The organism is Methanothermobacter tenebrarum (genome assembly GCF_023167465.1).
GTDB lineage: Archaea > Methanobacteriota > Methanobacteria > Methanobacteriales > DSM-23052 > Methanothermobacter_A > Methanothermobacter_A tenebrarum.
The window spans coordinates 1-57,671 of record NZ_AP025698.1; the positions used below are offsets into that span (position 1 = coordinate 1).

Here is a 57,671-nt window from a genome sequence, read left to right on the forward strand (position 1 = left end):
GGAATTTTTCATATTCTCCTGTTGTGAACTATCCCCTTGTTGGGGTTTTTCTGTTTAAATGATGGAACTTGCGGGAACGTGGATTAGTTCCCGTAGAGCCTTCATCTCCATGAGCTCAAAGGACTGTCCCCAGCCCCGTGTTGAGTACTCGATTATCAAAGGATTATCCTTTGGCTTCTACCTCTTGAGTTTACTATCTTACCAGCTCCTTTCAGCTTTTGTAGGATAGTATGTGAAAGAACCGGACCCGGGAGGTGTTATAGATTCTGGTGAGATGATGATCTCCGACCATGTAGGTCTTCAACGCAGATAATATCATTTCACGTAATGTCTTTGTGGAGGAAGTCGTCTCTTTTGGGTTTTTTATGGACTTTGATAGTTTTATTCTTGTTTTTTCTTGGTTCTTTGAATCTTTCCTTTTTTTTTTTGAGACTTTTATGCAGTTATTTCTTGAGTGTGTTCTCATATCTCGGGTTTTCTATTTGTCTTCCTTCGCTATCAGTCAAGAAGTGTTTTATTCCAATACTATGGCTTTTCCAGTTATTTTTTTGGCGGAGGCTCGGGCTCGTCTTCAACTTGAAAGATTGCGAACCCATTTCCTTGAACTTTCACGTTTTATTATCACGCCTTTCATTTTTTTCCTTGTATTGGTCTGTGTAGCCTGGTTTATTATTCCAATCTTTGATAGGATCAGTTCCTCCGAATTTTGAAACCTGACCACTTGTAGTTCATGGTCTTAAAGGTTTATCCTTTGAAGTTTAACTTGCTCGCTCTTTTGCCGTTCCTTTTTAGCTTTCTCAGGTCATGTTGTTCTGAGGTGGTAGTTTACCATCTGCAGAACCTTTTGAGTGGACTTTTTTGAGCTCAGGGCTCTTTTCATTCTTTAGTTTGACTATTAGGGCTTGTGTGTCATTAGGGGTAGTTTCCGGCTTTCTGTTTTTGTCTTGTTCTTGGGGTGGGCGGTTGAGCCACGTGCAAAGGTCAAGATATTATAACTATTTTCAGTAGTGTTGGACGGATAAATGCGGAACTTATCGGTGAACATTTCCCTTGCTTCTCTTTACATATTCCCTCAGTATATTGCCTTACTAAATATTGTCTTCGTATAGGGGCTTTTCCGCTGATAAAGTTAATGAAATATTAGTCCATTCATTTTTTTCAATGCCTTCCTTTAGCGTTCCTCTACTTACGTAATTTCTTTGTTGATTTTCAATGCGTATCTGCACTCATGAATAATTTAGATTTCTAGGAGGGGGTTAGTCTGCTGGAACATTACAACATTTTTTATTTTGGGATTGTTGGGGGACTTTCAATTTTTTAGGTGTGTAGGATCTTTCTTTTCTGTGATTTTTCTGGTGGTGTTACACTTGAAATTGATCTCTCTGTCTTCTGGGAGGGTGGTCTGGTGGTGTTACACTTGAAATGCACCCCCCTCTCTTTCGTAATATTCTCATGGTATATTTTTAATAAAAAGTTTTATGTAATATGGTTGATGAAAAGTTACACTTGCAACATAACTATATCATGTGTTCTAGATTCGGGTGGGGGTGCGGTACTACATCATTTGATTTTTATAAGTAGAACCTAAGAGGCTCTAAAATCCAATTAGAAGTGGTATCATGAATGTATTTGATGAATTAGAAGGTAGGAAGTCAGTTTTTAAGGATCGGAGGTTTTTGGATCATAGGTTTTTACCGGACAGGTTACCTCACCGTGAAGAACAGATAAAGGCCATAGCTAAGTATTGGGTGGAGGCGCTTAAGGGTGTTACACCACCAGATATTACAATCTATGGGAAGACAGGAACTGGTAAAACTGCTGTGGCTAAATTTGCCATGAAACAGCTTAATGAAGCCTCTAGGAATTCTAATGTTAATGTGAGAACCGAATATATACGTTGTACAGACTACACTACAGAGTATCAAGTCCTGGCAAGATTGTGTCAACAGTTTGGAAAGGACGTTCCCTATCGTGGATGGACAAAGGCAGAAGTTATAAACACATTTAGGAGCCTCTTTAAAAAAAATGTTTTTGGACAGGATCTCATACTCATTGTAGTGCTCGATGAAATAGATATTCTACTTAAAAATGATGGAGATGGCCTATTATATACTCTGACACGCACCGATAATGTTTCGATACTTTCAATTAGCAATTATGTAGATTTTAAGAAATTCATAAAACCCAGGGTAAGGAGCAGTTTAAGGGATCGTGAGATTGTTTTCCCACCATATGCCGCGCCACAGTTAGTTGACATACTCAAGGAACGTTCAAAGTTATCATTCAATGATGGGGCGCTCGAAGACGATGTTATACCCTTATGCGCTGCTTTAGCCGCTAAAGAAGAGGGTGATGCTCGCTATGCCCTGGATCTTTTAAGAACCGCGGGGGAAATAGCAGATGAACAAGGTTCTGATGTTGTTAAGGGAGAGTTTGTAAGGGAAGCAAAGGATTATATCGAACATAACAAGGTCACTGATATTATCATGACACTTCCAAGTCAACAACAAAGGGTATTAGAAGCCATACTTTATCTCACTAAACGGGATGAAGAGATAACATCAGGCAGGCTTTATGAGGTTTACAAGAAAATATCACAGGGGGATTCTGTCTCCTATAGGCGAATATTTGATTTCGTTAACGAATTAGAATTGTTAGGACTCATATCTACTAATACTGTTTCAAGGGGTAGGGGAAAGGGCAGAACCAATATTATAAGATTGCAATGTGACACGTCAGTCCTTGAGAACGCCCTTTGGATGTAATCTATTTTATAAGCGCTTTTAGGAGGGCCATTCTCACTGGCACGCCATAGAATGCTTGTTGGAAATACTTACACTGTGGCAGGGCATCCACATCCACTGATATTTCATCTACCCGGGGGAGTGGATGCATTACTATAACATCCTTACCATTTAACATTTTAGCATCTATTCGATATGCACCTTTAATCTTGGAATATTCCTCTGGATCTGGGAATCTTTCCTTTTGTATCCTTGTCACATAAAGTACATCAACATCATCTATAACTTCCGTAATCCTAGTGGTTTCATGGACAGATATCCTTTGTTCTTTGAGATCATGGATGATGTCACGTGGCATTTTAAGTTCTTTTGGGGATACAAATATCATGTCCACGTTGAACATGGCAAGTGCATATGCGAGGGAGTGGACCGTCCTACCATATTTAAGGTCGCCGATTAGGGCTACCTTTAGACCCTCTATATTATCGAATATCCTTTTCATGGTGTAAAGGTCGAGGAGTGTCTGTGTGGGGTGCTGGCCTGCACCATCACCAGCATTTATGACCGGTATATCTATGATGTCTGAAATGTAACGGGCTGCTCCTTCTGCATTATGTCTTATTACGATTGCATCGGCGTAACATGCTACAACTCTCGCAGCGTCTGCTAGTGTTTCTCCTTTAGTGGCTGCACTTTCAGCGGCTTCTGAGAATCCTATTACGCTTCCTCCCAGTCTTTTCATGGATGCTTCGAATGACAGTCTTGTCCTGGTTGAAGGCTCATAGAACATCATGCCCAATATTTTACCTGAGAGTATCTTTGAGGTTTTTTGGGAGCGGGCAATGGGCTCCATTTTTTCCGCTTCTTTTAATATGAATTCGATGTCCTTTTTTGTGAAATCTTTTATTGATATGACATTTTCTAACTGGAAGCCCAATCTGATCACCTATATTTTTCGGGTGAATGTAAGATAACCTGTGTGTCCGATCATCCGTGTGCGGGGCCGTGTACCCTTCTTTTTTATTTCAATTTCTCTTGTAATAACTTCAACAGTTTTTACCTCTTTAAATCCGCACTTTTTAGCCTTTTCATGGATGATTTTAACAGGTTCTATGTATGGATTGTAGAATACAAGCCATCCTCCATCCTTTAGGGCGTTCTTGGCGTCTTCTATGATCTCCCAGGATCTGGGGAGGTCCAGGAATATGAGATCTAAGTTTTTCTCTTCTATACCCTCTTTTATATCTTTATTTTTAAGGATTATATTTTTCATCCCAGAATTTTTGATATTCTTTCTGGCTAATGTTGCGAAGTCTTCTCTTATCTCATAAGTATAGACTTTGCCTGTACCCCCTACTATATTTGCGAGGGTTAGTGCAACACTCCCTGAACCTGTACCTGCATCTAATACTCTTTGACCGCTCCCAAGGCCTGTGTATGAGATGACTGTTCCGATGTCCTTGGGGAGGATAATTGATGATTTTCTTTCCATTAATTCTATGAAATCGTTGATATTGGCTTCTATTACCTTGAATTTTCTCCCAAGGTGCGTTTTCAGTTCATCCCCTGGGCTGCTTTCCTCTATCTTTTCTCTTTTTATTATCCCCAGGTCTGTTTGGAAGTCTTCATCTTTTGGGGGCATGTATTTTTTGCCCCTTTCATCTATTAGAATTTTCAACTCATCACCCTTCGAATTCGGAGTCTAGGACTTTGCGAATTTCCCGTGCTATTTTTTCACCTATACCCTCTACCTTTTTCAATTCTTTTTCAGAAGCGTTTACCAGGTCTTTTATTGTTTTGAAGTGTTTGAGGAGTTTTCTCGCGTTCACAGAACCTATATGTGGTAGTGATTCTACAACGAATAGTTGCCTTTCTTTTAAGGTTAATGGCTTTTTCTCGGTTCTTATTTGTATCTCCACCTTTTCTTCTGATTGTTCACGGACTGCTATCCTTTTTATCATGGCAGCGGTATCCTCTGGCGATCTTGTTGGGATTATTGGTATCCCGAAGTCTACTGCGATGGATGCTATGGCCCCTCTTATGGCATTTGGGTTGATGAATGCTGAGTAGAGATCCTCCCCCTCCAGTATCATGATTGGTTTTTTAAATTCTTTTACAAGTTCTCTTGCTTGTTTGTAGAGTCTTTTGTCGATGAGTGAATTTATGAAATCCTGTGTTGTTTTTCTTTCTATGGCAACTTCGTCGCTGACCTGGTAGTCTGCAACCGCCATCGGTTTTATGATTACTTTAACGTCCATTCTAGTTAATTCCCTTAAAACTCGTGAATTAACCTCTCTCGAATCGGCATAGACAACATATTCGCCCTGCATGGTCTTTTGGTGTTCTGCGGCTCCTGATTTTATCTCTATTTTCATGTTTTTAGCCTTTTGGAGGTGTTTTTTCATTTTATTTTCTTTGTGTATGCTCGACCAGTAGTATGCTTCGTCTCGGGTTTTTTCGGTTATCATCACCATCATGCGGCCCATTTTTTTCCTCCCGGTACGGCCGCGTCTTTGTATCATTCTTATCTCTGATGGTACTGGTTCGTATAGGATTACAAGGTCGACGGCTGGTATGTCCATCCCTTCTTCCGCGACGCTAGTTGAGATGAGGATGTCATATTTTCCTATGCGGAATGCTTTTATGATCTCTTTTTGTTCTTTTTGTGTTAGGCCTTTGGTCCCTGTTCTGGTGCCCTGGCCGTAGAATTTAGCTGCTTTTATGTTTTCTTCTTTGCATTTTTTGTATATTTGTTCTACTGTGTCCCTGAATTGTGTGAATACGATGATCCTTTTTATGTCTTCTTTTTTAAGTTCCTTTTTAAGTATTTTCATTAGCTTGTCAAGTTTTGGGTGTTCTATTCCCCTCTTGTATGCTCTTCTTGTCTCTATCATTGCACGTGAAAAATTTGAATCTGCTATGAGGCTTTTAGCTGCTCTTGTACTCTTCTTTTGTAATCTTAGGAAGTATTGGTGTAGTGTGCTTATGCCCTGTGTTTCTAGGAGTTCGATGGCGTGTTCTATGTTGATGGCCGCGGCTAGTAGTGATATTCCCATGTAGTATTTTTTGGGCGGGTTTGTTGTCCTCGCGATGATGTTTTGGACTTTTCCCCTGGCCTTGAGGAGGTCTTTCTTGGTTACTGTTACTGTGGGTATGATGTGGAGGTGTTTTAGCATTTTTAGTCGGTGTTTGCGGGCTTTTTCCAGGTGCTTTTTTATATTTTTTAGGGTGCTTCCCATTTTGACTTTTATCCATTCTATTTCTATGGGGTTGAAATATGGTGATACGTCTGGGTCGTCTTCTGTTTTTATGATTATTTCTTTTATGAATAGGTTTTCGCATACTTTTTCTATTTTTTCTTTTTCAAAGCCGGGGGATGCTGTCAGTCCTAGGATGAGAGGGTTTTGGGCTTCTTTTTGGTAGCGTGATGCCAGGTAGACGTATGAGTATGAGCCTATTGCATGGTGGCATTCGTCAAAGACTATGAGTGAAACGTCCTTGAGGTCGTATCTTCCATTTATTATGTCGGATTCGACTGTTTGGGGTGTTGCACATATTATCTGGGATTCTTTCCAGCGTTTAACGCGTTCTGTGGGGTTGACGGCGCCTGTGATGGATGTGCATGGTACTGTTAGGAATTCTCGGAAGCTGTCTTCGTGTTGTATTGTGAGTGGTTTGCTTGGTGCGAGAATTAGGATTTTTGATTTTTTATATTCTTGCAGTCTTTCAGCGGCTATTAGTACGGCGATAACGGTTTTGCCCAGGGCTGTTGGGGCTACTATCATGGAATTGCCTTTTTTGAGGACGTTTGCTGCGATTTTTTGTTGGTATAGTCTGGCTTCGATTTTCTCTGGTTTTATGAGGGGATGTTTGATATATTTTACCATGGATTTTTCTATGACGTATCCGTTTATATAATAGTTTCAAAACACACCTATAACTTATAAATTATAAGTTATAAGCTTATAAGTTATAATCTGACTAGATTTTTCCAATCATCAAAAACAACATCCAATCCACACATACTAGGAATATAATTAGCCGCCTTAGCAGAATCAACACCAACCACATCAAAACCAAGATCCTCTATAGGAGACACAACCATACAAGTATCAGAAACCATAACCCCACCAGACCCCACTATAAGATCACTATACCCCATCCGATCCGCAGCAACCTTAAGAGCATGAGAGGTACAAACCCAAAAATCACATGAGAGCCTCCGATGACGCAAATAACGAGCCAACAGCCTAATTTCCCCCAACGAACAATGCGGGCAACCAACACATATTAGATCAGGTTTATCATTAGTGGTGGAAAGCTCATCCATAGAATCCTCAAGGGACGCGCTATCAACAGATATTCTATCCTCAAATTCACACTCAACCGCCGGGTTCAAACCCTCCACATAATATAATGCAACAGCACCCGAAGATGCGAGCGCAGCACCCAATGATTTAAATTCATCACCTGAAGGCTGACCACGAAACCGAAAACTAGGGACACCATCCCCTACAATCTTCCCAACATAATATCCAAGAACACCATACTCATAACCCTCTAGAGAGTCCTCCACCTTCACAAGGATATTAGCAATCCTATTTTCATCCAAGTGATAACCATAAGCAGGAGTCCTTCCACAAATAGCAGCTGCAAGGGCGCTAGGACCACCCTCCCTATTAGTCCTCGCCCCTAGAATAGAATTCGCATATATAACAGCTGAAGATTCTGACCAGGCAACATGGGACCCCCTCGTCGGAATATTCCCAATAAGGTATGGAGTGCAAGTGCAAGTGTTCATCACATCCATCCTCATATAAGCATCTATAATCCTGGATTGCCTATCTGCAAATTCCCTTGAAAATCCTAACTCACGCCAATTATCCAAGTCCATACCCGCAGGGTTCAAACTACTTTGAACCTTCACCCTAGCAGAAGGATCCTTTGAAAGCTCTTCCAAATATTCTAACCCAGCATCCCCAATAGTCTTATAAGAGACACCCGATATCTGGGCTGAGGATATCTCCACCATCCTCTCAGCCCCGTAAATGTCACCAAGTGCTACTAAAATTTTCATACTCTTTTCAACAGCCTCACCATATTCTCCATCATACATCTCCTCTTCATAGGCTGTGAGATACATCTTAACTCTCCCCTATCTGGCTTCCAATTATGTTATCTACAAGGCGCAGGAAATTTTCAAGTTCCTTATAGGGGATCATAGCCCCCGCCGCTATGTCATGACCCCCACCAGCACCCCCAAAGTTTGAAGAAGCATCCCTGAGGGCCCTTCCAAGGTCGACGCCCATTTTAATGATCTTGGGAGTGGCCCGCGCAGAGACTTTTACCTGGTTGTCCATCCTTGAAAGGGCGAGTATGGGCAAGTTAGGATCTGATAGTCCTAATGAGAATGATATGCTGGCTATGGTCCCCATCACGCCTTTAAGGGTCTTTTCCTTCGTGTAAATGTATTGTATGTGTTCCATTTTCTTTGGCCTTTCCCTTTTGATCCATTCAAGACCTTTCATGATATCTTCACGATACCTTCTTTGAAGGTTTAAAGCCTTTTCTAGGGATTTTTCTTCTTCACCGAGGCATATTCCTATAGCCAGACCATATTCTTTATTTTTGCCACAAGCATCTAGGATTTTCGCGAAATCTGAAAGATATCTTATAGTTGGTGGGAGTCTTTTGTCTGTGAAGACTTCTCCAAATATTTCCGGGTTTATTTTAATTAATTCACTTTTTAGGATGTCTTTTTCTTCGGCTGCGAGGTCCTGGAATTTTATGGCATATGATACTCCTATTCTTTCGAGAAATTCCCTAGAACCTTCTATGTTGGCGGTTATCCCTGGGAGTGTGGGATTGAATGTATATGCGAGGGCTTTATATAGTGGTTCGTCGTATCTTGATGCTATCCTAAGATCTTCATGCGCTTGTACCGAACCATTTTTAATCCCTTCTTCCACTATGAAACGGTTCATGCCTCTAAACCCATTATAATATTGCATGTCGCCGAAGGCGCCTACAAGGGCGAATGATGCGAGTGACTCCTCTAATCCTCTAATTATTAGATAGGCGGCCCCTGAGGCGCTGAGTTCTTGACTTCCATCAAATCCGAATAGGTGGGGGTTGACATGGATTATATTAGAGTTTGTCTCAGAATCTATGGGTTGGTGGTGGTCTGCTATTATAACATTTCCATGGAGGTGTGAGAGGTCAGGTAGGTTGGCGCTGCCCATGTCACAAAAAAAGAAAACCTGATATTTTTCATTTGCTAGTTTTTTTATGAAATTATCAGTTAGTCTGGAAATTATGGAAATATGGAATTGGCCATTTCTGGTAGAAATGGCCTTGGCTATCATGCCAGCTGCTGAGAGGCCATCCGCATCATTATGTGATATGATGCGTATGACATCCCCTTCATCTATGTGTTCTTTAAGTATTTTGCAAGCTTCATCGCCTCTATTTAACAATGAGCGCTGCTTTTTCTGGGTCATATTTCCATCCTTCTGGTAGTACACCCGTTCTCACGTAATATTTTACTAGCCGCCTGATTTTGGATTCGACAAGTTGCAGTCCTCTTCGGGTGTGAAGATCCTTTGGGTGTTCTTTTAAGTGTTCTCTGATGTTAACGGCTTTTTTCATGAGGTTTATTAGATCCTCAGGGTACTCTAATTTTATATCATGCTTTTCTAGGATCTCTGTTATCTTCATTCCTGTTATTGATTTGACGCTTGGGATCCCGTATTGATCCCTTAGGATTATACCTATCTTACTAGGGGGGTTTCCTTCCTTGTACAATTTTATTATCAGTTCTTCTATCTCCTCATTAGAATATTCAACCCAGTCTGGTTTTATCTTCATAGGATCACCTCTCTTTTGTACCATTTTGCGAATTTTCTGAAGGATTTGCTTCTGTGGGATATTCTATTCTTCTCTTCTCTGGTTAATTCCCCGAAGGTTTTATTTTCACCCTCTGGGTAGAATATGGGGTCAAATGCGAAGCCTTTATCTCCCTTTTCTTTAAATCCTATTTTACCTTTCACCACGCCTAGAAAAGTCTCGGGTTCGGTGTCGGGTGCGCAGTACCCTACAACCGACCTGAACTCGGCGTAGCGATCATCTATGTTCTCCATTAATTTGAGGATGCCCTTGTTGCCTATGGTCTCCTGTACATATGCTGAGTATGGTCCTGGGAACCATTTTAGACTCCTTATGAATAATCCTGCATCCTCTACGATAACGGGTTCTTTGAGGAGTTTCGCAGCATACTTCGCACCATATTCTGCCACTTCTTCGAGCGTGCCTTGGAGTTCGGGGTATCTGATGTCTGCTTGTTCCACTTGTATGCTAAACTCCTTGAATATCCCCTTTGCTTCCAATACCTTATGTTTGTTACCTGTTATAAATGTTATCTTCATCTACACCATACCCTCTAACCAGTTAAGTGTAGCGTCCCCTATCTTCTATCTCCTTAATCTTTGATCCTATTTCAATGGATGATTTCCTTTCATAGCCCTTGAGAACCTCTTTGAAGCATTCCCTCCATATATTATAATGGGTGCTCTGGAGGGCCTTTTTTAAGACTAGAAGGTCAACTCCCCTATCTTCTGTTTCTTGTGAAAATCTTCCAAGGCCGAAGTCGATGAAAACTAGACTTTTATCTTTCATGATAATATTAGAGGTTGTAAGATCCCCATGGATGATACCATGCTCATGGAGTTTAGCAATATCCTCCCCAATAATCTTACAGACTTTCCTCCTCTCGTCCGGGTCTAAATCTTCTATGATATCATTTAATGGCTTCCCTATGATATTCTCCATTTTAATGGAAGCCTTCTTAAGGTTTATATCAAATAAAAGGGGTGTTAGGACGCCACACTTTTTCGCTTCATTAAATAATTTAGCCTCATTTCTTGTACGGGATCTTCTAAGGTCCTCATCAATTTCTTTTATCCGATAATCCTTTTTTATTCTCTCCTTTACTATTACATCGTAGTGGAGCCAATTTCCATTGTAAATGTTTGCCTCAGCACCCTTTGCCCTAAGGTGACTGGGCAATTCCAATTTTTCCTTTGACTCTTCCATCCAAGGTATGTCAACCTGGTCTGTCCTATAACGTTGAATGATAGTCGTATCCTCTATACGATCCGCCCCTTTATACTTGTATGTGAGCTGGCCCAGCCATGCTATCATAGCACCATTGTCTCCACAATATTCTGCTGGTGGCATGAAAAACCTGGCATAATGTCCTTTGCACATCTTTTCTAACATCATCCTTAATCTCCTGTTCACAGCCACCCCACCACAAAGTAGAACTTCTCTTTTCCTTGTATGTGCAAGGGCCCTTTCTGTAACCTCTACGAGCATTGAAAATGCCGTCTCTTGGAGACTGTAACAAAGATCTTCAAGTTCTGCGCCGGCATCGTATTTTCTAAGGGCTGCTGTGAGCAAACCTGAAAATGCCAAGTCCATACCCTTAACAGTATATGGTAATCTGATATAATTCGAAGACTTTCCAGCCAATTCTTCTATCTTGGGACCGCCGGGATGCCCCATTCCCACTTCACGACTGAACTGGTCTAACATGTTCCCAACAGCTATATCAAGGGTTTCGCCGAAAACCCGGTAACGGTTTTCTTCGAATGCTATAACCTGGGTGTTCCCACCACTTACATAAAGCGAAACCGGGTCTTCGGCGCCGGTTGTAAGCCTTCCAATTTCTATGTGTCCAATACAATGATTAACCCCTACTATAGGTATATCCAATGTTAATGCTATGGTCCTTGCCGCTGTTGCAACGGTTCGAAGGGCCGGTCCAAGTCCAGGACCCCGTGAAAAAGCCACCAAGTCAATGTCTCTGGCTTCGACTCCGGCCTCTTCAAGGGCTTCTGTGAAAAGTTCTGGTAAATATTTGGAATGGTGTTCAGCCGCTTCCCTTGGATGTATTCCACCCGTGTCAGGAATTAATGATTTTACAACTGATGATAAAATATTGCCTTCATCATCCACTATGCCGACACCTGTTTTTTCTGCTGTTCCTTCTATGCCTAGACATAACATTTTTGACCCCATTATCCTAGTGTGGTTATATGCTTCGTGTGAACTACCCCTCCTTGATGGGAGGGGCTTCCTGTTTCAATGATGAGACTTGCCCAACTACCCCAGCTGAGGCGGGGATGCTGAGTAGAGTTCTTGTCTCAACAGGCTCTGAAGGTTGTCCCAGCCCCGTGTTGAGGATATCGAACCACTTTCCAGAGCTCTCTCACTTTATTATCCTATGGACTTTAATTCTTATTAGCTCCAATTTTAGAAAGGATTAGCCTGTTTCCTTCAAGCGCGGATCCTGATTGATTATAATTTATGGGTACTATTTTCCCTTATAGCGTAGTCTCCCCACTTTTCTCCCATTTTTCTTCAACTTGAAAGGACTCTGATGTTGCCCCAGAGCTACTGGTTTACCATTTACAAGACTTTACTGTAAACTTTCTTAAGTTCAAGGTTCTCCCCCATTCTTTACTCTGACTACCAAGTTTTTGCGTATCATAGGGGGTTGGTTTCCGCCCTTCTGTTTTAGCCTTTTTCTTCGGGTAGGCGGTTGTAGAGCCACCTGCAAAGGTCAAGATCCTGGAGTAGTTTAGCTTCAACTGTTTTAGACGGGTAAAGACGAAATTTGCAGCCGAGCACTTCCTCGCTCCCCTCCACATATAAATATATCAAAGGGTGGCCAAAATGATACCAGAAAGCATAAATCGCATATCTATTAACTTATGTATCTCATAACTATAAAATGTTTTTCGGCTTTCACCCCCCATACCGGGGAGTTCCCGCCGAGAAAGTTAAAATAAGTTTTCACAAAATGGGGTGAGATTAATGTTCAAAGAATTGAAGGTTTATGGGTCTGAAGATTTCCTCCATAGAGTAGAGGATAAGAAACCATTATTTCTATGCGTACTTGCAACCACGGCCACTTCCCATATACCTGGTATAACAGGGGCTGGTGCCAGTCCGGATCTTACAGAATATACCCCAGCAGCTGATGTTGAGCTGATAGTCCATGAAGCCCCCTTGTGTCTTCCTGAAATACCCAAGACTGTGGTGGAGGGAGGGTCAACACCCACTCCTGCAGTGATAACAAAGGCATGTATAGAATTGGCTGATATACCATTCCTTGTAGCCGATGCAGGTGCTCGGATAAAACCTAATCTACCATATATTCTTATTAATGAAAAACCAGGAGAGGACATACGCACTGGCAAGGCTGTGGATAATCCGAGGAAAATATTTGAAAACGGTAAGCTACTTGGAGAGATGCTATCTAATCTAGCGGAGCATCTTATAATAGGTGAAAGCACACCCGCGGGCACCACCACAGCACTGGGGGTTTTAACAGCCCTAGGATATGATGCAAGTTTTAAAGTGAGCGCAAGCCTCCCTGAAAACCCACATAACCTTAAAAGGGATGTGGTCAAGGAAGGATTAGAAAACGCTGGTATAGGTTGGGGTGAGAAAGTCAAAGACCCATTTAAGGCTGTTGAGGCTGTTGGGGACCCCATGATACCTGCTATAGCGGGCATATGCATGGGAACCGATATACCTATTACATTAGCTGGTGGAACCCAGATGACAGCCATATGCGCCCTCATCAAAGCCATTGATAAGAGCTTTGATTTTTCAAGGACGCCCATTGCAACAACGATTTTCGTGGCAGAGGACGAAACTTCGGATATTAATCAGATAGCGAAACAGATAGGTGATATAACCATCTATGCTGTGGATCCTGGTTTTGAAAAGACCACCCATGAAGGTTTGCATGGTTATCTTACTGGATCTGTTAAGGAGGGTGTTGGTGCGGGTGGCATGCTCCTCGCAGCCCTTTTGAGGGGTGTGGGCATGGACACTATAAGGGACAGAATTGATGAGTTATGCCACAGGTTATTCTAAGATTTCTTAAGAGTTTCAAGCCATCAAATCCACTTATATTAGTTGCCTTGTTATTTTATATAGGAGGCTTCATTTCCTCTTTTTTCATGAAGGCTTTTAATTTCGGCTTTCTGACAGGGGATTTTATCGTATATTTCAAACCACATCCTATGACATGGGATTATCTTAGGGTACAATTTATAGATCAACTCGGGGGCGCGGCCTTTAATATATTTATTTCAAATGTTATGGTAGTATTTTCTTGTATATTCTTGGGGTTTCCCATCGTTAATACTGTCCTTGTAAATCTTATAGGATTTTCCGGTGCTTTGTTGAATGCTTTGATTTCACGTTTTGGACTTAAGGGTTTGATAATATACCTTGGATTATTCCATTTGCACTTTGAAATATTAGGGGCTCTACTTTCAATAGACGCCTTCTTAGCCTTTTATGCTTCCATTTACCATTCATTGAAAGCCGGCTCAGCTAGGATTTTCACCAGGGAAGTTAAGAGTGGATTTTTGCCATTATTGTTGAAGATACTTATCATATTTTTATTCGCAGCATTCATGGAAGTGTTCTGGAGCACCTGGTGGGTTTACGTTTGGACCCATAAATATATTCCATGGCAACAGTTTTATTTCGAAGTTTACAATGTAAAATTCTTATAAGAGGCTTATAAGGAGTGTTAACCCTCCTATTATCCAACAGTAACAGGAGAATAAAACCAAATTTTTAGTTTTTATAAACTTCAAGAAATATTTAATGGCCAAATAACCGGAAACTGTGGCCGTAATAAATCCTAATGTAAAACTCTCTGTTTCAAAATGGAATCCGCCCATTATATCCTTTAATTGGACTAGTGAAGCCCCCAATATCGCGGGTATAGACAATAAGAAACTGTATCTTGCCACGAATTCCCGTTCAAGTCCAACTGATAATCCGGTTGCTACAGTCGCCCCTGAACGGGATATACCAGGCATTATAGCGCATCCTTGGGCAAAACCGATCAAAAGGACATCAACCAGGTTCATGTTATTAAAAACTCTTTTCCTCGAAAACCTTCTATATAGTATCTCAGAAGCCCATAATATGAAACCTGTGACGATGAGTAAGGATCCAACTGCAGGCAGATTATTGAAAAGTCCCTCAAAAAAGTCTTTGAAAAAAACACCCATAAAACCCGCGGGGATGCTCCCAATTATTATAAACCATGACAATCTTTTAATAGGATCATTTTCAATCTCTTCACTAAAAGTCCCCTGTGGGATATCTAATAGGCTCGAAAAAAAGCCTTTAAGAATATCCACCACTTCACCTCGGAAATATCCGATAACAGCAACAAGAGTGGCTATATGAAGGAGAGTATCAAATGCAAGATCTGAATAATTCACGCCAATAAGATGAGGTACTATTACAAGATGGGCAGAACTACTTATGGGCAGAAACTCTGTAGCACCCTGGACTATCCCTAATATTATTGCCTGTATAACATCCAAAGGAATCCACCTTCCATAATCATGTTAGTACAACTTTATTCGATGTACCTTAGCCATTCAAACCTGTCGGCGACTTCTGCTCTTAAAATTTTAAAGAAACTCTCCTGGAGTTTTTCTGTTATGGGGCCTCTTCTCCCATCTCCAACCTTTATACCATCAACTGATCTTATAGGGGTTATCTCAGCTGCCGTTCCTGTGAAGAACAATTCATCCGCTAAATATAACATTTCACGTGGTATGCGCTCTTCTCTCACATTGATGCCCATTTCATTGGCTAATCTTATAACAGAATCTCTTGTTATCCCAGGTAGTAGTGAAGAGGATACCGGTGGCGTGTAGAGTTCACCATCCTTTACTATGAAAATGTTTTCCCCACTACCTTCACTTACCATCCCATTGTAGTCGAGGATTATACCCTCATCATAGCCGTGCTTTATAGCTTCCATCTTCACTAGCTGGGAGTTAAGGTAATTTCCACCGGCTTTAGCCATGTTGGGGAGGGTGTTTGGCGCCATCCGCCTCCAGGTTGAGATTCCAACGTCAACACCCTCTTCTAATGCTTCCTGTCCAAGATAGCTTCCCCATTCCCATGCTGCGATCACAACCTCCACTGGACAATTAAGGGGGTTTACACCAAGCTCTTTATAACCTCGGAAGACAACAGGCCGTATATAACATTCCTTGAGGTTGTTAATTTTGACCGTTTCGATCACGGCTTCACATATTTCCTCTTCGGTGTAGGGGATGTCCATCATATATATTTTCGCCGAATCAAATAATCTCCTAACATGGTCTTCCAAGCGGAAAATGGCGGATCCTTCCCTGTTCTTATAGCATCTAATCCCTTCAAATACGCTGGATCCATAATGTACTACGTGTGAAAGTACATGTATTTTTGCGTCGTCCCATTCTACAAATCGATTGTTGAACCATATCTTACCTTTATCGGATAACATGAGGATAACCTCGACTTATTTTTTGCTACCGTATATATAAATCAGGTGCATTATATCAATGGTATATTGTGGGGGGAAAGTTTATATAGCTTAGATATAGTATTTTTCTAATGGAGGGCCGGTGGTCTAGGGGTTAGGATACCTCGCTTACAACGAGGTGGTCGCGAGTTCGAATCTCGCCCGGCCCACTTTTTAGCCAATTTTTGAAGATAGAAAGATTAATATAGTATATTCGCGCAAAAATGATACTAGGCATGGTTAAAAAACTTCTAGTTTTTTTTCTGTGCACTAACTTGTGGGGGGGTGAATGATGAGAAGATTTGCACTGATACTTGCATTGGTGATGCTAGTTTCTATAATCGGCGCTGGAGCAGTCGCGGCACAGGAAGATGATCTACCGGACGGAGAAGCGGATTTGGCGGTTGATGTTACGCTGACTGATTCTGAGGGTAATCCTTTGGATGAGGCTACTGTTGGTGATGAGGTTGTAGGTGTTGTTGAAGCGGCGAACAATGGACCGGATGATGCGACTGGTGTTGTTGTCTATTTATGGCAGCAGGGTTTCGGAAACCCTGATGTGGAGAATATTGTCAACTGGTGGTCTGTTTCATGGGATGGTGTCAATTGGGTGGACTTTGACCCTTCATTCGACCCAGAAGATGGCATATGGGATATAGGTGACATGCCAGCTGGGGATGTTTACACGCTCTTGATAGGATTCACGGCAAAGGAAGCTGGACCGGGCATCCTTGGAGCAGGGATAGAAGGCGACCAATACGACCCAGATTATTCAAACAATGAAGACGAATATGTCATCGATATCCTGGAACCTGTTATTCCAGTTTCTGCTGGTAAGGTTCCTATGCAACCTACAGGCGCTCCATTAGCACTTGCAATACTCTCAGTTCTCATGACAATAGCCGGCCTAACACTACCCAAAATAAAATAAAATTCCATTATTTTTTTTTTTTAGATGAGTATTATGATTATGAGTATTAGGAGGGATATGAAGAAGACTACAGTACCCCTGAGTAATATGAACATTTTCTCTTTTTCTCCGATGGGTGTTATACCATATGAGAGGATGAATGAGAAGAATATTTTCAGTATCCCGAGGATCCTCTCATCTAACCTAATAAAGGTTTCTATAAGGTGTGTGAGTCCAATCGAGATTCCAACTACTAATAAAACGAGGAAGAATAGGTTTTGAAATAATATCCTAGATTGCTTGAATATGCTGGTTTTAGGTTCTTTCCTGGATAATAAACTCCTCTTTGCATTGTTAAAAGCGGATTCTTTAGGCGTGTAGGATTCTATTTCATCATGAAATTCCTCTTCTGGTGCTTGCAACCTCTTTGAAAACTTTTCTGCTAATGATATTATCCCGGCCCTGTCTATAAGTTTAATATTTTTCTTGGCAGCATAATTTAGGGCCTGTTTCGTATAATCTGATGTGGTTACAATAACTATTTTAGAAGCTTTAAGATTCTTTGCAACCATCTCCATTTCTTTTAGAACATCTAATCCCACTTTCCATTTTTTATCATAATTTTTGCAAGCCACAACCACGCTCATATCTCCGATAGCGGTGGGGATGATACCATAAATGTCCACAACATATTTTGAGGTTTTGAAATTCTTATAAACCTTGAAACCAGACTCCTCCATGATTTTAGCCATGAAATTTACTAGCTTCTCCCTCTTCAAATCTCCCACCTGAATTGATCCCATTATCTTATAATCATCATAATAAGTGAACTACCCCTTACCGGGGGTTTCCTGCTTAATGATGAGAACTTGCTGGTATACCATGTAGGCGTTTTCATCTTCGCGGGCTCAGGGGGACCGTTCCCAGTCCCGTGTTGAGTAATCTTATTCTTTGTTTTTTTCACAATTCTTTGAACCTTTCCTTGAAAGATTCTCTTGTAGTATAGCCGAGCATGTCCTTGCTCCTCAACATATTAATACATTGAGGGTCACTTGACCAGTATGGAAGAGCATAAACCCCGAATGAGCTCCTCTATTAAGTTTATATTTTATAAGTACATCTATTTTTATACAACTATGTATAGTTTTCGGCTATCCCCACTCCCAAAGGAATGGGGATTTCCCCGCCGATAAAGTTAAAATGTTGCCATGGGGGTTGACAGATTCATTGGATAAAAGATTGTGGTTTGAGGATTTGAAATGAAAATCTTGATAACAAATGATGACGGAGTGAATTCCTCGGGTATAATAGCTGCAAAGGATGCTGTGGAGAGCCTTGGAGAATGTATAATAGTGGCCCCTGCCACTCAGCAGAGTGGGATAGGACACGCTTTAACATTATTTGAGCCTATTAGAGTTAATGATGTCACATTAAGGGATGGTACCATGGCTTATTCTGTTTCCGGGACGCCAACTGACGCCGTTATCCTTGGCATCTTTGAATTGGCGGAGGAGAAGCCTGACCTCGTGATTTCCGGGATAAATATGGGTGAAAACCTTGGAAAATCAGAGTTGACAACATCTGGGACTATTGGAGCTGCCATGGAAGCTGCTGTACATGGAGTGCCGGCTCTTGCGGTTTCGTTGCAAGTGAAAAGGGGTGATATCAAATTCCATGATGGACATGTTGACATTGATTTTTCCACTGCAAAGAAAATAACATATAAAATAGCTAAAAACATCCTCGCGAAGGGATTGCCTGAAGGTGTTGACTTCCTAAACCTCAACATACCCCTGCATATGAAAAAAGAAGAAATCAAGCTCACAAGATTAGGTGACAGAATGTATAATGTACATGTGCAAAAGAGGCTCGACCCCCGTGGCAGACCATATTATTGGATTGATGGAGAACCAGCAGGCCATGACCTTCCCGGGACGGATGTTTATACGCTTAAAAAGGAGAATGTAGCGACCCTCACACCGTTATCCCTTGACTGCACATCTAACCTTAAATCGATGAAAGGATGGCTTCAACCTTAAAAGTTTAGCGTTTCCCGAATCATTTATAAAAATTTACCCAGATAACATACATGAGGGGTATTATATGGCTGATAAGATTAACAGACAATTTTTGAAATTCAAGGACAGGAGGGTGCTTGTCACCCTAAAAAATAATAATGAACATGAAGGTAGGCTTATATCCATTGACAATTATCTTAACACAGTACTTGAAACAGAGAATGGGATTCAGTTTATAAGGGGTACTAAGATAGCCTTCATCTCACTGTTAGGGTAGGCTTTCCACTTCAATTCCAAGGATTTCTTTTTTTCCATTGTAGATGTCCCTGGCTATCTGGGCGCTGCCTAATGATCCTGAAATCGCTGGTAATCGACGAACTTCCACTGGACAATCTAATTGCCTTTTGAGGATATCATAAAAGTTTATGGGCTCTTCCATGGCCCCGACTGATCCCGTGAGGACTATACCATCTACCTTGTCGGCTATGCCTATAAGTCCCCAGATCTCCATTGTTATGGTCATCGCCATTGTATCAAGGGCTAGTCTTGCTTTATGGTCGCCTTCAAGATATCTTTTTAGGAGTTCATCCTTCGCCCTTGAGACCTTCGTATCTATACCCGCTATCTTCACAGCCCCTGCATGTGAGAAGCATTCGTTGGCGGTTTTGTAACCGTCATCGATTGCCCTGATCATTTCAAGGTCTAAGGGTCCATGTATGACCCCCATAGCACCTATACACGCGTCCATAGCACCCTTTATAATACTGTCTTGGATTAGGATAGTTACTGTGTTGGAGCTTATATCAGAGACTATCATGTTCTCCCAGCCAGTCTCAAGGTGGGCATTATAGGATATGCTGACCTTTTCTGCGCTTCCATGATGAGAATATGCTGCTTTGAAACGTTCATCTAGACAAGGAAGGTTCCGGTGCAGGCCGGGGATCAATACTGTTGGGATTCCTGATCTTTCTATCTCTGAATATACTGCCGTTCCACCCCCAGTGACCTTACCAGCACCTCCAATGGAAATTATACCCCTATTCTCAACTTTTTCTAAGGGTTTGATAGTTGTTATAGCGTCTCCCATGGCATAGGTTATTGCCATCAGTTCGATTTCTGCGAGGTCTATTCTTTTTGATAGCTCTTCTATTGCAGAGACTTTACCCTTTGAGAGTTCTTCGCGTCCTAATTTGAAGTGTTCAATTTCCTTTGATAAAATAGTGAAGGATATGCCTGTGGTTCCGTGGTCCATTCCAACGAATGCCAATGTTTTTCCACCTTACCTTTGTAGACCGCAGAGTTTTCGCAATTTGGATCCTACTTTTTCTATTTCTAATTCCGCTTCAAGTTCTCGCATTCTTTTTAGCATTGGCCCGCCAGCCTTGTTCTCTAGTGTCCATTCTTTTGCGAATTCGCCTCTTTGGATCTCTTCTAATATTTTTTCCATTTCCTTTTTCGTGTTTTGGGTGATTATCCTTGAACGTCTTGTGAGGCCTCCGAATTCTGCGGTGTTGCTGACGTTTTTCCACATTCCAGTGAATCCTTTTTCGTAGATGAGGTCTACTATTAGTTTTAGTTCATGGCAAGTTTCAAAGTATGCGAGTTCTGGTTGGTAGCCTGCCTCCACCAGAGTTTCGAAGGCTGTTTTTATGAGTTCTGTGACACCACCACAGAGGACTGTCTGTTCACCGAAAAGGTCTGTTTCGGTCTCCTCCTTGAATGTTGTTTCTAATATTCCTGCTCTAGCGAATCCACATGCTTTACCCATTGCAAGGGCTATTTCAAGCGCGTCTCCTGTTGCGTCGACTTCGACCGCTACCAGTCCTGGTATTCCAAACCCTTCTAAATATGTTCTTCTGACCATGGCCCCAGGACCCTTTGGTGCTATCATTGTAACGTTAACTCCTTCTGGGGCTTTTATGTACCCATAGTGGATGTTGTATCCATGTGAAAATGATATGGTGTTGCCTTCTGTCAGGTATGGTTCTATTGACTGTTCATAGACTGTTGCTTGTATTTCGTCAGGTATGAGGATATGTACGATGTCGGCTTCCCTTGAAGCATCCTCTATTGTCATGACATTCATACCATCCTCTTTAGCCCGGTTCCATGAACTTCCACCGCTTCTAACACCCACTATCACGTTTAATCCGCTGTCGGCCATGTTCCTGGCCTGGGCTCTTCCTTGGCTACCATATCCTATGACTGCTATTTTTTTATCAGCTATCACATCCATTTCTATGTCATCTTCATAATAGATTTTCATGTCACATCCTCCTCCAATTTTATTATATTGTCTTGGAGCCCCGGGACATTGCTGTTGGGCCTGTTCTCGCCAATTCTTTTATGCCAAATCCTGTCATGAGTTCTATGAATGCATCTATTTTGTCGGTGTCCCCTGTAATCTCCACGGTTAAAGTTTCTGTGCTCACGTCAACTATTCTTCCACGGAAGATGTTTGCATATTGTATTATCTCTGATCTTGCTCTTTCTTCGAGGGCGTGGACTTTTATCAGGCAGAGTTCTCTTTGGACTATGTTTGTGGGTTCAAGGTCTCTTACTTTAATGACATCTATTAGTTTATTTAATTGTTTTGTTAGTTGTTCTAGGAGCTTATCATCACCTTTTGCTATGATTGTCATGCGGGCGAGCCCTGGAGTTTCGGATTCTCCCACTGTTATGCTTTCAATGTTGAAACCTCTCCTTGTGAATAACCCTGACACCCGCTGTAATACTCCTGGTTTGTGTTCGACGACGGTGCTGATTATATGGGTTTTAAGTTCCATTATTCCCCCTCCACTTTCCCTTTTTTGATGGGTTCTGATTCTACTTTATATTCACCCACTATCTCGGTAAGCCCGCATCCAGGGGGTACCATTGGGAGTATTTCCATGGGGTCTATTACTATATCAATAATAGTGGGACCCCCAGACTTTATAGCCCTTTTCAGGGCTTCTTTAACTTCTCCAGGTTTTTCCACCTTTTCAGCGTCTATTTTGTATGCTTCTGCTAGTTTGACAAAGTCTGGTACTTCACCAAGGTATGTGTGTGACATTCTCTCATCATAAAATAATCTTTGCCATTGGGCCACCATCCCTAGGTGTCGGTTGTCCATGATACAAATTGTGATGGGTATATCATATTCTCTAAGGGTTGCGAGGTCTTGTGACACCATGAGGAAGCCGCCGTCACCACATACTGCCACCACGTCTTCTTCTGGTAGGGCCATTTTCGCCCCCATTGCAGCTGGGAATCCGAAGCCCATTGTCCCAAGGCCGCCTGATGATATGAATCTCCTAGGCTTCTTTGAGGTGTAGAAGTGGGCCATCCACATCTGGTTCTGGCCAACATCTGTTGTTACAATGGTATCATCGTTTATGGTTTCCATTATCTCCTTTATGACCTGTTGAGGTTTTAGTGGGATTTCTTTGTCGAATGATAGTCTTGGCATGCATTTGTTGCGGAATTTTATGGTTTTTTCGATCCATTCTCTCTTCTGCGAGTTTATATCCTCTTTTTCTAGTATTTTTAGGATGTCCTGGAGGACTTTTTTGGCGTCGCCAACGATTGGTATATCCACTTCTACGTTTTTTCCTATTTCTGCGGGGTCTATGTCAATGTGTATTATTTTGGCGTTTGGTGCGAATTCTGCTATGTTTCCTGTTGTACGGTCTGAGAATCTGCATCCTATCGCTATTAGGCAGTCGCATTCGTTCACTGTTAAGTTTGCGACTTTTCGGCCGTGCATGCCTAGCATTCCAAGTGAGTATGGGTGGTCTTCTGGGAATGAGCCTTTCCCTAAAAGTGTTGTTGTCACCGGGGCTTTTATGGTCTTTGCTAATCTTTTAAGTTCTTTTGACGCGCCCGATATTATGACACCGCCGCCGGCTAATATAACAGGCTTTTTGGCGTTTATGATAGCATCTGCGGCCCTTTTTATCTGTAATGGGTGGCCTTTTAATGTGGGTTTATATCCTGGTAATTTGAAGGGTTTGTCTATGTATTCGTCTAATTCAGCTTCTTGTATATCCTTTGGAAGGTCTATCACGACAGGTCCTGGTCTTCCCGTTTTTGCTATTTTGAAACTTGATTTTATTATCCGTGGTATGTCATTTGGGTTGTTTGGTCTGAAGCTGTGCTTTGTGATGGGCATTGTTATGCCGAGCATGTCTACTTCTTGGAATGCGTCATTACCGATAAGTTGTGTTGCGACTTGTCCAGCTATTGCTATTATCGGTGATGAGTCCATGTAGGCTGTTGCAATCCCTGTTACGAGGTTTGTTGCCCCGGGGCCTGATGTGGCCATGCATACACCCACTTTCCCTGAGGCCCTGGCGTATCCATCTGCTGCGTGGGCTGCGCATTGTTCGTGTCTTACCAGGATGTGTTTGAGTTCTGAATCATATAGTACATCATATAATGGGAGCACTGCCCCGCCCGGGTATCCGAATACTGTTTCTACTCCTTCATCTAGAAGTGCCTGGACTATTGCTTGTCCTCCATTCATAGGAACACCTTTGCGTACACCATCTTTTATCATTATTATTAATGATATATGCTTATAATCTTGCAACTTTATATAAATAACTAAAAAATAAATTAATTGTCTAAAGGGGAGGATCAAGCCATGAAGATCTTGGTAGTGGGTACAGGAGCCCGAGAACATGCCATATGCAAATCACTAGAAGGCGAAGCCGAAATATATTCCTTCATGAGTAACAAGAATCCTGGGATAACACGTATCGTGAAAGATTTCAAATTAGGGGATGAAACAGACACTGAAAAGGTTAAAGATTTTGCAATCGAAAAAAATATTGATATAGCATTCATCGGACCAGAAGCCCCACTAGAAAAGGGCATAGTAGATAAGCTACTTGCCACTGGCATTGAAACAATAGGCCCCACGGCTGACGCCGCCAGGATAGAAACCGACAAAGCCTTCATGCGAATACTCTTCGAAAAATACAAGATCCCGGGTTCACTCCAATATAGAATATTTGACGATTACCAAGAAGTCAGCCAATTCCTGGACGATTTTGAAGGCGAAGCAGTGGTAAAACCCGTAGGACTCACAGGGGGGAAAGGGGTTAAAATCGTAGGAGAACACCTAAAAGACAATGAAGAAGCGAAAAAATACGCCAAACAGGTGATAGAAGAAAAAATCGGCGGTCAGGCGAGGGTAGTTATCGAAGAGAGAGTTACAGGAGAAGAATTCACCCTCCAAGCATTCTCTGATGGTAAAAAATTAGTCCCAATGCCAGCAGTCCAAGACCATCCACACGCATTCGAAGGCGACCACGGGCCAATAACAGGGGGAATGGGATCCTACTCAGACAAAAACGGACTACTACCATTCCTAGAAAAGAAAGAATATGACAAGGCAGTTAAAATAATGGAAAAAACCATAGACGCACTAGATAAAGAGACAGGCCCATATAAGGGGATACTATATGGACAGTTCATGTTAACCCGTGACGGACCACGCATTATAGAATACAACGCCCGCTTCGGAGACCCAGAAGCCATGAACGTCCTACCATTACTCGAAACCAACATGGTCAACATATGCGAAGACATAATCAACACCCAATTAAAAACAGCCAAATTCAAAAAACTGGCAACAGTCTGCAAGTACATAGTACCCAAAGGATACCCCGACAAGGGAGAAGCCGGAAAACCACTAAAAATAGATGAAAAAAGGATAAAAAGTGAAGGTGCTGACATCTACTATGCTTCAGTGAACGAAAAGGATGGTAAAATATACACAACATCATCAAGGGCCGTGGCACTAGTTGCACTAGCAGAAGACATCTACACAGCAGAACAAACATGTGAAAACGCCACAAAATTCGTCAAAGGAGACGTATATCACCGAAGAGATATCGGGACAAGAGAACTTATCCAAAAAAGAATCAATCACATCAAACAGATAAAAAAATAATTTGGAGAAGAAAAATGAAGCACCTACTATCAGTATGCGACATGAAAGACAAGGTAGAATACCTCCTAGACCTTGCAGATAAATTCAAAAACGGTCTGATAAAAGGAAAACCATTAAAGGACAAATACATGGCCATGGTATTCGAGAAAGCCTCCACAAGAACCAGAGTATCATTCGAAGTAGGAATGAGCCAACTAGGAGGAACACCCCTCTATCTATCAGCCCAAGACCTGCAACTAGGAAGGGGTGAACCCATAGCAGATACAGCGCGAACCCTAAGCAGATACGTCGACGCAATAATGATAAGAGCATTCAGACACAAAGATGTTATAGAATTAGCCAAGAACGCATCAGTACCAGTGATTAACGGTTTAACAGACCTTGAACATCCATGCCAAACACTCGCAGACATGCAAACCATAAGAGAATATAAAGGAGATTTCAACCGCAAATTAGCATTTATAGGTGATGGTAACAACGTTTGCAATTCCCTAATTTTAATATCAGCAATTCTTGGAATGGACATCTATGTCGCCTCGCCAAAAGGCTACGAGCCAGATAAGATGATAATAAAAAAGGCTGAAAAAATCGCCAGGGGCCAATCCATGATAAAAATAACCAATGACCCCTACGAGGCCGCGACCGGGGCTGATATTGTATATACTGATGTATGGGTTAGTATGGGCCATGAAAATGAAACAAAAGAACGATTAAAAGCATTCAGACCATACCAGGTGAACAAGGATCTAATGAATCATGCGAAGGCTGATGCCATATTCATGCACTGTTTACCCGCGAAAAGGGGCCAGGAGACAACATCTGATGTGATTGACGGTCCGAATTCAGTAGTATGGGACCAGGCGGAGAATAGACTTCATGCCCAGAAGGCTATCATGTATTGGCTGATAAGATAAGCCCATCACATCGTGGCAGGGACTTCTATCCCAAGGAGCTTAAGCCCGTTCCTGATGGTTTTCTTCACCCTGTCAACTAGGATTAGACGCGCCCCCTCAAATTCTGAGCCGATTACCGGTGAGAACTTGTAGAATTTGTGAAATGCATTTGCAAGCTCTTGCAAGTATTGGGCTATTAAATGAACTCGTCTATTTTCCGCGGATTCCCTAACAACACCTGGAAATTTAGCTAACAACCTTATAAGGTCCCTTTCCAGTTCGTTAGGTGACCATTCCCCTTCTATCTCAACATCATCAGTGAATAGGGCCTTTTTAAGTAATTTACACGCCCTTGCATGGGCGTATTGGATTGATGCGCAGCCCATTTCAAAATTTAACGCCTCATCCCACTTGAAGACAAGATGTTTCTCTGGGGATAATCTTGCAATATAATATCTTATAGCCCCAACACCTATCTTATCAGCTATATCCTCAATTTCTTCCCTTTTTAAGTCTTTTCTCCTCTTTTTTATTTCTTTGACTGCCCGTGATCTGGCTTCATCTATAAGATCGTCTACTGATACGAAAACACCCCTACGAGTGGACATTGAACCTTCTGGGAGTGTTATGAATTCATAGAATATCACTTCTGGCCTTTTACCGCCAAGCAATCCGATAGCCGCCTCTAGTTGTTTAACGGCTAATTTATGGTCAGATCCGAGGATGTCAATGATTATGTCACATTTATTTGACTTGTATAAGTGGTATGCGAGGTCTCGGGTGGAGTAAAGTGAAGTGCCATCTGAACGGGTTAATATAAGCTCCTTATCAATGCCAAAATCTTCCAAGTCTAAATATAGAACATCATCTTCTTTGATGTAGTTGGTCTTTTTCAGTTTTTCAAGGACATTTTGCACCGACCCGTCCCTTACAAACTTGCTTTCCCAGACAAATTTGTCATGTTTAATATAGAGTCCCTTAAGTGTCTTTTTTATACCCTCCAAGCACTTTTCAACAGCCTCTTGGAATATGCTTTCTCTTTCACCCTTTTCATAGGATCTTATGAGTTCATCAATCTCGTTCTTTAATCTTGGATTTTTTTCAAGGTACTTGTTGACCTCATAGTATAATCTGCCGATTTTATGATCCCACTTATCCCCAGGATAATCTTCTAAACCTTTTTGGAGGTTCAGAAGACCCCATACTATCATGGCTATCTGTCTGCCCATATCATTCACATAATAATGGGTTTCAACATTATAACCTGCAAATTTAAGTATCCTTGCAAGCGAATCTCCTATAATAGCATTTCTTATATGTCCAATATGTAAGGGTCCGTTGGGGTTAGCAGAGGTGTGTTCTAGGATGACCTTCTCGCCTTTTTCGGGTAATCTACCATAATCTTCATCTATGGAGTCTAGTAGTTTCCTTGAAAAATTCTGATAATCTATAAAAAAGTTTATATAGGGGCCCTTTGCCTCTACCTTTTCGAATAATGGGGGTAACTTTACCACTCCTATTATGGTCTTGCTGATCTCAACAGGATTCTTTTTTAATTTACTTGCAAGTTCGAATGATATTGTTGTTGCAAGATCCCCCAGTTCGGGAGTGGGAGGTTCTTCAAATCTTATATCAACTATTGGATAATTTAGGGTTGATAGGGCTTTTTTTAACGATCTTCTTGCTAAGTCTTCAAGTGTTCTTATCATCGCTTCACCATTGCTCTTATAATCCCTTTATCCACAAGGTTATGTATCCTATCTTAGGTATTATAAGGAGGTGATTGTCTATTTTGATCACACGAGCCGTTACTTGTGAGGGCCTTACCCTTTCAGGGTCTGGAACAGGATTGTTATCACCCTTAGTTATATAATATACTCCATTCTCATCCCTCTTAATATCTATAATCCTGTGTATAACCGGCTCAGGGAACCAGTTAGCATTATATATTATGATATCCCCTTTTTTAGCATCTAAGGGGTCGAATTCTTGAATTCCGAGGAAGTCAGTTTTTTGGACTATAACAATGTCTCCACGATAAAATACAGGCTCCATGCTACCTGAAACAACCACGTTCATATGCTGTGAAAGTATCACCGCCACTAATAATATTACAATGTATGTTACCAGTTCCAGACGATCTTTCAATCTTTCACCACCTCTCTCTTTTTTATCCTCTTAGTATTGCCCCTTTATCAGCTGATGTTGCAAGCTTTCGGTATCTTCTAAGCCACCCTTTAACCTTACGGGTCGGTTTTTCCACCTTGGCAAGCCTATCTTTTATCTCATCATCTGAAAGTTTAACATTTAACCTCCTCTTGGGGATGTTTATCTCTATTATATCCCCATCTTCTAGAGCAGCAATTGGACCCCCCTCAGCAGCTTCCGGCGACACATGTCCTATACACGGCCCCCTGGTACCCCCTGAGAATCTTCCATCTGTTATAAGAGCTACCCTTTCAAGACCCATCCCTGCTATGGCCGAGGTTGGATTGAGTATCTCCCTCATACCAGGACCGCCCTTAGGCCCTTCATATCTTATAACTATTACTGATCCTTCCTCTATTTCACCATCAAATATTGCCTTGACGCATTCTTCCTCGCTGTTAAATACCTTCGCGGTTCCATTATAGATTAACATATCATCTTTCACGGCAGCTTGTTTAACCACCGACCCCCTGGGGGCTAGATTACCCTTCAAGACGGCGATACCACCCTCCTTGTGTATGGGATCATCTAATGATCTTATAATATTCGGATCTTTCACCCTCGCATCCTTTATATTTTCTTTCAAGGTTTTACCAGTACAGGTGATCACGTCTAGGTTTATCTTGTCCTCTATGACCTTTAATACGGCCGGTATACCCCCTGCCCTTTCAAGGTCTATCATATGATTTTCACTTGCAGGGGATATCGCTACTATATGGGGGATTTTCTTGCTTAAATCATCGAATAAGTCTAGGTTTACATCAACATTATCGAGTTCGGCTGCGATTGCAGGCAGATGAAGTGTGGTATTTGTCGAACCTCCAAGTGCAACATCCACAGCAATCGCATTTTCAAAGGCCTCTTGGCTCATTATATCTGCTGGGCGGAGATCCTCTTTAACCATCTCAACAATCCTGGCACCTGAAAGGCGTGCGATTTGTAATTTTTTAGAGTCTACCGCATGTAATGTGGCGCAGCCAGGGAGACTCATACCAAGGGCCTCGGTAAGACAAGCCATACTATTTGCGGTGAATAGGCCGGCGCATGAGCCAGGCCCTGGACAGGCACATTTCTCCAATTCTTCAAGGTCACCGGAGCCTATTTTACCCTCGGAGAAGGCTCCAACCCCCTCATATACGTTTATAAGGTCGATTTTTTTTCCTTGGCATTCTCCGGGGAACATGGGCCCTCCTGTAACGGCTATGGTTGGGATGTTGAGTCTGGCTGCGGCCATTAGCATGCCAGGGACTATCTTATCACAGGATGAAAGGAGTATTAGACCATCTAGGCGGTGTGCTTGGATCATGCTTTCAACAGTGTCTGCTATTATCTCTCTTGAAGCGAGGGAATAGCGCATTCCATCATGGTTCATTGCTATACCATCACATATTGCCATGGTGTGGAATTCGAATGGTATACCACCTGCTTGGTTCACACCAGCTTTTACGGCCTCTGCTAAACTTTTGAGGTGGAGGTGTCCTGGCACGATGTTAGTGTAACTGTTCGCTATCCCAATGAAAGGCTTTTTGAAATCTTCATCTGTTAATCCGCAAGCCCTCAGTAGTGAACGGTGAGGGGCTCTTTCAAATCCTTTTTTAATCTCGTCACTTCTCATGAAAAACCCACCTGATGATAACAATTAAGAGGTTATAAAATATATAGGATGTGAAGGGTTATATTAATAGGTATGGAATCTTTGATTTTAAGGATCCTTATATCCCTTGGCATCGGCGCCCTTATTGGTATTGAGAGGGAAAGACGTAGAAAAAATTCTGAATTTGCGGGTATACGGACTTTCATGTTAATGGCTCTCTTAGGGACATTATCGGTTTATGTTTCAGAAGTTTTCCCATATTTTCTGATTGTGGCATTCATAGGACTTGTTGCCCTTATAGTTGCCAGCTATATTATGAGTACGAAGGATGATGGTGATATTGGACTTACAAGCGAAGTTGCGGCGCTTTTGACATTTGTGCTTGGCGCCATCTGTGGGTGGGGTGATGGTTACAAGCTTGCACCAGTAGTGGCAATTATCATAACAGTATTATTAGCCCTTAAAAAGTATTTACACTTATTCGCCCGGCGCATAAGTGAAAGGGAGATGATAGACACATTAAAATTTCTAGTAGTTGCATTTGTGATATTACCATTACTTCCCAACACTTACATGGGCCCTTTTAATGTTTTTAATCCCTATCAGATATGGTTGATGGTTGTTTTTATTTCAGGTATAAGCTATGCAGGATATATTGCAATGAAGATAATAGGCCCCGAAAGGGGTCTTAGCATTACAGGGATCATCGGGGGTCTTGTATCCAGCACAGCTGTTGTAACGGCCATGGCTGGCCGGGTGAAGGAATCAGAGGGTGTTATGAGGGCTGCTCTATTCGCTTCTGTTGTTGCAAGTTCTATGATGTTTTTCAGGATATTATTCGAGGTCATGGTTATAAACCCTGGATTATTAACATTCCTCTCATTACCACTTTTTACCATGGGGATTATTGGAATAGCCCTTGGTTTAGGTTTGCTTAGAAGTCCGAACGCGAATGTGAAATCTGAAGTGAAATTGAAGAATCCATTTTCACTAAAACCAGCATTTATCTTCGGAGCACTCTTTATGGTGATACTCTTCGCGGCAAAGGCCGCTAATATCTATATAGGGAACATGGGGGTCTATTTAGCCGGTTTAATATCAGGTATTGCCGATGTTGACGCTATCACAGTAAGCATGGCCATTCTCTCTAGGAATAATATAATATCACCGTATACTGCGATAACTACAATAACCCTCGCGAGCATATCCAATACCCTTGTAAAACTTGGAATAGCCTTACTATTTGGCACGAAAAATTTTGGGAAAAAAATAGGGATGATATTTGCTACTATGATACTCGCGGGGCTGATTATAATAGTCCTAGTTGGTCTTCACTACCAGGGGGTTATGATTTTATCATGGTAAGTATCATCTTATATGGTTCCCTCGCATATAATGCGTGTGGTTCATTGGCTGGCATAATAATCATTTCCCCAGCCTCTAACACATGTTTTTCGCCACTTATTGTTATCTCGGCTTCACCATCGATGATCTGTACCATAGCATCAAATGGTGCTGTATGCTCACTTAAACCCTGCCCTTTGTCAAATGCGAATATTGTAACCGTACCTGTATCACGTCTTATGATTTCACGACTTACCACCGCACCCTCTTGATAATCTACCAGCTCATTCAAATTTAGGACCTTCCCCTTTAAATTTTCCAATTGTATCACCCTAACATTTCTTTCATATCATCCTCAGGTTTACCTATAAGCTTCAGATCATAGTTTTCTTTTAGGAATTTTATGATGTCATTGTTAGCCCACCCAGGGAGTATGGGGCCAATGTACATTCCCTTCATGTTTAGTGCGAGTAGGCTCCAGAGTATGGCTGCTGCTTTTTGCTCCATCCAACTAAGAACTATGCTAAGTGGCAGTTCATCTATTTCCATGTTGAATAATCTGCTGAGGGCTTCCACGATTTCTATTGCTACTATAGCATCGTTACATTGGCCAAGATCTATCAAGCGTGGTATGCCATCTATGTCTCCAAGTTTCATATCATTGAATCGATATTTTCCACAAGCGAGTGTTAATATGATGGTATCATCTGGGAGTTTACTTACAAATTCCCTATAATATTTTGCCCTGGGGAGTGGGGAGTCGCATCCACCAACCAAAAAGAATCTCCTGATCTTACCATCCTCTACAAGCTCTTTTATCCTATTAGATAATGATAGTATGGTTGAAGCGCCGAAACCAGTTGTAAATGTTCTCTTTCCCTCTTCTTCTTTGAGTGGTGGTAATTCAAGGGCTTTATCGATTAATGGCGTGAAATCATAATCTTCAATGTATTCTACTTTTGGAAGTTTTGCAACACCACATGTGAACATCCTCTCCCTGTAATCATCTTTCGGGAGTAGTACACAGTTTGATGTTCCAAGTATCGCAACCTGATATTTTGAAAATGTCTCTTTTTGATCAAACCATGGACCACCGAGTTGCCCCTTTAGGTGCTCATATTTTTTCAAGCCAGGGTAGCCATGTGCTGGTAGAAGCTCAGAGTGGGTGTAAATGTTTATACCCTCATCTTCAGTTTGTTTCAACAATTCTTCAAGTGCTTTTAGACTATGCCCAGTTACTATAATCCCAGGCCCCTCTGATGCTCCGACTTCTACTGTTGTAGGTTCTGGTTCGCCATAATTGTCTATATGGGCCTTTTTAAGGAGTTTCATCGTTTTTATGTTCATTTCTCCTGCCTGGAGTGCAAGTTTTATGAATTCCTCTGGATCGAAATTGACATTTGTTAAAGTGGAATAAAATCCCCTTTCCAGGAATGCATCCACTTCATTGTCAGTATATCCCAGTTCTCGTGCATGATAAAGATAGGCTGAAATTCCTTTTATCGCGAATAAGAGGTTGTCCTGTAATCTTGCTACTGTCGGCTCTTTCCCGCAAACACCCCTTATTGTGCAGGCTTTACCCCTAGCTGTCTGAGAACATTGGTAACAAAACATTAAGATGCTCTCGGGTTTAATCCGGGGCCTTTCTTCTTTTAATGGTTCAAATTGGTCTTTTCCAACTCCACAGATTGGACAGACCCAATCTTCGGGGAGATCCTCGAATGGTGTTCTAGGTTTTATACCCTGGGTGGGGTCTCCCCTTCCTGGGTCATAGATATAGTCACATACCTTACAGCGATATTTCATAATCCACCCCCATTATCACTGTATTGTCCAGAGTATTAAGTTTTTGTCACTATTAATATTTAAATTTAACGGTATAATGGGGCAGATGATGGTGGATGTTACAAAGAAATCATATTAGGATAATTGGAATCGACAATTTATATAGTCTTACATTCACTCATATCAGCCACGGGCTGAAATAGGTCCATATAAACTTCCAAAATCCAGAATCTATCCTAAAAATCTCAAAAAAAGAAAGGGCTTTGTAGAAGTTGAAAAGGGTAAACCCCCATAGGATACTATGTTATACCACCAATGGAGGTAATCACCTTCAAAAGGAAAATAAATAGAATACTCAACCAACCGCAAGAATCATGAGGGGGATCTTCAAGATCCCAAGCCCCCATCTGTTCATCCACAGCCCACAAAAGGATAATAATCAAAAAAAGAACATCAAAATAAAAGCCGGATTCTTATCCTAGGCCGGGTCTGAAAAAATTACAGAAGCTTGTGAACTACCCCTCCTTGATGGGGAGGAGCTTCCTGCTTCAACACGCTTGGTCTCCAACAGGCGTGAATTCTGGGTCGTCCCAAACCCTACCCATCCAGTCATCACCCACAGTTTTATAGGATGCAGGGTTATGATGAGGACCTTCAACCCCCGTAACAATGGAATCACTTGGAATATTGTTTTATAGGATGCAGGGTTATGATGAGGACACCGCCTCTCAACCTCCTACCAGGAGGTAAACACAATAAAACATAACAGAAGAACGAGTATAGAAGTTTTTCGGCTTTCACACCCTTGGATGGGGAGTTCTCGCCGAGAAAGTTAAAAAACTTGAAAAAATAGGATGAAAATAAAATTCTGACAAAGAAAATATTCTATAATAGGATTTACACATATTGTCAGAGACTCCCCAGGAAATGATATGAAGACCTGCAATTCAAAGAAGAAATTCACCCACACCATAGAATGCCATCAGCGTCTGGAATCAATACCAAAAAGTCGCCGAATGTTCAAATTTGATAAAATATTTGGAGGACATTATAGGCCACTTGCGTAGGTCCCAAAATTTTATAATCTCAAAGGATTCAAAGTAAATAGTTGAAACTTACCTCAACAATTTTAAGGTGATTCGGATGAGGATACTTTTAATCCACGCAGATTATCTAAAATACAAAGCACGAGATAAAACAAGCATAGCAGAGGATATACCAGAGGAGATGATGGAGGGGGCCTTCAAAGAATCTCTAGTAGTCTTCACAGCCATTGAAAAAGAAGATGAAACCAATCCAAAGGCGGTGATCAAAAACGCCACCAGGGAGATAAAAGAGGTTTTTAACAAGGTTAAAGCCGAAAAGATCGTCATATACCCTTATGCTCATCTTAGTTCATCCTTAAGTTCGCCCGAAATGGCGAAAAAAATCCTAAAGAATATGGAAACTGCACTGGAAAATGAAGGATTTAATGTTTCAAGAGTACCGTTCGGATGGTACAAAGCATTCAAGATATCATGTAAAGGTCATCCACTTTCGGAACTTTCAAGGACAATAAAACCAGAACCTAAAACAGAAAAAGTAGCCGGGGAAGAAATAGAATCCAGATGGTTCATTATCGAAAGTGGAAAGCTTATAGATCCCAAAGATTTTGAATTCAAAAGCAAGAGCTTCAAATCACTTGTAGACTACGAATTAGGTGCCTTGGAGAGTAAAGGCGGGGAACCACCCCATGTTAAACTCATGAGAGAAAAAAAGTTGGCCGATTACGAGCCTTCTGCTGATATTGGGCACCTCCGCTGGTACCCAAAGGGGCGTCTCATAAGGGATCTTTTAGCAGATTACGTGTATACGCTCGTAACATCAGAAGGTGCCATGCCAGTTGAAACACCAATAATGTACGATCTTGAAGACGAAGCAATAAGAGTACACGCCGAAAAATTCGGGGAAAGACAATACAGGATGAAAAACAAAAAGGAACTAATGTTGAGATATGCTTGTTGTTTCGGGGCCTTCAGAATATTATCAGATTCGTTTTTAACATGGAAAAACCTCCCTGCACGCGTCTATGAACTTTCAACCTACAGTTTCAGACTAGAAAAGAAAGGGGAAGTTGTTGGTCTCAAGCGACTTAGGGGTTTCACCATGCCAGATCTTCACACAGTATGCAGGGACATGGGCCAGGCACTTGAAGAGTTTGAAAAACAAGTTGAAGTTTGTCTGAGGACTTCCAAGGATTTTGAGGTGGATTATGAGGTGATATTCAGGGCTACAGAGGATTTCTATGATAATTATGAGGATTGGATACTCTCGCTTGTGGAGAAGGTTGGCAAGCCCGTACTATTGGAACTTTTACCTGAAAGAAAGCATTACTGGATAGCTAAAATGGATTTCGCGGCGATAGATTACCTTGGAAGGCCCATAGAAAATCCAACGGTTCAAATAGACGTTGAGAGTGGGGAGAGATTTGATATAACATTTCTTGAGGAAGATGGGACTGATAAAAATCCTATAATACTCCACTGCAGCCCTACTGGGAGTATAGAGAGGGTAATCTGTAGTCTATTGGAGAAAGCAGCCATTGAAATGGAAGAGAGGCCTCCAATGTTGCCTGTGTGGCTTTCACCAACCCAAGTTAGGATAATAGCAGTTGCAGAAAGGCATGTTGATTACTCAATGAAAATCGCTGATAGGATAAGAGATGAGGGTATCAGGGTCGATGTAGATGATAGGGCGGAGAGTGTTGGTAAAAAAATCAGAGACGCGGCCAAGGAGTGGATACCATATATTATAGTTATAGGTGACAGAGAACTTGAAGGTGCTGAGTTTACAGTGAACATTAGGAAGACTGGTGCAAAGGAAATTCTGAAATTAGAAGATTTTATTTTCATGGTAAAAAATGAAGTAAAGGGGATGCCTTTCAGGCCGCTTACATTACCTATGAGGGTTTCTGAAAGGATCAATTTATAGGGGGCTCAACACCCCCAAACTAGTTATAAGTTATAACTTATAAGTTATAGGGTATACTTTATAAATGATAATTTAGAAGTTATTATCATCAGAATTCTCGGAGGTTTCCCATTGGGTGAAATAATATCCATAATAAACCAAAAGGGAGGCTGTGGCAAAACAACCACAGCAGTAAATTTATCAAGTGCACTTGCAATCCTAGGCAAAAAAGTCCTAATAGTTGATATAGACCCCCAAGCAAATGCAACAACAGGTTTTGGAGTCAACAAGGCAACATTAAATTCAACAATATACTCCATTATAAGCGGAGAAGCAAAAATAGAAGACACAATCCAGGAGACAATGATCCCCGACCTTTATATTATCCCAAGCAATCTTGCCCTCAGTGGCGCGGAAGTGGAACTCACCAGCCAAATAGGCTACCATACCATACTCAAGGAAGCCATAGACCCCATAAAAAATGGTTTTGATTACATCTTCATCGACGCCCCACCATCCCTCGGAATACTAACATTAAACGCCCTTGTTGCAGGCGATAGCATCATAATACCAATACAAGCAGAATACTACGCCCTTGAGGGGATGGCTGACCTCCTTAAAACAATGAAATTAGTTGAAAACCGCCTAAAAAGTCCATGCCCAATAAAGGGCATACTATTAACACTATATGACGGAAGAACCCGACTTGGAAGAGAAGTTTACCAAGAAATTAAAAACTTTTTCTTTCCACAAGAATACATCTTCAAGACAATAATACCTAGGAACATCCGCCTGGCAGAAGCCCCAAGCCATGGAAAACCATGCATAATTTATGACAAAGACTGTAAAGGTTCTAAAGCATACCTCAAACTAGCAGAGGAACTAATCAAAATGGAGGACGAAAAATGACAAGACAGAATAAAAGTCTTGGAAGAGGTCTCGACGCTCTAATAAAAGCAAAATCGACAACCACTCCACAAGACGAACCCACAACCCCACCAACACACCCCAAGGATAAGGTCAAAGAAGTTTTAGACGAGGTTAAAAAGAACCCCCGGATAACTTTATGGTCCGCAAGGTCGGCTGCAGTTTTAAGATACCTAAAGAAGACAAAACCAGAATTCAGCATAAGCAAAGAGGCGTCCCTCCTAATCGAAGAAGCTGTAAAAAACAAATACCCACAGATATGGGATCTATTCTCAGAACTTGAATAGGTCTATTGAAACTTATCTAAGCTACTTTGATAACCATCAATGTACAAGAATTTTCCAGCACGTTTAATCCACACACCCAACCCCTTAAGCTCATCTACACTATTTATCCTGTTTTTCCTCCTCTTTGAGATTATCCTCCTTGCTGATATGGGGCCAATACCGGGTACTCGTATAAGTTCATCGTAAGTAGCAGTGTTGATATCTAAGGGGAACATGTCACTTTTAAGCGCCGCCACATACTTCGGATCCATTTCCAAGTCTAAAAACCCATCATTAAATTCAAATTCACTTAATTTAAAATTATAAGATTTTACCAACGCATCAGCTTGATATAAACGTACTGAACGTCTCGGGTCAGGTTCTGGTTTATCCTCTAATGGAGTGCCCTCCAATGCTTGGAAGCTGCTGAAATATGTTCTTTTAACATTCAATTTATCATAAAGCCATGATATCCTCTTCAGAATTTCCTGGTCGGTTTCTTCAACCGCACCCACAATGAATTGGGTGCTTTGACCAGAAGGGGTGAGATCAGGGTTTTTGTCATGAATTTTCTTTATCCATTTCATTCTCCTTATAATATCTATCTTATAGTCCTTGGTTGATGAAAGGGCTGAAAGTCCATCTGCTGTTGCTGTTTCAAGGTTGATACTCACCCTATTTGACAATTCCATAGCCCTTTTAATCAGCTCCCTTGAAGTCCCCGGCAAAATTTTAAGGTGTATATAACCATCATATCCTTTATCATGGCGCAGAATCCTCACCACTTCAACGAGTTTCTCCATAGTATTCTCAACATCATCTATCATAGCCGAACTTAAAAATAAACCCTCAACATACCTTTTTTCATAATAATCCATGAAAACCTCGGATAATTCATCCGGTCTTAGTTCAATGCGAGTGAATTCCTGTTTACTACAATTTATACAATATTTACAATCGTTGGAGCATTTGTTACTAAGCAGAACCTTAAATAAGGGAACTTTACAACCTTTCATGCTACTATAATATACTCCAGGAAGGTTTGCATTCTTTTGCTTTTCATCTGCACTATAATCACATAGGTCAAATTGTGCAGAATCACTTAATATCTGCAATTTTCTTCTGCGCTCCAACATAACCATTATTACATATCAGAAAGCTATTTAATAAAATTTATATTCTTTAGAATATATAACCTTATGTGGTTTCTGCAGGGCCGATTATGGGGGGTGGTACTGTGACAAAATGGTTACTATATATAATCGGTATATTGTTAATAATAATGGGTATACTTGGCTTTGTTGGATTCCCATTTCCAAACCTCAAGGATCCGGCATGGCATGCCGCATTAAAAATAATTGTTGGACTCATAGCAATATGGGGCGGCACCAAGGCAGAATAAAAAAATCATTTACTGATTGATTAAAATACCTTAAAGCCCTGCAGAAACCCAAAAAAATTATCCACCTACGGAGTTAAGCTTCTATCTTCTCATGATCTCTGGTAAATATTTAATTTACCCCTGCTGATTATTATCTGTGGAATATGGAAAGGTTTATATATAACTTTTTGGTGATATTATGAGTATTGGATTAGAGACGATTTGCGGACGATCATATCCTACCCCCAAGAAATTCAACAGCCCTTTTTGGAAAATAATTTCTTTTTTTATTGTTTAAGTAAAAAAATGAAAAATTATAAGGTACTATTTGGATTCGCATTCTCCCACTATGGAACAAGCCCCTCGGATAAAGTTAAATATATCCGCGGAAGGATTCTTCCATAAAATTTTCCAATACTAACTCCCCTTATTAGTTTGGTCCCGAAACCTTTCACTTATTTTCCATTAGGGGGCTTCCCGTCGAAGGAATTAAATAGGAGTTTTATTGGATCCTATATTATGAGAGTTGTGCTTGCAGGTAGTGGAAGTGCTGTCGGTAAAACCACTATCGCTACTGGTATAATGAGGGCACTATCCAGTGAAGGTGTTCAGCCCTTTAAGGTTGGCCCAGATTATATAGATCCATCTTATCACACTATGGCTACAGGTAATCCCTCACGTAATCTCGACTCATTTTTCATGTCAGAGGGGCAGATCAGAGAAGCATTTATAAGGGGCATGGAGGCCTCTAATGCACGCATGGCCATTATAGAAGGTGTTAGAGGATTATATGAGGGTATAAGTCCTATTAATGATGTTGGGAGCACCGCATCAATAGCAAAAGCTTTAAACGCCCCCGTAGTGTTGATAATTAATTCTAGGAGCCTGGTGAAAAGCGCAGCTGCGATAGTACTTGGCTTCAAAGCATTAGACCCAGAGATTAAAATTGAAGGAGTAATCCTAAACCAAGTGAAAAATAGAAGACATTACCTTAAAACTAAAAAAGCTATAGAAGAACTGTCAGACACCATAGTAGTTGGTGGCATACCCAGAAGAGAGGATTTAAAGGTTGAACAGAGACACTTAGGACTGGTGCCCACAGTTGAACGTGAAAATCTAAAATTTTCAATAGAAAAATGGGCAAACGCAGTAAAAGAATATATTGACCTTGATGAACTCAAAAATATAATGAAAAACGCTGAAAGAATAAAAGGCGAAAGAGAACCCCTCTGGCAGGTGAAAAACCATAAAAAGGTTAAAATAGGAATAGCCTATGACGAAGCATTCAACTTCTACTACATAGAAAACCTAGAAGCTCTAGAAGATAACAAGGCCAGTTTATATTATTTCAGTCCAATACATGATGAGGAGATCCCCGACGTCGACGGAATTTACATCGGTGGAGGGTACCCAGAAATCTTCGCAAAAGAACTTGAAAAAAATACTTCAATGCGAAATTCCATCAGAAAGTTCCATGAAGATGGAAAACCAATATTCGGCGAATGTGGAGGCCTATTATATCTTTCAAGATCCCTAGATGGACATGAAATGTGTAACATATTCCCCTACAAGTCTACAATGACACGGAAAGTTCAAGGTTTAAGTTATGTAATAGCAAAATCAGAAATCGACAATATAATATCCCCAAAAGCCCAAATCTTCAAAGGACATGAATTCCATTACTCAAATATACAAATCACAGGCAATCCACAGTTTGCATTTAAAATACAAAGAGGAAAAGGTATAAAAGAGGGGATGGATGGTCTCACATCTAAAAAAACCCTTGCAAGTTATATTCACATACACGCGGCTTCATGTCCCACATTTGCAACAACACTAACATCCAGTGCACTAGACCTAGGATGATATCCATGTTCAAGAACAAAGATATTTTTTCACCATATATCATAATAGTTGCAATCATAGCATATCTTCTAATGGCATATGTAGCATTCCATTATAAAATCAGAGGCCTAAATTTCCCATCACCAATTTCCATAATCTATATTAGTATAGGTTCACTATTTTACATTTTAGGAGTTTTAACATCCTCAAATCTCAAATCATCCCTATCTCCAAAGGTTAAAATCGAATTCAGCCACCGCTATGAACCACTTTTATTAATTATCGCAATACTATCCATAATATTAGTAGCATGGAACCTGTACAACGTTGGTGGCATACCATTATTTAGCGGATACCTTAAAGCCAAGGCCCTCACCGGAATCTGGTTCATATCCTATCTTTTATTTTTGCTTTCCATAAACCTCCTATTGGCCAGATTCAAGAAGGACTACTATTATGGGCTCTTCATCCTTGGACTAACTTTGTTCGCCCTAACAGGATATAGGACAACCACAGTAGTCATATTACTCAGTGTACTTATAAACCTCTATTATACAAGGAACATTCCCTTGAGGCAGCTTACCATCATCGGAATCCTTACAATTTCCCTTACCATTATCATAGGTTACATCGCAGTTAAGTCGATAGAATGGCAACATTGGACCTTAAATCCCATAGAATTATTCTTTTACCGTGCAGGTTATACATTAACAGTCTTTGACCGTTTAATCCAATTCGAAGGTGCTACACGGGGCAAATTATTATATTCCACCCTAACAGGATTTCTCACATCCACTGATCCCAGGATCATTGTAGGGACAACAGTCCTAGGCTATAAACATTCAAGCACCTCAACAATCTTTGGACCCGCAACACTAGACTTCGGCTTTTTCGCAATGATCATACAAATGTTCATCATAGGCTTAATCCTTGGCCTACTCCATACAATCCAAAAAATCAAAAAAGATTTCTTCACCGCTTTATACGCGATAATATTAGCTCACACTCTAGTATGGATCGAAACAGGCCCAACAGATCTTGTAGTGTGGATATTCTATTTAATGGCTGTGGCCGTGATAATAAAGGAGGCATGTCATGAAAGTGGCCGTCGCAGCTGAATTAGCACCAGCAAAAACATTCATACCATTAATGGAAAGATTTGACGCTAATTACATCGCTTTATCACATGGAAAAGGCGTTGAAGAGCTCCTAGAACCCTATTGTCAGAGGATATATTCCATCGGGGAGAGTAGACGGTCTAATGGTAACAAGGCCTTCATCGCGACTAGGATATTATCAGATATTAAAAAGGCTGTTAAAGCCTTAAGAGAAAGCAAACCCGAAATCCTTTTAACCTGCGGTAACGCGGGGGATGTGCGAAAAAGCATTGTAGCCGCCAAACTACTTAGAATACCAGTGTTACATATTGAACAGGACATTTATAATCCTATTGAGATGATAGCATTCGCAGACATTATAACAGCCCCCTCCAAGGAATATAAGGAATACCTTGAAACCAATTACCATCTAAAAAATGTGAAAAATATAGAAGGTTATCCCCATGCCCTTTACGTGAAAAATCTGAAACTTGAAGATCCAAGGATTGTTAAAAAAAGATACAACCTCCACGAATTCATACTTGCAGTGCTTGGAGGCGATTTGAAAACCCAAGATATCCCACCCCTAATCAGAAAATTAGAAACACTACAAGAGAATATCCTATTGGCACCCTTCAGATTTGATAAGAAATACATCGAAAAAAATATAACCTCCCAGAAGATCCATGTTTTAGAAGGCTTTGTTGATCTCCCAAGTTTAATGAAAGCCTCAAAGGCCATGATCTATGCTGCGGGCATGGGCGTCACAATAGAAGCAAGCGTCCTTGGAGTCCCCTCGATCAAAATTGCGGGATTTCATCGCCAACATGCGAGTATCGACCTCTGTGAAAAAATAGGCATACCCATAGCTAAAATAGAGGACATAGACTCCATCATACATGATCTAAAACCTCCAAAGTCGGACTATCTCCTTTCAACCGCAGAAAAGTCCGTTGAAAAACTGATCAAACTACTGGAAAGCTCCCAACCAAGGGGCCCCCGTGGCGGTTTTAAGAGTTTCAAAAAAATATGGAAAGCTCGATCAAAATTTAAGTAAACTTATCCCATATTTTTTGCAAAGGGGAACACCTTTGATAAAAAACAACAATGGAAAGACTAAAGTCCCAGATTAGCCACAGACAAGTTTTTAATATAAAAATCTTATATGATCAAAGCTTAAAAAAGCACAAAAAAATATTACAGTCACCTCTTCCATCTTACTGGTATAAAAAGTTAACTATAAATCTCAGATGAAAAAATACTTAACAAATACCAGAATAATAAAATGTGGTGATATAATGGTTGCAAAGATCGGTGTACTAAAATGTGGAAACCTTGGGACATCCCCAGTGATTGACCTAGTACTTGATGAAAGAGCTGACAGACCAAATGTCGAGATCCGTGTAATGGGATCAGGGACTAAAATGAACCCTGAAGATATAGAATTCGTAGTCCCCAAAATGCTCGAACTAGACAGAGACTTTGTCATATTCATAAGCCCAAACCCAGGGGCGCCAGGACCAGCAAGGGCAAGAGAACTACTCTCTGAAGCCGACGTACCCGCAATGATAGTGGGAGATGCCCCAGGCCTCCGCGTGAAAGATGAAATCGAAGAACAAGGACTCGGGTACATTATAGTCAAAGCAGACTCCATGATAGGTGCAAGAAGAGAATTCCTAGACCCAACTGAGATGGCAGCATTCAATGCAGACTTAATGAAAGTACTCGCATTAACAGGCGCATACAGGGTAGTCCACAACACAATCGACGCCATGATAGCTGATGTAGAAGCTGGAAAAGAAATTGAACTACCACAGCTTGTAATTACAAGAGACGTGGCAGTCGAAGCCGCAGACTTCAAAAACCCATATGCAAAGGCAAAGGCCATGGCAGCATATGAAATAGCAACAAAAGTCGCTGACATCGACGTTGAAGGATGCTTCATGGTACAAGACCCAGAAAAATACATCCCAATAGTAGCCTCTGCACACGAAATGATGTCAACAGCCGCAAAACTAGCAGAAGAAGCAAGAGAAATAGAAAAATCCAACGACACCGTGAAGAGAACACCACACGGAAAAGAAGGAGAAACACTATCCAAGGAAAAACTGCTCGAGAAACCTTCATAAAATTCTATTTTTTTATTTTCCTCTTTTTTTTGGTGTTTTTGTGTTTGATGTGATAATAGTCGGCGCCGGACCCGGGGGACTAATCGCCGCAGACAAACTAGCAGACCATTTAAAGGTTCTAGTAGTCGATAAAGGAAGAGACATGGACAAACGATACTGTCCAGCCCTAAAAGATGGCATATGTAGAAGATGTTCCCCCTGTAACATAATGTGCGGCCTCGGAGGAGCCGGCGGATTATCAGATGGGAAACTAAACCTAAGACCAGACATTGGAGGCAACCTAGAAGAATTCGTAGACACCAAGAAAGCATGGGAACTTGTAAAAGAAGTTGACAATTTCTTCCTCAAACATGGAGCCCCAGAAGAATTATATTCGCCCGAAGAAAAAGAAGTGGAGAAGATTTTGAAAAAATCAGCTGCAGCTGGTATAAATTTTATCCCTATCATCCAAAGGCATATAGGATCTGATAAGACGCCCATGGTCCTAAAATCTATAAAGGAAGACCTTGAAAAAAGGGGTGTGAAATTCCTCCTAGAAACAAGGGCATTAGATATTATCACAAAAAATGGGAAAGTAGAAGGGCTCAAAGTCCAAGATAAGAATGGGAAGGAGAATATTATAAAATGTAGGTTTTTAATTCTTGCACCTGGAAGATCTGGTTCCATGTGGCTTGCAGAGCAAATGAAAAAACTTTCAATCCCCATAAAGTACAATCCAGTGGATATCGGGGTAAGGGTCGAAATCCCAAGTATAGTAATGGAGGATATCACAAGGATAAGCTGGGACCCGAAATTCCATATTATAACAAAAAGCTACGACGACTTTGTAAGAACATTCTGCGTCTGCAACAAAGGATTCGTAGTTGAAGAAGCCTACGACGACTTCAAGGGAGTTAACGGACATTCAATGCGCACAAAAACATCTGATAATACCAATTTCGCATTTTTAGTTAAAGTTGAACTTACAGAGCCAGTTGAAAACACATCTGCATACGCCCTTTCAATTGCGAAAATATCTAATACACTTGGTGGGGGTAAACCAATAATACAAAGATTAGGAGACCTTAGAAGGGGGAGAAGATCCACTTGGAAGAGATTAAAAAGGAGTCCGGTGAAGCCAACACTAAAAGATGTAACACCTGGAGACATTGCACTAGTCCTACCCTACAGGATAGTCCTCGATATAATAGAAGGCCTAGAAGCACTTGATAAGGTCATACCAGGGGTGGCCTCAGATTATACATTACTATATGCCCCTGAAATAAAACTTTATGCAATGAGAATAGAAGTAGACAAAAACATGAAAACGCCAATCAAAGGATTATATGCTGTAGGAGATGGAGCAGGAGTTTCTAGGGGCATTGTAGGCGCTGCAGCCACGGCACTCATAGCCGCAGAACATATAAGTAAATTTTAAATGTATTCACAATATCTTATTCATCTTTCAATCCACTAGCATGACCCCACCACCTACTCTCATACCAACTAAGCTAATAAGGATCACAAGGGCAGTTACGATATGTGGGGGGTAGTTCACATGTGCCATGATGGTAACTTTAGAAATTGTAGGGTATGCTTGAAATAGATGAAGCATATTTCCTGGTTAAATTTATAAATAGCCCTTTGTACTTGGTATTTTTTGGTGTTCGATTTTCGAGGCACTTCTTAGTGAAATTGCAAGTGCTTTGAAAAGAGCTTCTATTTTATGATGATCATTCCCTCCGCGGACTCTTGCATGGATGTTTATCTGGGCATTTTTTGCAAATGAATCAATGAAATGTGGAATGTTCTCCGTTGAAATATCACCAACCTTCTCCCTTTCAAATTCCATATCAAGGACGGTGTATGCTCTTCCTCCAAGGTCGACTGCTACCATTGCAATGGATTCATCCATCGGCACTATTGCATGGGCAATTCTCTTTATACCCCTCTTATCTGATAGGGCTTCTTTGAAGGCCCTGCCGAGTGTTATCCCCACATCTTCGATGGTGTGGTGGTCATCAACTTCTAAATCCCCCCTCACCTTTACTTCAAGATCGAATAATCCATGTATTGTGAAAGATTCTAACATATGATCGAAGAATTTGAGTCCTGTGTCGATTATATAATTCCCTTCACCATCCAAATTCATATCCACTTTAACCTCGGTTTCACGGGTTTTCCTCGATTTCTGGGCCTTTCTCATAATTATCATCCCTTATTATTCTTATAGCCTCCTCGGGGCATTTGCTTGCGCAGATAATGCAAAGGTGACAATATTCAAGGTTAGATGGGATTGCTACTTTCCTTTTCTTGTCTATTGTCCATATTTTACCGCCCTTGGGGCAGGCTTCTTTGCATTTCCCGCAACCTGTACATTTTTCAAGGTCTATGATTATCTTCATATAAGGGTTACCTTTTCATGGTTTTATGAGTTCTATGGCTGTCGCCTTGAATCCTGCGAAGACTTCCTTGCCAATTTCTAACTTCAGCTCATCCAGGGCCTGTTTTGTTATATAACCTGTTAACTCTATGTTATCTGTTTTTAATTTAACCTTCAGTATATTGCCTGCGGATTTGATGGATTTAATCTTGGTTTTTATAACGTTTCTTGCGCTTGTTTCATATTTTTTGTCCATGAGTATTATGTCCTCTGGATGTATTAATAGGATTACCTTTTCCCCCTTTTCGAATTTTTCCTTTAATGGGGCTTTTATAATATTTTCACCGGCTTTAATTTCGATGATCCTATCATCTACTTTTATGTCATTGATGATTCCTCTAATTTCGTTAAATGCACTTTTTCTAACTAGTACTTGCATTTTACGGTATTCTCGTATTATATATTCACCTATCCTGGTAAGCTGGCTGCTTCCCCCTCCACCACTCCCGCCTCTTCTTGTTGAAACAATTTTTTCACCGAGTGCATGTTCTATCCTTTTTATATATAAGAGCGCTGTCCTATAGGGGATTTCTGATTTTTCAGAGGCCCTTTTTATCGACTTGTATTCATTTATTGATTGGAGTAATCTGAACTTTTTATTATCGATCCAAATGCTCTTTCCTTTTATTTTTAATTTGTAGTTTTCTTTTAGCATTGTTATCCTCCCAAATTATCTGGGAGTGTGCTTATCGATAAAGTCGATTAATCTGTTGATCGGCCCCTCCAGTGGCCCCATTCTTGAACTGAAACGTTTCATCAAACGTATATCCCTTTTTTCGAAACCTTTCACGGCTAATAGTGCTGTTACATATATTGGGGATGATACTATAAGTGCTATTATAAGTCCTGTTATTGTATTGGGTATTATGATGAGGGGGATGGCTGTTATGATGGATGCTAGTGTTATCTTCCAAAATGAGGTGTATGGTAGTCTCACATTGGTGATTTGGAACGTTTTCCATAGTGAAAGTAGCATTATAATGAATGTTGCGATGGTTGTTGCAAGAGCACCCCCCTCAATACCATAAACTGGTACCATGATAACGTTAAGTACTAGGTTTATGAGAGTACCTATCAATAATATGTACATTGGAAGACGTGGGTAGCCTATTCCTTGGGTGATGCTTGCAGATACTGCGAAGAGTGTGTAGAATGTCATGCCAACGACAAGAATTGTAAGCGCACCAGCACCATAAATGAAAGCACCCCCAAAAAGAAGTTCAAGGATAGGCTTTGAAAATATTGCAATACCCACACATAATGGGAGGACAAATAACAGTACAAGCCTATAGGATTGCACAACATAAGTTTCAAGCAAACTCTTGTCTTTAAGCGCTGAAGCTTCTGAAGCGGCTGGTAAAACAGCTGTAGCAACTGAAAGGGAGACAATAAGTGGTAATCTTGCGATCGGATCCGCGGCAGTATAATAACCAACAGCCCTAGTCGCTAGGAATATGCCTATAGCAAAAACACTTATATCATAGATGGCCATTTCAGATAATGCTGTTATAATTACCGGGATGGAAAAACCTAAAAGGACTTTCATTAATCCTAACTCTTCTTGGAAATTTAATTTGTTCTCACGATCAACTGGTGGAAGGTAATCTTTAAGTAACTTTTCATAGATTACAAATGCAGAAACTGCAGATGCTATAAAACCGAAACCTGTACCTATAACAGCCCCGGCCGCATAAAAACCAACCATTACAAATAAGACTGCGAATATTATCATGAATATTTGTTCAATTGCCCGTGTCACGACAACATACTCCATCCTATAAATGCCCTGGAAGGCGCCCCTGAATGCGCCTACGATAACACTAAATGGTGTGATAAGTGAAACAGCTTGTATAGGATACAGTGCAAGGGGCTTATGGAAAACATCATTTGCAAGCCAGGGTGCTATGAAAAATATTATAATAGAAAAACTAAGACCAAGGATGATCATCAGCTTCAAAGAGGTGTGAAGGACTTGTGTTGCCATCTGATCTTCATTGAGGGCCTTGTACTGTGCGATATATTTTGCGATGGCTGGTGGCAGACCACCAGCTGAGAGTATTTGGAATATCCCCTGGAGGGGGAATGTTAAGCCGAGAAGACCATAACCTTCAGGTCCAAGCAATCTGGTCATGAATACTCTGTATATGTATCCTCCAACTCTGAAAAGGAGGCTGCTGACCATTATAAGGAAGCTGCCCTTCACTAGTTTTGATGTGCTACTTGTCAAACTCATTAAATCACCCAAGAAAAAAAATAAAGGACCCTGGTGAATGATTATTCTTTTTCCAAGAATCTTATGAACATTTTAAGGGTCTTCTGGAGGCTTCTGAATCCTTCTTTGTCCTTTTTAACCCCTTCCAGCGTGTCTTTTGACCAGAAACATGCGCCGAGGTTTGCTCCGAAGGCTCCTCCGCTTACTGGTATCACGCCATTTGCTATATAGAATGTGTGTATTTGTTGGATTGCGAGTTCCTGTCCCCCGGCTCTGTCACCGCCAACGGCGATTGCCATTCCGGTTTTTCCACGGAGAATATCATAATCTTTCATGTTGAGTGCTCGGCATCTGTCTATTATAATCTTGGTTTGGGCGCTTAGCCCACCATTGTAAACAGGTGTGGCGATTAATATGCCCCTTGCCCTTGGGAGGAGATCATAGAGGGTGTACATATCATCCTTGTTTATGCACTCTTTTTTCTTTAAACAATAATCGCAGTGTTTACATGGACTTAGGTCTTTTCCTCTGACAGTGAAAAATTCCGTTTCGTATCCTTCATTTTCTAGCGTGTTAAGGGCTTTTTTCAGCACGTATTCTGTGGCTTGTTTTCGTGGGCTTCCGCATATGCCGATTACATCCATTATTTCACCCGGCTTCAGATCTGTTTTATATGGCTTTTTGGTGTGTTGGATAATCTTTTTTAGCTTTTAACATCCACCTAATAACTTGTAAGTTATAACTTTTAACTTATAAGTTATGTGTGGGGGTAAAATAAAAAAATAATGTCTAGATTGGCTCATCTTCTTCATGTGGTAATCTCATTGTGTCAGGATCTGGTGGCAATTCCTCTAAGAAATCCTCTGCTGCTCTTCGCGGATCCTTGGATCCAGTTATATACCTTCCAACAACTATTATATCAGCACCACTTTCAAGGGCTCTTCTTGTCTTGGATGGTGTTATTCCACCCGCCACAGCAACTAATCCTCTTTCACCGATGATCTCCTTTATCTTTGGGATGTCACCCCATTCTGAAACTTCTGCTGCTCCAACATCAATATTCTTATGTAAAAGTACGATCTCGGGCTTGTATCTAAGTTCTTCAAGTTTTTCTGCGACATTTTCAACATTCATCATATCAAGGATAGAATATATGCCCTGTTTTCGCGCTTCATGGACAGCTTTCTCAATTGTTGCTTTTGTTGCAAGTCCTGATATGGCAACAGCATCCGCTGTTTCATCAGCCGCCATCTTAACTTCCATCCTACCAACATCTAAAGTTTTAAGATCTGCTATTATAAACGCGTCCTTTCTCAGTTTCCGTATCCTATTCACGATCCCTACACCAAACTTTTTGACAAGTGGCGTGCCCGCCTCGAGCAGTATCCTTTCACGTGGTGGGAGAACATCCACCACCCTCTCCATTTCTTCAACACTTTCAAGATCCAACGCCACTTGTAAATATGGTGGGTTCCATAATCTTATAGGCTTGAACCCCATAACAGGATGCACACCCCTATCCTTTTCAGAAAGGATCTTTTCAATTGATGGGTAACCTTCCATGGCCCTTCTTATTGCAAGTTTTGTCGCCCCATAATTATAATGGTAGATTTTCTGGTAATCCTCCGCCTCTGGATGGATGAAAACACTCACAATTATGACCAGATCTTCAACCTTCTCCTTTGGTATTATCCCCTCTTCCACGGCATCTGCAACAGCCCTTGCAACAGCTGTCTGAGCAGGCCCGAATACTTTATTAGCATCTTCCAAACATCCAATGGTCACCTTTGGTATCATTAATGTTGCGGGTTTTGTCATTAGATTGGGCCTTATAACAGAAAGCAAGGGCGTGTGGCCGATTGAAATATTTGTAAGTCCGGTTGCAAAGGCCGAGCCTACAATACCTTCCTTATCCCCTATTATAAGATCTATATGGGCGACTTCATTGCCTTTTCCTATCAGCGCTTCACTAATCCTATACATTCGAATCCTCCAAAATTATTTGTTCATATATGCTTCCATTTGTGATATTAATTTTCTCCTTGAAAACTCATATAAAATTTTCACGAAGGGTTAGTATCCTAAACAAGGAACCTAGTAAATCAATCTCAATTCTTGATTTTTATAATAATTTTATAAGTTAAAATATAAAAAGTAGTCTAATTGGGGAATATTTTGCAGTTTTTTATGAAAAAATATAGTGGTTTTTATTTGTTGTTTTCTGGTAGGGTGCCTGTGAGGTAGTCTTCGTATCCTTGGAGGTCTAATAGTCCGTGTCCTGAGAAGTTGATTACTATCGTCTTTTCTTCGCCGGTTTTTTTACATTTTTTGGCTTCGTCGATTGCCACTTTTATCGCGTGGCATGTTTCTGGTGCTGGTATAACACCCTCTGCCTTTGCAAATGTCACACCACTTTCAAATACTGATTTTTGGCTAACGGCTCGTGCTTTCACTATCTTTTCTTTTACTAGTAGTGCGATTTGTGGCGCCATTCCATGGTATCGTAGGCCACCTGCGTGTACTGAGGGTGGTATGAAGTCATGTCCTAGTGTGTACATCTTAAGTAGGGGTGTCATTCCTGCTGTGTCACCGTAATCGTAGCGGTACTCTCCTTGGGTGAGGGTTGGGCAGGCTACGGGTTCTGATGCTATGAATTCGCAGTCGAGCTTTCCATCTATTTTATCTTTTACGAAGGGCAGTATTGTTCCGCCGAAGTTGCTTCCTCCACCAACACATCCGATCATGATGTCTGGGGTCTCTTCTGCGATTTCAAGTTGTTTTTTTAATTCTAATCCTATGACGGTCTGGTGTAGGAGTACATGGTTCAGTACGCTACCGAGGGAGTAGTATGCCTTTTCGTTTTGTAGTGCCTCTTCTATGGCCTCTGATATTGCTATACCGAGGGATCCTGGATGTTCGGGGTTTTCCTTTAATATTTTCCGCCCGAATTCTGTGTCTGTGCTTGGTGATGGTACGATTTCAGCTCCATAGATTTGCATTATTGTTTTTCTATAAGGTTTTTGGTTGTATGATACTCTTACCATGTATACTTTGCATTCTAGGCCCATTAGTGAACATGCAAGGGATAATGCGCTCCCCCATTGTCCCGCTCCTGTCTCTGTTGTAAGTCTTTCTGCACCGTCTTTTTTCGCATAGTATGCTTGTGCTATTGCTGTGTTGAGTTTGTGGCTTCCTGTTGGTGAGTAGTCTTCTCTTTTGTAGTATATTCTGGCGGGTGTGTCTAGCATTTTTTCGAGGCCTTTTGCCCTGAATAGTGGTGTTGGCCTTCCTATTCTCTTGTAAATTTCTCTAATTTCTTTTGGGATTTTTATCCATCTTTCCATGGACATTTCTTGTTCTAGCACGCCACTTGAGAACATCTGGGGTAATTTACTTATGTTGTCTTTTTCTTCGGGGTTTTTTGGTTCTGGTAATGGTACTGGTAGGTCTGAGTTAATGTTATACCATTTTTTTGGTAATTCTTTTTCATCTAGTATTATCTTGTTCATTTGATCACCTTTCATAGGTTGGCATGGTACCAAATTATCTATAAAGCACTATTTAAATCTTTGCTGTACAAAAACATACATTAGGTGATAAGGTTTTTCTGAACATAACACCTTACATTACCCCCATGAAAATACTCGCAATCGACGTGGGAGTAGGAACACAAGACATAATGCTATACAATTCAAAATATAATATCGAAAACTCAACCAAAATGGTACTACCATCCCCCACAAAAATACTCGCCAAAAAAATAAGAAAAACCAGACAAAACCTATTCCTAACAGGAAACACAATGGGGGGCGGGCCAATAACATTCGCAATCAAAGAACATCTCAAAAAAGGATACAAAATAACAATGACACCAGAAGCGGCAAGAACAATAAAAGACGACCTCCAAAAAGTAAAAAAGCTCGGTATAAAAATATCAAAAGAAAACCCCCACAACTGGAAAACCATAAAACTCGCAGACATCAACATAAAAGCCCTAGAAACCGCCCTAGCAAATCTAAACATCAAACTAGAATTCGAACATCTCGCAATCGCAGTCCAAGACCACGGACACTCACCAAAAATGGGTGACAGAGACTTCAGATTCCATAAAATAAAAGAAAAACTCAAAAAACCCACACCACCCGAAGAATTCGCATACCCAAACAAAATCCCAAAATACTTCACAAGAATGAACTCAATCAAAAAAAGCCTAAAAAAATACAACCCATTACTCATGGACTCCAAATTCGCAGCCATAACAGGCGCACTCCAAGACCCCAAAATCACAAAATATAAAAAACTCGTAGTACTAGACGTTGGCAACGGCCACACACTAGCCGCAACCATAAAAAAAGGTAAAATCATGGGACTCATGGAACACCACACAAAAATGCTAAACCCTGATAAAATCGAAAAACTCATCAAAAAACTAGTCAACGGAACCCTCACACACACCCAAGTCCACGAAGATGGAGGCCATGGAGCACATATAATCGATGCCATAAAAACATACGAAAAAGTAGTGGTAACAGGACCACAACGCAGACTACTTGACAGAACACACCTCCCAGCATATCACGCCACCCCCGCAGGGGACGTGATGATGACAGGACCAGTTGGACTCATAAACAGTGTAATATACCACAGAGGAGAACACCCATGATACTCGACCCCCACATCCATAGTATATATTCCGGTGACGCGAAAGGAACACCACGACAGATAATCAAAAGAGCAATCCTTGTAGGTCTTGACGCGATAGCAATCACAGACCATGATACCATGCAAGGCTCAAAAGTCGCTAAAAAAGAAGTCAAGGACTTTAAAAGCATCATAATAGTACCGGGCATGGAGATAAGCACATCCAAAGGACACATCCTAGCCCTGGGCGTCCAAGAAGAGATAAAGAAGGGCGTAACACCCCAAGAAGCCGTTGACAGAATACACGAACAAGGGGCTATTGCCATAGTCCCCCACCCCTTTGTAAGATACAGAAAAGGCCTCTTCGTGAACATCCAAGATTTAAAGGTTGATGCTATAGAAACCTTAAACTCCCGTTACATTCTCGGTTATTCAAATTGGAAGGCTAAAAAATTCGCCAAGAAAAGAAACCTTCCAATGATAGGTGCGAGCGACGCCCATTTTGTAACAGCCATTGGAAGTTGCTACACACAAGTAGATTCAGAGCCAAACCCCGATGACATACTCTCCGCTATAAAAAAAGGAAAGACCAAACCCCATGGGAGTAGAACACCCTTACACCTCATATTAAAAGAAGTAATTAACAAGAAGATAAAAAAATGTTAGCCCACCACATCCTAGATCCCATTATAAAATTCCTGCAGGAAAATTTTTTCTACCTCCACCCAGGTTATACTCTATTTAACACCATAGTCTTCGGTCTGATCCTTGGCCTAGTAGTATTAATTATAATAAGGATGTTCAAGTGGATTAAAAAGGACCCTAAAGATCTTTTTTTACCAATCATCCCCTTTATATTTGTAGGATCTGGTGCAAGGGCCCTAGTCGATAATGGAGTCTATCCACTCACCCTTTTTCTTGTCACACCAGGAATTTATATCATAGTAGGTTTAACAGCGATAGTAACCTTGTTAGCATCTGTCAAACTCGAGGAAAAATTTGGATGGGATTATAGACGTATCATATTCCTGACCGGACTCATACTTTCAACCCCCAACATCATCCACCTAAAACCCTTTAATCTCACCCCCTTTTTCGGGATATTAGGCATATGGGCGGCTTTCACAAGCATCTTCGCGATATTGGGGTTAAAATGGGATCTTCTGAATGATAAAACCAATTTGACTGTTTTATCAGCCCATTTATTTGATGCTTCCACAACCTTCGTCGCTGTTGATTTCTATGGCTACTGGGAACAACATGTACTGCCAACCCTCCTTACAAACATTACCAACACAGCCTTTGTAATGTTCCCATTAAAAATATTAGTAATATTAACCGTCCTCTACCTCATCGAAGGCTTTGAGGACAAATACGTGAAAAACACTCTGAAAATTAGTATATTCATCTTAGGCCTCGCCCCTGGACTTAGAAATTTCCTAACCCTCTGCATGGCAACATGATCTAGCAATTATGGGAGAGGAAACTTTATAAACCTAATAGGATAATAATATAATCAATAATCCCCCATATTATAATTCAGCTCCTTTTGAGGAATTGCCATGTCCATAGAGGAAGTGAAATACATAGATGAAGTGAAAAATGAAATGAAACTCCCAAAAAAAGTCAAAATATTTGACACAACCCTAAGAGACGGTGAACAAACACCTGGAGTAGCCCTAACAGTAGATGAAAAAATCAGTATAGCCCAAAAATTAGATCAACTGGGAGTGAACATAATCGAAGCCGGTTTTCCAGCCGCCTCCCCAGGTGAAAAAAATGCCGTGAAAAATATCGCATCACTCTCACTAGACGCGAACATCTGTGGCCTGGCAAGAGTATTAAAAGGAGACCTTGACGCCGCACTAGACTGCGACGTTGACTACATCCACACATTCATTGGCACATCACCCATACATAGAAAATACAAACTCAAAATGGATAAAGAAGAGATAATCCAAAAAGCAATATTCGCAGTCGAATACGCGAGAGACCATGGAGTCAAAGTAGAATTTTCAGCTGAAGATGCTACAAGAACAGAATTCGATTACCTACTCAAAATCTACAAGACCGTCGAGGATGCAGGAGCCCACATCATAAACGTCCCAGATACAGTAGGCGTCATGATACCACGGGCCATGGAACACCTCATAAATAAACTAAATGAAAACCTCAAAATACCATTAAGTGTCCATTGCCACGACGATTTCGGACTTGCAGTCGCAAATTCACTATCAGCAATAGAAGCCGGTGCAAGTCAAGTACATGTCACCATTAATGGTCTAGGAGAAAGAGCAGGCAACGCAGCCCTAGAAGAAGTTGTCATGGCACTAATCATACACTATGGAATCCCGGTAGATATAGAGACAAAAAGGCTCGTTGACATTTCAGAATTTGTCTCAAAGATCACAGGAGTTAAAATGCCACCCAACAAGGCTATTATAGGTGAAAACGCATTCGCCCACGAAGCAGGAATCCATGTACATGGGGTGACAGAAAAATCCGAAACATACGAGCCCATAAAACCAGAAATGGTGGGACATAAAAGAAGGATAGTCCTGGGCAAACATACAGGTACAAAGGCCATAAAATCAAAACTAGAAGAACACGGCATAGAAATGGACGAAAAACAGCTCCAAACACTCTATGAACAAGTGAAAGAGCTTGGAGATAAGGGTAAACGGGTGACAGACGCCGACCTCAAGGCAATGGCCATCACACTCCTAGGACGCGCACCAGAAGAAATAGTCAAACTAGAAGGTATAGCGGTGATGACAGGAGAAAGTGTGATGCCAACAGCAACAGTAAAACTCAGAATCAAAGACAAAATCAAAACAGCAGCAAAAACAGGAGTAGGACCTGTTGACGCCGCCATAAACGCCATACACAGTCTAGTGAGCGAAACTGCTGATATAGAATTGGAAGAATATAACATAGAGGCCATAACAGGGGGTACGAACGCACTTGCAGAAGTCTTCGTGGTAATGAGCGACAAAAAAGGCAACAAAGCAACAGGAAGGTCAACAAGGGAAGACATAGTAATGGCCAGTGTAGAAGCAGTCCTCGACGCCATAAACAAAATACTAACCCTAAAATGACAGGTGGGCCCAGATGGAGCCAATGTCCACATGCAAACTCTTCGGGGCCATAAGAGCTCTTATAGGTATAAAGAATACAATACCAGTCATACATGGTCCAAGGGGCTGCGCATATCACATAAGATACCTTCTAAGCGCGAGAAGCGGTTCAAGGATACGAATATGTTCCACCGAATTATCACAAGAGGATATAGTATTCGGAGCGGAAAACAAACTGAAAGAGACCATCATAACCGTTGACAGAACATACAAACCCGAATTAATCCCAATTTTAACCTCCTGCTCAACTAGTATAATCGGAGAAGATATCCAAAAAGTTGCAAGGGAATTAAAAGATGAAATAAACGCAGATATCATAACCATAAGTGCAGGAGGTTTTGAATCAGATCAAAGCGGAGGATACGAAGAAGTACTAGAGACACTTATAAAGGATATCACAATCCCCAACCGAGCAAATGGAAAGACCAAAAAACCATCAATAAACCTTATAGGCGTCTTTAGAGGGGGTCCTGACCTTTTAAAACTTAAAAAAACCCTCAAGAATATGGGTATACTTATAAACTGTGTGCTTACAAGTGGAAGCAACCTAGAAGATATAAAAAATATCCCACTAGCCCACTTAAACTATTCCTTCTGCGACATTTCAGGCATCATACCATGCAAAATACTCGAAGAAGAATTCGGAATACCATATGTTTACTATCCATTCCCAATGGGATTTTCAAATTCATTAAATTTTTTCAAAACACTCATAGACCATTTCAACTTAAATTATCCTCTACATGAAGAATACGACAAATTAAAACCGTCCATTGATTACTTCCGACAAAAACTCGATGGCTACAAAGCTGCTATAATCGCAGGACCCACAAGAGCCATAGCATTAGCCTCCTTTGTCAGAGAACTTGGAATGACACCCGTACTAATATCAATAGATCTAATCGGAGAATACACGCTAAAAGAACTTAAATGGGCCATTGGGGATGCGAAACCGAAAGTGCTCATCGAACCAGAACTCGGAGAAATCGAAAACTTCATAAAAAAAGAGCAACCCCACATAATCCTAGGAGGCCTCGGAGAATCATATTTCTCCTATAACCTCAAAATCCCAGTTTTGGATGTAATGCACGGAAAAGAACTGACATGGGGCTTCCAAGGCGCCCTCTCAATCTCACAAAAAATACTCAACTTAATCAGAGAATAATTTTAACCCTGTGACCGTCCCCATTGAACCCCTAGAAAAACCCTCTACAAAGTATACCCTGCAAACCATCATCATCAAAACACCCAACCAATAAATTGAGGGGTATTCCACACTGCTAACCCCATGAAATCGAAAGGACACAATAGGGGAAGGATAGAAAGTTATATATATAAGAGGTAACAACAACTATAAGATAGAATGTGGGGCTGAGACAGTCCCGAACGCCTGTGGAGAGAGGCCCATTACCCCCGATGATCCCCTATAGGAAAGTGATCATAGGGGCAAGTCTTCTCAGTGAAGCAGGAAGCCCCACCCACTAGGGTGGGGTAGTTCACGACATTCTATTGGAGGTTAAGTGATGTCAGAGGAAAATGTTGTATACATTGGAAACAAACCCGTCATGAACTATGTGTTGGCCGTTGTAACCCAAATGAACGGCGGAGCTGATGAGGTGATATTAAAAGCTCGGGGTAGAGCTATAAGCCGAGCTGTTGATGTCGCCGAGATTGTGAAAAACCGTTTCATACCGGACATTGACGTTGCCAACATTGATATTTCCACAGAGGAAATCATTGGTAACGAAGGAACAGCTACAAACGTTTCAGCAATTGAAATCCAGTTAAGGAAATAGGAAATTTTGCAATTTTTTGGGGAGTGTCGGGGA

General features: G+C 41.1%; 53 protein-coding genes and 1 tRNA gene. 25 read left to right on the forward strand and 29 right to left on the reverse strand.

Going from position 1 to position 57,671, the window contains the following annotated elements:
- Positions 1-1,619: 1,619 nt before the first annotated feature.
- Positions 1,620-2,765 (forward strand): orc1/cdc6 family replication initiation protein, encoded by a 1,146-nt coding sequence (locus MTTB_RS00005; protein WP_248564505.1) that lies wholly within the window; start codon positions 1,620-1,622, stop codon positions 2,763-2,765.
- 1 nt (position 2,766) lies between these two features.
- On the opposite strand, the gene pyrB is transcribed toward MTTB_RS00005, so the two are convergent.
- The 9 genes from pyrB to MTTB_RS00050 all read right to left on the reverse strand — a co-directional run bounded on the left by pyrB (position 2,767) and on the right by MTTB_RS00050 (position 12,434).
- Positions 2,767-3,681 carry an aspartate carbamoyltransferase gene (gene pyrB, locus MTTB_RS00010; RefSeq protein ID WP_248564506.1) on the reverse strand — a complete coding sequence of 305 codons (915 nt, stop codon included), beginning with the start codon at positions 3,679-3,681 and terminating at the stop codon, positions 2,767-2,769.
- Positions 3,682-3,690: 9 nt separating this feature from the next.
- A complete protein-coding gene (locus tag MTTB_RS00015) occupies positions 3,691-4,422 on the reverse strand; it encodes a tRNA (adenine-N1)-methyltransferase (protein ID WP_248564507.1) in 732 nt (243 codons plus the stop codon).
- A gap of 4 nt (positions 4,423-4,426) precedes the next feature.
- Positions 4,427-6,631: a DEAD/DEAH box helicase gene (locus MTTB_RS00020; protein WP_248564508.1), complete on the reverse strand. Its 2,205-nt coding sequence runs from the start codon at positions 6,629-6,631 to the stop codon at positions 4,427-4,429.
- Positions 6,632-6,714: 83 nt separating this feature from the next.
- Positions 6,715-7,887 carry an aconitase X catalytic domain-containing protein gene (locus MTTB_RS00025; protein ID WP_248564509.1) on the reverse strand — a complete coding sequence of 391 codons (1,173 nt, stop codon included), beginning with the start codon at positions 7,885-7,887 and terminating at the stop codon, positions 6,715-6,717.
- Position 7,888: 1 nt separating this feature from the next.
- On the reverse strand, positions 7,889-9,220 hold the full coding sequence (recJ, locus tag MTTB_RS00030) for a RecJ family nuclease (protein WP_428343381.1): 1,332 nt from the start codon (positions 9,218-9,220) through the stop codon (positions 7,889-7,891).
- Positions 9,210-9,611: a 30S ribosomal protein S15 gene (locus MTTB_RS00035; RefSeq protein ID WP_248564511.1), complete on the reverse strand. Its 402-nt coding sequence runs from the start codon at positions 9,609-9,611 to the stop codon at positions 9,210-9,212. The genes recJ and MTTB_RS00035 overlap by 11 nt, the downstream gene beginning before the upstream one ends.
- Positions 9,608-10,168: an XTP/dITP diphosphatase gene (locus tag MTTB_RS00040; protein ID WP_248564512.1), complete on the reverse strand. Its 561-nt coding sequence runs from the start codon at positions 10,166-10,168 to the stop codon at positions 9,608-9,610. The genes MTTB_RS00035 and MTTB_RS00040 overlap by 4 nt, the downstream gene beginning before the upstream one ends.
- A 22-nt stretch (positions 10,169-10,190) precedes the next feature.
- Positions 10,191-11,810: a bifunctional N(6)-L-threonylcarbamoyladenine synthase/serine/threonine protein kinase gene (locus MTTB_RS00045; protein WP_248564513.1), complete on the reverse strand. Its 1,620-nt coding sequence runs from the start codon at positions 11,808-11,810 to the stop codon at positions 10,191-10,193.
- A 510-nt stretch (positions 11,811-12,320) separates the two neighbouring features.
- On the reverse strand, positions 12,321-12,434 hold the full coding sequence (locus MTTB_RS00050; protein WP_248564514.1) for a helix-turn-helix domain-containing protein: 114 nt from the start codon (positions 12,432-12,434) through the stop codon (positions 12,321-12,323).
- Positions 12,435-12,620: 186 nt separating this feature from the next.
- Here MTTB_RS00050 and cobT point away from each other — a divergent pair, with 186 nt between their 5' ends.
- Together cobT and MTTB_RS00060 are read left to right on the forward strand one after the other, a co-directional pair.
- Positions 12,621-13,691 (forward strand): nicotinate mononucleotide-dependent phosphoribosyltransferase CobT, encoded by a 1,071-nt coding sequence (cobT, locus tag MTTB_RS00055; protein WP_248564515.1) that lies wholly within the window; start codon positions 12,621-12,623, stop codon positions 13,689-13,691.
- A complete protein-coding gene (locus MTTB_RS00060; protein ID WP_248564516.1) occupies positions 13,673-14,341 on the forward strand; it encodes a hypothetical protein in 669 nt (222 codons plus the stop codon). Before cobT ends, MTTB_RS00060 begins: the two co-directional genes overlap by 19 nt.
- Here the strand turns inward: MTTB_RS00060 and MTTB_RS00065 are convergent.
- Together MTTB_RS00065 and ilvE are read right to left on the reverse strand one after the other, a co-directional pair.
- The gene (locus tag MTTB_RS00065; RefSeq protein WP_248564517.1) at positions 14,336-15,169 is read right to left on the reverse strand and encodes an undecaprenyl-diphosphate phosphatase; all 834 of its coding nucleotides are present in this window, start codon (positions 15,167-15,169) and stop codon (positions 14,336-14,338) included. The two genes, MTTB_RS00060 and MTTB_RS00065, sit on opposite strands and share 6 nt — an antisense overlap.
- A 35-nt stretch (positions 15,170-15,204) precedes the next feature.
- Positions 15,205-16,125: a branched-chain-amino-acid transaminase gene (ilvE, locus tag MTTB_RS00070; protein WP_248564518.1), complete on the reverse strand. Its 921-nt coding sequence runs from the start codon at positions 16,123-16,125 to the stop codon at positions 15,205-15,207.
- Positions 16,126-16,240: 115 nt separating this feature from the next.
- On the opposite strand from ilvE, the gene MTTB_RS00075 reads away from it, so the two are divergent.
- Together MTTB_RS00075 and MTTB_RS00080 are read left to right on the forward strand one after the other, a co-directional pair.
- Positions 16,241-16,313 (forward strand) — tRNA-Val (locus tag MTTB_RS00075).
- Between the two features lie 119 nt (positions 16,314-16,432).
- Positions 16,433-17,074, forward strand: coding sequence for a DUF11 domain-containing protein (locus tag MTTB_RS00080; protein WP_248564519.1), 642 nt, complete (start codon positions 16,433-16,435; stop codon positions 17,072-17,074).
- A 20-nt stretch (positions 17,075-17,094) separates the two neighbouring features.
- Here the strand turns inward: MTTB_RS00080 and MTTB_RS00085 are convergent, their stop codons facing one another.
- The gene (locus MTTB_RS00085) at positions 17,095-17,856 is read right to left on the reverse strand and encodes a restriction endonuclease (protein ID WP_428343367.1); all 762 of its coding nucleotides are present in this window, start codon (positions 17,854-17,856) and stop codon (positions 17,095-17,097) included.
- Positions 17,857-18,312: 456 nt separating this feature from the next.
- On the opposite strand from MTTB_RS00085, the gene surE reads away from it, so the two are divergent.
- Positions 18,313-19,092, forward strand: a complete 780-nt coding sequence (gene surE / locus MTTB_RS00090; RefSeq protein WP_248564521.1) for a 5'/3'-nucleotidase SurE — start codon at positions 18,313-18,315, stop codon at positions 19,090-19,092.
- 64 nt (positions 19,093-19,156) lie between these two features.
- Positions 19,157-19,348 carry an LSM domain-containing protein gene (locus MTTB_RS00095; RefSeq protein WP_248564522.1) on the forward strand — a complete coding sequence of 64 codons (192 nt, stop codon included), beginning with the start codon at positions 19,157-19,159 and terminating at the stop codon, positions 19,346-19,348.
- Here MTTB_RS00095 and MTTB_RS00100 read toward each other — a convergent pair.
- Genes MTTB_RS00100 through MTTB_RS00115 form a run of 4 tightly spaced genes read right to left on the reverse strand, consistent with a single transcriptional unit; the run spans position 19,340 to position 23,578 of the window.
- Positions 19,340-20,338 (reverse strand): methanogenesis marker 12 protein, encoded by a 999-nt coding sequence (locus MTTB_RS00100; RefSeq protein ID WP_248564523.1) that lies wholly within the window; start codon positions 20,336-20,338, stop codon positions 19,340-19,342. The two genes, MTTB_RS00095 and MTTB_RS00100, sit on opposite strands and share 9 nt — an antisense overlap.
- Before the next feature lie 12 nt (positions 20,339-20,350).
- Positions 20,351-21,337 (reverse strand): ketol-acid reductoisomerase, encoded by a 987-nt coding sequence (ilvC, locus tag MTTB_RS00105; protein ID WP_248564524.1) that lies wholly within the window; start codon positions 21,335-21,337, stop codon positions 20,351-20,353.
- Between the two features lie 22 nt (positions 21,338-21,359).
- On the reverse strand, positions 21,360-21,857 hold the full coding sequence (gene ilvN / locus MTTB_RS00110) for an acetolactate synthase small subunit (RefSeq protein ID WP_248564525.1): 498 nt from the start codon (positions 21,855-21,857) through the stop codon (positions 21,360-21,362).
- A complete protein-coding gene (locus MTTB_RS00115; protein ID WP_248564526.1) occupies positions 21,857-23,578 on the reverse strand; it encodes an acetolactate synthase large subunit in 1,722 nt (573 codons plus the stop codon). The genes ilvN and MTTB_RS00115 overlap by 1 nt, the downstream gene beginning before the upstream one ends.
- A gap of 120 nt (positions 23,579-23,698) precedes the next feature.
- Between MTTB_RS00115 and purD the strand changes: the two genes are divergently transcribed.
- Together purD and argF are read left to right on the forward strand one after the other, a co-directional pair.
- A complete protein-coding gene (purD, locus tag MTTB_RS00120; protein WP_248564527.1) occupies positions 23,699-25,012 on the forward strand; it encodes a phosphoribosylamine--glycine ligase in 1,314 nt (437 codons plus the stop codon).
- A gap of 14 nt (positions 25,013-25,026) precedes the next feature.
- Positions 25,027-25,926 carry an ornithine carbamoyltransferase gene (gene argF / locus MTTB_RS00125; protein ID WP_248564528.1) on the forward strand — a complete coding sequence of 300 codons (900 nt, stop codon included), beginning with the start codon at positions 25,027-25,029 and terminating at the stop codon, positions 25,924-25,926.
- A 5-nt stretch (positions 25,927-25,931) separates the two neighbouring features.
- Here argF and argS read toward each other — a convergent pair whose 3' ends face one another.
- From argS to ilvD, 3 genes are read right to left on the reverse strand one after another with little or no spacing between them, the layout of a single operon-like run.
- A complete protein-coding gene (gene argS / locus MTTB_RS00130) occupies positions 25,932-27,614 on the reverse strand; it encodes an arginine--tRNA ligase (RefSeq protein WP_248564529.1) in 1,683 nt (560 codons plus the stop codon).
- Between the two features lie 16 nt (positions 27,615-27,630).
- Positions 27,631-28,053, reverse strand: a complete 423-nt coding sequence (locus MTTB_RS00135) for a signal peptidase I (RefSeq protein ID WP_248564530.1) — start codon at positions 28,051-28,053, stop codon at positions 27,631-27,633.
- Positions 28,054-28,075: 22 nt separating this feature from the next.
- Positions 28,076-29,728, reverse strand: a complete 1,653-nt coding sequence (gene ilvD, locus MTTB_RS00140) for a dihydroxy-acid dehydratase (RefSeq protein WP_248564531.1) — start codon at positions 29,726-29,728, stop codon at positions 28,076-28,078.
- A 72-nt stretch (positions 29,729-29,800) separates the two neighbouring features.
- Here ilvD and MTTB_RS00145 point away from each other — a divergent pair, with 72 nt between their 5' ends.
- Positions 29,801-31,072 (forward strand): MgtC/SapB family protein, encoded by a 1,272-nt coding sequence (locus MTTB_RS00145; protein ID WP_248564532.1) that lies wholly within the window; start codon positions 29,801-29,803, stop codon positions 31,070-31,072.
- Here MTTB_RS00145 and MTTB_RS00150 read toward each other — a convergent pair.
- Together MTTB_RS00150 and hcp are read right to left on the reverse strand one after the other, a co-directional pair.
- Positions 31,053-31,373 carry a cupin domain-containing protein gene (locus tag MTTB_RS00150; RefSeq protein WP_248564533.1) on the reverse strand — a complete coding sequence of 107 codons (321 nt, stop codon included), beginning with the start codon at positions 31,371-31,373 and terminating at the stop codon, positions 31,053-31,055. The two genes, MTTB_RS00145 and MTTB_RS00150, sit on opposite strands and share 20 nt — an antisense overlap.
- Positions 31,374-31,378: 5 nt before the next feature.
- Positions 31,379-32,857, reverse strand: coding sequence for a hydroxylamine reductase (gene hcp / locus MTTB_RS00155; RefSeq protein ID WP_248564534.1), 1,479 nt, complete (start codon positions 32,855-32,857; stop codon positions 31,379-31,381).
- A gap of 1,122 nt (positions 32,858-33,979) precedes the next feature.
- On the opposite strand from hcp, the gene MTTB_RS00160 reads away from it, so the two are divergent.
- The 3 genes from MTTB_RS00160 to MTTB_RS00170 all read left to right on the forward strand — a co-directional run bounded on the left by MTTB_RS00160 (position 33,980) and on the right by MTTB_RS00170 (position 36,999).
- Entirely contained in the window at positions 33,980-35,806 is a 1,827-nt protein-coding gene (locus MTTB_RS00160) for a threonine--tRNA ligase (protein ID WP_248564535.1), read from the forward strand.
- Between the two features lie 111 nt (positions 35,807-35,917).
- Positions 35,918-36,694 (forward strand): ParA family protein, encoded by a 777-nt coding sequence (locus tag MTTB_RS00165; protein WP_248564536.1) that lies wholly within the window; start codon positions 35,918-35,920, stop codon positions 36,692-36,694.
- Positions 36,691-36,999, forward strand: a complete 309-nt coding sequence (locus tag MTTB_RS00170; RefSeq protein ID WP_248564537.1) for a hypothetical protein — start codon at positions 36,691-36,693, stop codon at positions 36,997-36,999. The genes MTTB_RS00165 and MTTB_RS00170 overlap by 4 nt, the downstream gene beginning before the upstream one ends.
- Positions 37,000-37,001: 2 nt before the next feature.
- Here the strand turns inward: MTTB_RS00170 and MTTB_RS00175 are convergent, their stop codons facing one another.
- Positions 37,002-38,111, reverse strand: a complete 1,110-nt coding sequence (locus tag MTTB_RS00175; RefSeq protein ID WP_428343382.1) for a radical SAM protein — start codon at positions 38,109-38,111, stop codon at positions 37,002-37,004.
- A gap of 104 nt (positions 38,112-38,215) precedes the next feature.
- Here MTTB_RS00175 and MTTB_RS00180 point away from each other — a divergent pair, with 104 nt between their 5' ends.
- The 6 genes from MTTB_RS00180 (at position 38,216) to MTTB_RS00205 (ending at position 44,847) form a co-directional block, all read left to right on the forward strand.
- Positions 38,216-38,380, forward strand: coding sequence for a hypothetical protein (locus tag MTTB_RS00180; RefSeq protein ID WP_248564538.1), 165 nt, complete (start codon positions 38,216-38,218; stop codon positions 38,378-38,380).
- 498 nt (positions 38,381-38,878) lie between these two features.
- On the forward strand, positions 38,879-40,225 hold the full coding sequence (cfbB, locus tag MTTB_RS00185; RefSeq protein ID WP_248564539.1) for a Ni-sirohydrochlorin a,c-diamide synthase: 1,347 nt from the start codon (positions 38,879-38,881) through the stop codon (positions 40,223-40,225).
- A gap of 5 nt (positions 40,226-40,230) precedes the next feature.
- Entirely contained in the window at positions 40,231-41,322 is a 1,092-nt protein-coding gene (locus MTTB_RS00190; protein ID WP_248564540.1) for an oligosaccharide repeat unit polymerase family protein, read from the forward strand.
- The gene (locus MTTB_RS00195; RefSeq protein ID WP_248564541.1) at positions 41,300-42,358 is read left to right on the forward strand and encodes a glycosyltransferase family protein; all 1,059 of its coding nucleotides are present in this window, start codon (positions 41,300-41,302) and stop codon (positions 42,356-42,358) included. Before MTTB_RS00190 ends, MTTB_RS00195 begins: the two co-directional genes overlap by 23 nt.
- A 241-nt stretch (positions 42,359-42,599) precedes the next feature.
- Entirely contained in the window at positions 42,600-43,430 is an 831-nt protein-coding gene (locus MTTB_RS00200) for a F420-dependent methylenetetrahydromethanopterin dehydrogenase (protein ID WP_248564542.1), read from the forward strand.
- 40 nt (positions 43,431-43,470) lie between these two features.
- Positions 43,471-44,847, forward strand: coding sequence for an NAD(P)/FAD-dependent oxidoreductase (locus tag MTTB_RS00205; protein ID WP_248564543.1), 1,377 nt, complete (start codon positions 43,471-43,473; stop codon positions 44,845-44,847).
- A gap of 192 nt (positions 44,848-45,039) precedes the next feature.
- Here MTTB_RS00205 and hisB read toward each other — a convergent pair whose 3' ends face one another.
- From hisB to MTTB_RS00240, 7 genes are all read right to left on the reverse strand, one after another.
- A complete protein-coding gene (gene hisB / locus MTTB_RS00210) occupies positions 45,040-45,618 on the reverse strand; it encodes an imidazoleglycerol-phosphate dehydratase HisB (RefSeq protein ID WP_248565328.1) in 579 nt (192 codons plus the stop codon).
- On the reverse strand, positions 45,581-45,814 hold the full coding sequence (locus MTTB_RS00215; protein WP_248564544.1) for a 4Fe-4S dicluster domain-containing protein: 234 nt from the start codon (positions 45,812-45,814) through the stop codon (positions 45,581-45,583). Before MTTB_RS00215 ends, hisB begins: the two co-directional genes overlap by 38 nt.
- 15 nt (positions 45,815-45,829) lie before the next feature.
- A complete protein-coding gene (locus tag MTTB_RS00220; protein ID WP_248564545.1) occupies positions 45,830-46,507 on the reverse strand; it encodes a TOBE domain-containing protein in 678 nt (225 codons plus the stop codon).
- Positions 46,508-46,522: 15 nt separating this feature from the next.
- Entirely contained in the window at positions 46,523-48,085 is a 1,563-nt protein-coding gene (locus tag MTTB_RS00225) for a flippase (protein ID WP_248564546.1), read from the reverse strand.
- A 41-nt stretch (positions 48,086-48,126) separates the two neighbouring features.
- A complete protein-coding gene (locus MTTB_RS00230; protein ID WP_248564547.1) occupies positions 48,127-48,708 on the reverse strand; it encodes a flavodoxin family protein in 582 nt (193 codons plus the stop codon).
- A gap of 145 nt (positions 48,709-48,853) precedes the next feature.
- Positions 48,854-50,047: a bifunctional 5,6,7,8-tetrahydromethanopterin hydro-lyase/3-hexulose-6-phosphate synthase gene (locus MTTB_RS00235; protein WP_248564548.1), complete on the reverse strand. Its 1,194-nt coding sequence runs from the start codon at positions 50,045-50,047 to the stop codon at positions 48,854-48,856.
- A 224-nt stretch (positions 50,048-50,271) separates the two neighbouring features.
- Positions 50,272-51,573 (reverse strand): TrpB-like pyridoxal phosphate-dependent enzyme, encoded by a 1,302-nt coding sequence (locus tag MTTB_RS00240; RefSeq protein ID WP_248564549.1) that lies wholly within the window; start codon positions 51,571-51,573, stop codon positions 50,272-50,274.
- 125 nt (positions 51,574-51,698) lie between these two features.
- Here MTTB_RS00240 and MTTB_RS00245 point away from each other — a divergent pair, with 125 nt between their 5' ends.
- The 6 genes from MTTB_RS00245 (at position 51,699) to albA (ending at position 57,638) form a co-directional block, all read left to right on the forward strand.
- Positions 51,699-52,727 carry a DUF1786 domain-containing protein gene (locus MTTB_RS00245; protein WP_248564550.1) on the forward strand — a complete coding sequence of 343 codons (1,029 nt, stop codon included), beginning with the start codon at positions 51,699-51,701 and terminating at the stop codon, positions 52,725-52,727.
- Positions 52,724-53,371, forward strand: coding sequence for a CehA/McbA family metallohydrolase (locus tag MTTB_RS00250; RefSeq protein WP_248564551.1), 648 nt, complete (start codon positions 52,724-52,726; stop codon positions 53,369-53,371). The genes MTTB_RS00245 and MTTB_RS00250 overlap by 4 nt, the downstream gene beginning before the upstream one ends.
- A complete protein-coding gene (locus MTTB_RS00255; protein WP_248564552.1) occupies positions 53,365-54,168 on the forward strand; it encodes a DUF63 family protein in 804 nt (267 codons plus the stop codon). The genes MTTB_RS00250 and MTTB_RS00255 overlap by 7 nt, the downstream gene beginning before the upstream one ends.
- A 99-nt stretch (positions 54,169-54,267) precedes the next feature.
- The gene (locus tag MTTB_RS00260) at positions 54,268-55,803 is read left to right on the forward strand and encodes a 2-isopropylmalate synthase (protein WP_248564553.1); all 1,536 of its coding nucleotides are present in this window, start codon (positions 54,268-54,270) and stop codon (positions 55,801-55,803) included.
- A 13-nt stretch (positions 55,804-55,816) separates the two neighbouring features.
- A complete protein-coding gene (locus MTTB_RS00265; RefSeq protein ID WP_248564554.1) occupies positions 55,817-57,007 on the forward strand; it encodes a nitrogenase component 1 in 1,191 nt (396 codons plus the stop codon).
- Positions 57,008-57,365: 358 nt separating this feature from the next.
- Positions 57,366-57,638 carry a DNA-binding protein Alba gene (albA, locus tag MTTB_RS00270; RefSeq protein WP_248564555.1) on the forward strand — a complete coding sequence of 91 codons (273 nt, stop codon included), beginning with the start codon at positions 57,366-57,368 and terminating at the stop codon, positions 57,636-57,638.
- Positions 57,639-57,671: the final 33 nt, after the last annotated feature.

Bases quoted from the DNA above. Each gene is read 5' to 3' on its own strand.
- MTTB_RS00025 (WP_248564509.1), bottom strand. From the start codon at position 7,887: ATGTATCTCACAGCCTATGAAGAGGAGATGTATGATGGAGAATATGGT.
- ilvC (WP_248564524.1), bottom strand. From the start codon at position 21,337: ATGAAAATCTATTATGAAGATGACATAGAAATGGATGTGATAGCTGAT.
- MTTB_RS00230 (WP_248564547.1), bottom strand. From the start codon at position 48,708: ATGGATGTAATCGGCATATGCGGAAGCCCACGAAAACAAGCCACAGAA.
- MTTB_RS00265 (WP_248564554.1), top strand. From the start codon at position 55,817: ATGGAGCCAATGTCCACATGCAAACTCTTCGGGGCCATAAGAGCTCTT.
- MTTB_RS00195 (WP_248564541.1), top strand. From the start codon at position 41,300: ATGAAAGTGGCCGTCGCAGCTGAATTAGCACCAGCAAAAACATTCATA.
- MTTB_RS00115 (WP_248564526.1), bottom strand. From the start codon at position 23,578: ATGAATGGAGGACAAGCAATAGTCCAGGCACTTCTAGATGAAGGAGTA.
- surE (WP_248564521.1), top strand. From the start codon at position 18,313: ATGAAAATCTTGATAACAAATGATGACGGAGTGAATTCCTCGGGTATA.
- MTTB_RS00020 (WP_248564508.1), bottom strand. From the start codon at position 6,631: ATGGTAAAATATATCAAACATCCCCTCATAAAACCAGAGAAAATCGAA.
- MTTB_RS00080 (WP_248564519.1), top strand. From the start codon at position 16,433: ATGATGAGAAGATTTGCACTGATACTTGCATTGGTGATGCTAGTTTCT.
- MTTB_RS00035 (WP_248564511.1), bottom strand. From the start codon at position 9,611: ATGAAGATAAAACCAGACTGGGTTGAATATTCTAATGAGGAGATAGAA.
- MTTB_RS00240 (WP_248564549.1), bottom strand. From the start codon at position 51,573: ATGAACAAGATAATACTAGATGAAAAAGAATTACCAAAAAAATGGTAT.
- MTTB_RS00045 (WP_248564513.1), bottom strand. From the start codon at position 11,810: ATGTTATGTCTAGGCATAGAAGGAACAGCAGAAAAAACAGGTGTCGGC.
- MTTB_RS00200 (WP_248564542.1), top strand. From the start codon at position 42,600: ATGGTTGCAAAGATCGGTGTACTAAAATGTGGAAACCTTGGGACATCC.
- MTTB_RS00170 (WP_248564537.1), top strand. From the start codon at position 36,691: ATGACAAGACAGAATAAAAGTCTTGGAAGAGGTCTCGACGCTCTAATA.
- MTTB_RS00250 (WP_248564551.1), top strand. From the start codon at position 52,724: ATGATACTCGACCCCCACATCCATAGTATATATTCCGGTGACGCGAAA.
- albA (WP_248564555.1), top strand. From the start codon at position 57,366: ATGTCAGAGGAAAATGTTGTATACATTGGAAACAAACCCGTCATGAAC.
- MTTB_RS00160 (WP_248564535.1), top strand. From the start codon at position 33,980: ATGAGGATACTTTTAATCCACGCAGATTATCTAAAATACAAAGCACGA.
- ilvN (WP_248564525.1), bottom strand. From the start codon at position 21,857: ATGGAACTTAAAACCCATATAATCAGCACCGTCGTCGAACACAAACCA.
- MTTB_RS00245 (WP_248564550.1), top strand. From the start codon at position 51,699: ATGAAAATACTCGCAATCGACGTGGGAGTAGGAACACAAGACATAATG.
- MTTB_RS00235 (WP_248564548.1), bottom strand. From the start codon at position 50,047: ATGTATAGGATTAGTGAAGCGCTGATAGGAAAAGGCAATGAAGTCGCC.
- MTTB_RS00190 (WP_248564540.1), top strand. From the start codon at position 40,231: ATGTTCAAGAACAAAGATATTTTTTCACCATATATCATAATAGTTGCA.
- argF (WP_248564528.1), top strand. From the start codon at position 25,027: ATGAAGCACCTACTATCAGTATGCGACATGAAAGACAAGGTAGAATAC.
- cfbB (WP_248564539.1), top strand. From the start codon at position 38,879: ATGAGAGTTGTGCTTGCAGGTAGTGGAAGTGCTGTCGGTAAAACCACT.
- MTTB_RS00145 (WP_248564532.1), top strand. From the start codon at position 29,801: ATGGAATCTTTGATTTTAAGGATCCTTATATCCCTTGGCATCGGCGCC.
- MTTB_RS00225 (WP_248564546.1), bottom strand. From the start codon at position 48,085: ATGAGTTTGACAAGTAGCACATCAAAACTAGTGAAGGGCAGCTTCCTT.
- MTTB_RS00040 (WP_248564512.1), bottom strand. From the start codon at position 10,168: ATGAAGATAACATTTATAACAGGTAACAAACATAAGGTATTGGAAGCA.
- hcp (WP_248564534.1), bottom strand. From the start codon at position 32,857: ATGAAATATCGCTGTAAGGTATGTGACTATATCTATGACCCAGGAAGG.
- MTTB_RS00005 (WP_248564505.1), top strand. From the start codon at position 1,620: ATGAATGTATTTGATGAATTAGAAGGTAGGAAGTCAGTTTTTAAGGAT.
- argS (WP_248564529.1), bottom strand. From the start codon at position 27,614: ATGATAAGAACACTTGAAGACTTAGCAAGAAGATCGTTAAAAAAAGCC.
- MTTB_RS00095 (WP_248564522.1), top strand. From the start codon at position 19,157: ATGGCTGATAAGATTAACAGACAATTTTTGAAATTCAAGGACAGGAGG.
- MTTB_RS00260 (WP_248564553.1), top strand. From the start codon at position 54,268: ATGTCCATAGAGGAAGTGAAATACATAGATGAAGTGAAAAATGAAATG.
- MTTB_RS00255 (WP_248564552.1), top strand. From the start codon at position 53,365: ATGTTAGCCCACCACATCCTAGATCCCATTATAAAATTCCTGCAGGAA.
- MTTB_RS00215 (WP_248564544.1), bottom strand. From the start codon at position 45,814: ATGAAGATAATCATAGACCTTGAAAAATGTACAGGTTGCGGGAAATGC.
- purD (WP_248564527.1), top strand. From the start codon at position 23,699: ATGAAGATCTTGGTAGTGGGTACAGGAGCCCGAGAACATGCCATATGC.
- cobT (WP_248564515.1), top strand. From the start codon at position 12,621: ATGTTCAAAGAATTGAAGGTTTATGGGTCTGAAGATTTCCTCCATAGA.
- ilvE (WP_248564518.1), bottom strand. From the start codon at position 16,125: ATGTTATCCGATAAAGGTAAGATATGGTTCAACAATCGATTTGTAGAA.
- MTTB_RS00220 (WP_248564545.1), bottom strand. From the start codon at position 46,507: ATGCTAAAAGAAAACTACAAATTAAAAATAAAAGGAAAGAGCATTTGG.
- MTTB_RS00085 (WP_428343367.1), bottom strand. From the start codon at position 17,856: ATGGGATCAATTCAGGTGGGAGATTTGAAGAGGGAGAAGCTAGTAAAT.
- ilvD (WP_248564531.1), bottom strand. From the start codon at position 29,728: ATGAGAAGTGACGAGATTAAAAAAGGATTTGAAAGAGCCCCTCACCGT.
- MTTB_RS00060 (WP_248564516.1), top strand. From the start codon at position 13,673: ATGCCACAGGTTATTCTAAGATTTCTTAAGAGTTTCAAGCCATCAAAT.